This is a genomic window from Gordonia sp. OPL2, assembly GCF_003797825.1.
Taxonomy (GTDB): Bacteria; Actinomycetota; Actinomycetes; order Mycobacteriales; family Mycobacteriaceae; genus Gordonia.
On sequence record NZ_RKME01000017.1, the window covers coordinates 56,340 to 112,726 of the forward strand.

The 56,387-nt window shown below is 68.0% G+C and carries 56 protein-coding genes, 1 tRNA gene, 1 other RNA gene and 1 pseudogene (2 of these 59 cut by a window edge); 25 read left to right on the forward strand and 34 right to left on the reverse strand.

Annotated features, from left to right (window positions below):
• A protein-coding gene (locus tag EEB19_RS16275; RefSeq protein WP_187588103.1) for a GntP family permease crosses the window boundary here: on the reverse strand, positions 1 to 342 show its 5' portion. It extends 1,068 nt beyond the left edge of the window; only the first 342 of its 1,410 coding nucleotides appear in the window; its start codon is at positions 340 to 342; its stop codon lies beyond the left edge, outside the window.
• A complete protein-coding gene (locus EEB19_RS16280; protein WP_187588105.1) occupies positions 339 to 842 on the reverse strand; it encodes a gluconokinase in 504 nt (167 codons plus the stop codon). Before EEB19_RS16280 ends, EEB19_RS16275 begins: the two co-directional genes overlap by 4 nt.
• Before the next feature lie 125 nt (positions 843 to 967).
• On the opposite strand from EEB19_RS16280, the gene EEB19_RS16285 reads away from it, so the two are divergent.
• On the forward strand, positions 968 to 1,678 hold the full coding sequence (locus tag EEB19_RS16285; RefSeq protein ID WP_187588107.1) for a FadR/GntR family transcriptional regulator: 711 nt from the start codon (positions 968 to 970) through the stop codon (positions 1,676 to 1,678).
• A 117-nt stretch (positions 1,679 to 1,795) separates the two neighbouring features.
• On the opposite strand, the gene EEB19_RS16290 is transcribed toward EEB19_RS16285, so the two are convergent.
• Together EEB19_RS16290 and EEB19_RS16295 are read right to left on the reverse strand one after the other, a co-directional pair.
• Positions 1,796 to 2,821 (reverse strand): aspartate-semialdehyde dehydrogenase, encoded by a 1,026-nt coding sequence (locus EEB19_RS16290; RefSeq protein ID WP_187588109.1) that lies wholly within the window; start codon positions 2,819 to 2,821, stop codon positions 1,796 to 1,798.
• A 2-nt stretch (positions 2,822 to 2,823) separates the two neighbouring features.
• Positions 2,824 to 4,089: an aspartate kinase gene (locus EEB19_RS16295; RefSeq protein WP_187588111.1), complete on the reverse strand. Its 1,266-nt coding sequence runs from the start codon at positions 4,087 to 4,089 to the stop codon at positions 2,824 to 2,826.
• A gap of 417 nt (positions 4,090 to 4,506) precedes the next feature.
• Between EEB19_RS16295 and EEB19_RS16300 the strand changes: the two genes are divergently transcribed.
• Entirely contained in the window at positions 4,507 to 5,634 is a 1,128-nt protein-coding gene (locus EEB19_RS16300; RefSeq protein WP_262365717.1) for a hypothetical protein, read from the forward strand.
• A 29-nt stretch (positions 5,635 to 5,663) separates the two neighbouring features.
• Here EEB19_RS16300 and EEB19_RS16305 read toward each other — a convergent pair whose 3' ends face one another.
• On the reverse strand, positions 5,664 to 6,227 hold the full coding sequence (locus EEB19_RS16305; RefSeq protein ID WP_187588113.1) for a TetR/AcrR family transcriptional regulator: 564 nt from the start codon (positions 6,225 to 6,227) through the stop codon (positions 5,664 to 5,666).
• Between the two features lie 229 nt (positions 6,228 to 6,456).
• On the opposite strand from EEB19_RS16305, the gene EEB19_RS16310 reads away from it, so the two are divergent.
• Entirely contained in the window at positions 6,457 to 7,944 is a 1,488-nt protein-coding gene (locus tag EEB19_RS16310) for an MFS transporter (protein WP_187588115.1), read from the forward strand.
• On the opposite strand, the gene EEB19_RS16315 is transcribed toward EEB19_RS16310, so the two are convergent.
• Entirely contained in the window at positions 7,881 to 8,630 is a 750-nt protein-coding gene (locus tag EEB19_RS16315) for a TetR/AcrR family transcriptional regulator (RefSeq protein ID WP_187588233.1), read from the reverse strand. The genes EEB19_RS16310 and EEB19_RS16315 overlap by 64 nt on opposite strands.
• Positions 8,631 to 8,763: 133 nt before the next feature.
• Here EEB19_RS16315 and EEB19_RS16320 point away from each other — a divergent pair, with 133 nt between their 5' ends.
• Complete coding sequence (locus EEB19_RS16320; protein WP_187588117.1) at positions 8,764 to 10,299, forward strand: MFS transporter; 1,536 nt, start codon at positions 8,764 to 8,766, stop codon at positions 10,297 to 10,299.
• 295 nt (positions 10,300 to 10,594) lie between these two features.
• Positions 10,595 to 11,170 (forward strand): nitroreductase family protein, encoded by a 576-nt coding sequence (locus tag EEB19_RS16325; RefSeq protein WP_187588235.1) that lies wholly within the window; start codon positions 10,595 to 10,597, stop codon positions 11,168 to 11,170.
• A gap of 9 nt (positions 11,171 to 11,179) precedes the next feature.
• Here the strand turns inward: EEB19_RS16325 and EEB19_RS16330 are convergent, their stop codons facing one another.
• Positions 11,180 to 11,590 (reverse strand): hemophore-related protein, encoded by a 411-nt coding sequence (locus tag EEB19_RS16330; RefSeq protein WP_187588119.1) that lies wholly within the window; start codon positions 11,588 to 11,590, stop codon positions 11,180 to 11,182.
• A 206-nt stretch (positions 11,591 to 11,796) separates the two neighbouring features.
• A complete protein-coding gene (locus EEB19_RS16335; protein ID WP_187588121.1) occupies positions 11,797 to 12,597 on the reverse strand; it encodes a glycosyltransferase family 2 protein in 801 nt (266 codons plus the stop codon).
• Positions 12,598 to 12,748: 151 nt separating this feature from the next.
• Here EEB19_RS16335 and EEB19_RS16340 point away from each other — a divergent pair, with 151 nt between their 5' ends.
• From EEB19_RS16340 to EEB19_RS16350, 3 genes are all read left to right on the forward strand, one after another.
• Positions 12,749 to 13,552 (forward strand): glycoside hydrolase family 16 protein, encoded by an 804-nt coding sequence (locus tag EEB19_RS16340; RefSeq protein ID WP_187588123.1) that lies wholly within the window; start codon positions 12,749 to 12,751, stop codon positions 13,550 to 13,552.
• Between the two features lie 201 nt (positions 13,553 to 13,753).
• Positions 13,754 to 15,607, forward strand: coding sequence for a 2-isopropylmalate synthase (leuA, locus tag EEB19_RS16345; RefSeq protein WP_187588125.1), 1,854 nt, complete (start codon positions 13,754 to 13,756; stop codon positions 15,605 to 15,607).
• Positions 15,608 to 15,907: 300 nt separating this feature from the next.
• Positions 15,908 to 16,348 (forward strand): DUF6325 family protein, encoded by a 441-nt coding sequence (locus EEB19_RS16350; RefSeq protein WP_222929950.1) that lies wholly within the window; start codon positions 15,908 to 15,910, stop codon positions 16,346 to 16,348.
• A 3-nt stretch (positions 16,349 to 16,351) separates the two neighbouring features.
• Here the strand turns inward: EEB19_RS16350 and EEB19_RS16355 are convergent, their stop codons facing one another.
• Positions 16,352 to 19,015 (reverse strand): LuxR C-terminal-related transcriptional regulator, encoded by a 2,664-nt coding sequence (locus tag EEB19_RS16355; RefSeq protein ID WP_187588129.1) that lies wholly within the window; start codon positions 19,013 to 19,015, stop codon positions 16,352 to 16,354.
• 168 nt (positions 19,016 to 19,183) lie between these two features.
• On the opposite strand from EEB19_RS16355, the gene EEB19_RS16360 reads away from it, so the two are divergent.
• Complete coding sequence (locus tag EEB19_RS16360; protein ID WP_187588131.1) at positions 19,184 to 19,342, forward strand: hypothetical protein; 159 nt, start codon at positions 19,184 to 19,186, stop codon at positions 19,340 to 19,342.
• Between the two features lie 39 nt (positions 19,343 to 19,381).
• On the opposite strand, the gene EEB19_RS16365 is transcribed toward EEB19_RS16360, so the two are convergent.
• Together EEB19_RS16365 and EEB19_RS16370 are read right to left on the reverse strand one after the other, a co-directional pair.
• On the reverse strand, positions 19,382 to 20,776 hold the full coding sequence (locus EEB19_RS16365) for a hypothetical protein (RefSeq protein WP_187588133.1): 1,395 nt from the start codon (positions 20,774 to 20,776) through the stop codon (positions 19,382 to 19,384).
• 10 nt (positions 20,777 to 20,786) lie between these two features.
• A complete protein-coding gene (locus tag EEB19_RS16370) occupies positions 20,787 to 22,235 on the reverse strand; it encodes a DUF2252 domain-containing protein (protein ID WP_262365711.1) in 1,449 nt (482 codons plus the stop codon).
• A 189-nt stretch (positions 22,236 to 22,424) separates the two neighbouring features.
• Here EEB19_RS16370 and EEB19_RS16375 point away from each other — a divergent pair, with 189 nt between their 5' ends.
• Both EEB19_RS16375 and EEB19_RS16380 read left to right on the forward strand, forming a co-directional pair.
• On the forward strand, positions 22,425 to 22,805 hold the full coding sequence (locus EEB19_RS16375) for an SHOCT domain-containing protein (protein ID WP_187588135.1): 381 nt from the start codon (positions 22,425 to 22,427) through the stop codon (positions 22,803 to 22,805).
• Complete coding sequence (locus EEB19_RS16380; protein ID WP_187588137.1) at positions 22,802 to 24,124, forward strand: DUF1254 domain-containing protein; 1,323 nt, start codon at positions 22,802 to 22,804, stop codon at positions 24,122 to 24,124. Before EEB19_RS16375 ends, EEB19_RS16380 begins: the two co-directional genes overlap by 4 nt.
• Before the next feature lie 4 nt (positions 24,125 to 24,128).
• On the opposite strand, the gene EEB19_RS16385 is transcribed toward EEB19_RS16380, so the two are convergent.
• A complete protein-coding gene (locus EEB19_RS16385) occupies positions 24,129 to 25,298 on the reverse strand; it encodes a lipase family protein (RefSeq protein WP_262365712.1) in 1,170 nt (389 codons plus the stop codon).
• Positions 25,299 to 25,386: 88 nt separating this feature from the next.
• Here EEB19_RS16385 and EEB19_RS16390 point away from each other — a divergent pair, with 88 nt between their 5' ends.
• Both EEB19_RS16390 and EEB19_RS16395 read left to right on the forward strand, forming a co-directional pair.
• Complete coding sequence (locus EEB19_RS16390) at positions 25,387 to 25,560, forward strand: hypothetical protein (protein WP_187588139.1); 174 nt, start codon at positions 25,387 to 25,389, stop codon at positions 25,558 to 25,560.
• 98 nt (positions 25,561 to 25,658) lie between these two features.
• On the forward strand, positions 25,659 to 25,805 hold the full coding sequence (locus tag EEB19_RS16395; RefSeq protein WP_187588141.1) for a DUF1059 domain-containing protein: 147 nt from the start codon (positions 25,659 to 25,661) through the stop codon (positions 25,803 to 25,805).
• Positions 25,806 to 25,874: 69 nt separating this feature from the next.
• Here EEB19_RS16395 and EEB19_RS16400 read toward each other — a convergent pair whose 3' ends face one another.
• Positions 25,875 to 26,774: an oxygenase MpaB family protein gene (locus EEB19_RS16400; protein ID WP_187588143.1), complete on the reverse strand. Its 900-nt coding sequence runs from the start codon at positions 26,772 to 26,774 to the stop codon at positions 25,875 to 25,877.
• Positions 26,775 to 26,857: 83 nt separating this feature from the next.
• Between EEB19_RS16400 and EEB19_RS16405 the strand changes: the two genes are divergently transcribed.
• Positions 26,858 to 27,430: a TetR/AcrR family transcriptional regulator gene (locus tag EEB19_RS16405; protein WP_187588145.1), complete on the forward strand. Its 573-nt coding sequence runs from the start codon at positions 26,858 to 26,860 to the stop codon at positions 27,428 to 27,430.
• 27 nt (positions 27,431 to 27,457) lie between these two features.
• Here EEB19_RS16405 and EEB19_RS16410 read toward each other — a convergent pair whose 3' ends face one another.
• Entirely contained in the window at positions 27,458 to 28,345 is an 888-nt protein-coding gene (locus tag EEB19_RS16410) for a LysR family transcriptional regulator (RefSeq protein WP_187588147.1), read from the reverse strand.
• A gap of 99 nt (positions 28,346 to 28,444) precedes the next feature.
• Here EEB19_RS16410 and EEB19_RS16415 point away from each other — a divergent pair, with 99 nt between their 5' ends.
• Together EEB19_RS16415 and EEB19_RS16420 are read left to right on the forward strand one after the other, a co-directional pair.
• On the forward strand, positions 28,445 to 29,464 hold the full coding sequence (locus EEB19_RS16415) for an LLM class flavin-dependent oxidoreductase (protein ID WP_187588149.1): 1,020 nt from the start codon (positions 28,445 to 28,447) through the stop codon (positions 29,462 to 29,464).
• A gap of 125 nt (positions 29,465 to 29,589) precedes the next feature.
• Positions 29,590 to 30,423 (forward strand): annotated as a pseudogene (locus EEB19_RS16420) (EamA family transporter); the annotation flags it as partial.
• Positions 30,424 to 30,552: 129 nt separating this feature from the next.
• Here the strand turns inward: EEB19_RS16420 and EEB19_RS26965 are convergent.
• Entirely contained in the window at positions 30,553 to 31,611 is a 1,059-nt protein-coding gene (locus EEB19_RS26965; RefSeq protein ID WP_262365713.1) for an alpha/beta hydrolase, read from the reverse strand.
• 65 nt (positions 31,612 to 31,676) lie between these two features.
• Here EEB19_RS26965 and EEB19_RS16425 point away from each other — a divergent pair, with 65 nt between their 5' ends.
• Positions 31,677 to 32,960, forward strand: coding sequence for a MurT ligase domain-containing protein (locus tag EEB19_RS16425; protein ID WP_187588153.1), 1,284 nt, complete (start codon positions 31,677 to 31,679; stop codon positions 32,958 to 32,960).
• Positions 32,957 to 33,676, forward strand: coding sequence for a type 1 glutamine amidotransferase (locus EEB19_RS16430; RefSeq protein WP_187588155.1), 720 nt, complete (start codon positions 32,957 to 32,959; stop codon positions 33,674 to 33,676). The genes EEB19_RS16425 and EEB19_RS16430 overlap by 4 nt, the downstream gene beginning before the upstream one ends.
• Before the next feature lie 20 nt (positions 33,677 to 33,696).
• Here EEB19_RS16430 and EEB19_RS16435 read toward each other — a convergent pair whose 3' ends face one another.
• Positions 33,697 to 33,921 (reverse strand): hypothetical protein, encoded by a 225-nt coding sequence (locus tag EEB19_RS16435; RefSeq protein ID WP_187588157.1) that lies wholly within the window; start codon positions 33,919 to 33,921, stop codon positions 33,697 to 33,699.
• 17 nt (positions 33,922 to 33,938) lie between these two features.
• Between EEB19_RS16435 and EEB19_RS16440 the strand changes: the two genes are divergently transcribed.
• Complete coding sequence (locus EEB19_RS16440) at positions 33,939 to 34,664, forward strand: uracil-DNA glycosylase (protein ID WP_187588159.1); 726 nt, start codon at positions 33,939 to 33,941, stop codon at positions 34,662 to 34,664.
• A 352-nt stretch (positions 34,665 to 35,016) separates the two neighbouring features.
• On the opposite strand, the gene EEB19_RS16445 is transcribed toward EEB19_RS16440, so the two are convergent.
• From EEB19_RS16445 to EEB19_RS16475, 7 genes are all read right to left on the reverse strand, one after another.
• Positions 35,017 to 35,562 (reverse strand): uridine kinase, encoded by a 546-nt coding sequence (locus tag EEB19_RS16445; protein ID WP_187588161.1) that lies wholly within the window; start codon positions 35,560 to 35,562, stop codon positions 35,017 to 35,019.
• Positions 35,559 to 37,106 (reverse strand): alpha/beta fold hydrolase, encoded by a 1,548-nt coding sequence (locus EEB19_RS16450; protein WP_187588241.1) that lies wholly within the window; start codon positions 37,104 to 37,106, stop codon positions 35,559 to 35,561. The genes EEB19_RS16445 and EEB19_RS16450 overlap by 4 nt, the downstream gene beginning before the upstream one ends.
• Before the next feature lie 150 nt (positions 37,107 to 37,256).
• Positions 37,257 to 37,871, reverse strand: coding sequence for a recombination mediator RecR (gene recR, locus EEB19_RS16455; protein WP_187588163.1), 615 nt, complete (start codon positions 37,869 to 37,871; stop codon positions 37,257 to 37,259).
• A gap of 9 nt (positions 37,872 to 37,880) precedes the next feature.
• A complete protein-coding gene (locus EEB19_RS16460) occupies positions 37,881 to 38,252 on the reverse strand; it encodes a YbaB/EbfC family nucleoid-associated protein (RefSeq protein ID WP_187588165.1) in 372 nt (123 codons plus the stop codon).
• Positions 38,253 to 38,273: 21 nt separating this feature from the next.
• Positions 38,274 to 38,603 (reverse strand): hypothetical protein, encoded by a 330-nt coding sequence (locus EEB19_RS16465; RefSeq protein ID WP_187588167.1) that lies wholly within the window; start codon positions 38,601 to 38,603, stop codon positions 38,274 to 38,276.
• 4 nt (positions 38,604 to 38,607) lie between these two features.
• Positions 38,608 to 39,543: a pseudouridine synthase gene (locus EEB19_RS16470; RefSeq protein ID WP_187588243.1), complete on the reverse strand. Its 936-nt coding sequence runs from the start codon at positions 39,541 to 39,543 to the stop codon at positions 38,608 to 38,610.
• A gap of 32 nt (positions 39,544 to 39,575) precedes the next feature.
• Positions 39,576 to 40,013, reverse strand: a complete 438-nt coding sequence (locus tag EEB19_RS16475) for an SRPBCC family protein (protein ID WP_187588169.1) — start codon at positions 40,011 to 40,013, stop codon at positions 39,576 to 39,578.
• A 79-nt stretch (positions 40,014 to 40,092) separates the two neighbouring features.
• Between EEB19_RS16475 and EEB19_RS16480 the strand changes: the two genes are divergently transcribed.
• Together EEB19_RS16480 and EEB19_RS16485 are read left to right on the forward strand one after the other, a co-directional pair.
• A complete protein-coding gene (locus EEB19_RS16480; protein WP_187588245.1) occupies positions 40,093 to 41,511 on the forward strand; it encodes an FAD-binding oxidoreductase in 1,419 nt (472 codons plus the stop codon).
• Complete coding sequence (locus EEB19_RS16485) at positions 41,508 to 42,836, forward strand: class I SAM-dependent methyltransferase (RefSeq protein ID WP_187588171.1); 1,329 nt, start codon at positions 41,508 to 41,510, stop codon at positions 42,834 to 42,836. Before EEB19_RS16480 ends, EEB19_RS16485 begins: the two co-directional genes overlap by 4 nt.
• Before the next feature lie 70 nt (positions 42,837 to 42,906).
• On the opposite strand, the gene EEB19_RS16490 is transcribed toward EEB19_RS16485, so the two are convergent.
• The 4 genes from EEB19_RS16490 to ffs form a co-directional block, all read right to left on the reverse strand.
• Complete coding sequence (locus EEB19_RS16490) at positions 42,907 to 45,357, reverse strand: DNA polymerase III subunit gamma and tau (protein WP_187588173.1); 2,451 nt, start codon at positions 45,355 to 45,357, stop codon at positions 42,907 to 42,909.
• Positions 45,358 to 45,522: 165 nt separating this feature from the next.
• On the reverse strand, positions 45,523 to 46,803 hold the full coding sequence (locus tag EEB19_RS16495) for a glycosyltransferase 87 family protein (RefSeq protein ID WP_187588175.1): 1,281 nt from the start codon (positions 46,801 to 46,803) through the stop codon (positions 45,523 to 45,525).
• Between the two features lie 33 nt (positions 46,804 to 46,836).
• A complete protein-coding gene (locus EEB19_RS16500; protein ID WP_187588177.1) occupies positions 46,837 to 48,114 on the reverse strand; it encodes an aminotransferase class I/II-fold pyridoxal phosphate-dependent enzyme in 1,278 nt (425 codons plus the stop codon).
• Positions 48,115 to 48,185: 71 nt separating this feature from the next.
• An RNA gene (gene ffs, locus EEB19_RS16505) (signal recognition particle sRNA small type) lies at positions 48,186 to 48,280 on the reverse strand.
• A gap of 118 nt (positions 48,281 to 48,398) precedes the next feature.
• On the opposite strand from ffs, the gene EEB19_RS16510 reads away from it, so the two are divergent.
• The 4 genes from EEB19_RS16510 (at position 48,399) to EEB19_RS16525 (ending at position 51,782) form a co-directional block, all read left to right on the forward strand.
• Positions 48,399 to 48,487, forward strand: a tRNA-Ser gene (locus EEB19_RS16510).
• Between the two features lie 127 nt (positions 48,488 to 48,614).
• Entirely contained in the window at positions 48,615 to 49,358 is a 744-nt protein-coding gene (locus EEB19_RS16515; protein WP_187588179.1) for a DUF6796 family protein, read from the forward strand.
• Between the two features lie 9 nt (positions 49,359 to 49,367).
• A complete protein-coding gene (locus EEB19_RS16520) occupies positions 49,368 to 50,204 on the forward strand; it encodes an NmrA/HSCARG family protein (RefSeq protein ID WP_187588181.1) in 837 nt (278 codons plus the stop codon).
• A 186-nt stretch (positions 50,205 to 50,390) separates the two neighbouring features.
• Positions 50,391 to 51,782: an acyl-CoA synthetase gene (locus EEB19_RS16525; protein ID WP_187588183.1), complete on the forward strand. Its 1,392-nt coding sequence runs from the start codon at positions 50,391 to 50,393 to the stop codon at positions 51,780 to 51,782.
• A gap of 79 nt (positions 51,783 to 51,861) precedes the next feature.
• Here the strand turns inward: EEB19_RS16525 and EEB19_RS16530 are convergent, their stop codons facing one another.
• The 7 genes from EEB19_RS16530 to EEB19_RS16560 form a co-directional block, all read right to left on the reverse strand.
• Positions 51,862 to 53,148, reverse strand: a complete 1,287-nt coding sequence (locus EEB19_RS16530; protein ID WP_187588185.1) for an MFS transporter — start codon at positions 53,146 to 53,148, stop codon at positions 51,862 to 51,864.
• A gap of 49 nt (positions 53,149 to 53,197) precedes the next feature.
• Positions 53,198 to 53,554, reverse strand: a complete 357-nt coding sequence (locus EEB19_RS16535; RefSeq protein WP_187588247.1) for a RidA family protein — start codon at positions 53,552 to 53,554, stop codon at positions 53,198 to 53,200.
• 62 nt (positions 53,555 to 53,616) lie between these two features.
• On the reverse strand, positions 53,617 to 53,949 hold the full coding sequence (locus tag EEB19_RS16540; protein WP_187588187.1) for a hypothetical protein: 333 nt from the start codon (positions 53,947 to 53,949) through the stop codon (positions 53,617 to 53,619).
• Positions 53,946 to 55,070: a Rieske 2Fe-2S domain-containing protein gene (locus EEB19_RS16545; protein ID WP_187588189.1), complete on the reverse strand. Its 1,125-nt coding sequence runs from the start codon at positions 55,068 to 55,070 to the stop codon at positions 53,946 to 53,948. Before EEB19_RS16545 ends, EEB19_RS16540 begins: the two co-directional genes overlap by 4 nt.
• A gap of 1 nt (position 55,071) precedes the next feature.
• Positions 55,072 to 55,305 carry a recombinase-like helix-turn-helix domain-containing protein gene (locus tag EEB19_RS16550; protein WP_187588191.1) on the reverse strand — a complete coding sequence of 78 codons (234 nt, stop codon included), beginning with the start codon at positions 55,303 to 55,305 and terminating at the stop codon, positions 55,072 to 55,074.
• A complete protein-coding gene (locus EEB19_RS16555; protein WP_187588193.1) occupies positions 55,302 to 55,757 on the reverse strand; it encodes an alpha/beta fold hydrolase in 456 nt (151 codons plus the stop codon). The genes EEB19_RS16550 and EEB19_RS16555 overlap by 4 nt, the downstream gene beginning before the upstream one ends.
• Positions 55,754 to 56,387, reverse strand: partial view of a thiamine pyrophosphate-binding protein gene (locus EEB19_RS16560; protein ID WP_187588195.1) — the 3' portion only. 1,055 nt of this gene lie beyond the right edge of the window; only the last 634 of its 1,689 coding nucleotides appear in the window; its start codon lies off the right edge, out of view; the stop codon is at positions 55,754 to 55,756. Before EEB19_RS16560 ends, EEB19_RS16555 begins: the two co-directional genes overlap by 4 nt.

The window sequence follows — 56,387 nt, forward strand, 5'->3', positions numbered from 1 at the left end:
GGTGTCGACGATCTCGTCCGCGCCGCCCGAATCGGCGAGCAACTTGGCGAACATCGCACCGAGCGCGATCAGGATGCCGACGCCGGCGGCCGTCGTGCCGAAGCCCTCGGTGAACGAATCCAGGAGCGTCGGAATCGATTCCCCCGCAACGATGCCGACGGTCGCGGCGCCGCCGATCAGGGCGAGGAACGGATGCACCTTGGCGAGCGTGATCGCCACGACGATCACGGCAATGCCGGCCAAGGCGGCCACGATCAGCTGCCATCCGGGCGCCACCGGTTCGGGCAACTCGGTGTCGGCGGCGAGAACGGTCAGTGTTGGGTTCGCGAGCAGCGTGGTCATCGGGTCACTCCGTCCTCGAGTGCGGACACCGACCGGTCGACGATCTGGTCCACGCTCTGATCGACGTCGACGACGCCTCCTCGCTCGTCGGCGTCGAGCGGTTCGAGAGTGGCGAACTGCGATTCCAGCAGTGCAGCCGGCATGAAGTGGCCGGGCCGCGAGGCCTGTCGTCGGGCGATGACCTCGAGCGGGCCGTCGAGGTGGACGAAGAACACCGACGGTTCGTGGGACCGGAGTTGATCGCGGTACGAGCGCTTGAGCGCCGAACAGCTCATGACACCACCTTCGGCGTGATCGGCGAGCCATTGTCCGATCGACTCGAGCCACGGACGTCGGTCATCGTCGTCGAGCGCGTGCCCGGCGGACATCTTGGCGATGTTCTCGGGGGAATGGAAGTCGTCCGCGTCCGCGAACGGGACCCTCAGACGCTGAGCCAATGCCGCTCCCACGGTCGACTTACCCGACCCTGACACACCCATCACGACCACAGGTGACTGCATACCCGCTCCTTACCCAGTTGTGCTGCTGGTCACACAGACTGCCTCATTAGTCATACTTTTGCAAGATCTCGACGACACAAGTACTCACATTCGGCAGATTCGCGGATCAATGGGAAGATGATTGGGTGAGTCAGGACACATCGGGTGCAGGGCCCCGCCACGACGAGATCCTCACGGCGATCGGCCGCGGAATCGTGTCCGGTGAGCAGGCGACGGGCAGCGTCATCACCCTCGACGGCATCTGCACGCAGTACGAGGTCTCGCGCACCGTCGCCCGAGAGGTCATCCGGGTACTCGAGTCGATGGGATTGGTTGCATCGCGCCGACGCGTCGGCATCACCATCCAGCCGCGGACGCGATGGAGTGTGTTCGATCCGCGGCTCATCCGATGGCGGCTCGACGGCGCCGAACGCACCGACTTCCTGCTGACGCTCTCCGAACTGCGGCGCGGTTTCGAACCGGTGGCCGCGGCACTGGCCGCCGAACGGGCCGACGAACATCAATGTCGAATCCTGGCAGCTGCGGTGTCCGACATGGCGGTACACGGTCGCAGCGTCGACCTGGAGGCTTATCTACTGGCCGACAAGGTGTTTCATCGGACGCTTCTCGAGGCGAGCGGAAACGAGATGTTCCGTGCGCTCGCCGAGGTCGTCCACGAGGTCCTGGCCGGCCGAACTCATCACGGCATGATGCCCGACCGACCGAACCCGGAAGCCATTGCGCTGCACGATGATGTCGCACGCGCCATTCGGCTGGGCGATCCCGTCGCCGCGGAGGCCGCCATGCGGGCGATCATCGTCGAAGCAGCGGCCGCCGTGACCCACCCCGATCCCTGAGGAGCGAGGCGACAGCCGAGCGTCACGAAGGGGGGCCCTTCGTGACGCTCGCAAGCTCGCTCCTCAGGGACCTCGGCTCACGCTCACATGCTCGCTACGTCCGCGGGAAAACGGAGTCTAAACCAGCAGCTCGGCAATCTGGATCGTGTTGAGCGCCGCACCCTTTCGGAGGTTGTCCCCCGAGACGAACAGCGCAAGACCGCGGCCCTCGGGAACACCCTCGTCCTGCCGGATGCGACCGACCAGCGAGTTGTCGCCGCCCGCCGCGCCGAGCGGCGAGGGGACGTCGGCGAGCTCGACTCCGGCTGCCGCCGAAAGGATCTCCTGCGCCTTCTCGACCGAGATCGGGCGCTCGAACTCCGCGTTGATCGAGAGCGAGTGTCCGGTGAACACCGGTACGCGCACACAGGTTCCGCTCACGAGCAGTTCCGGGAGTCCGAGGATCTTGCGGGATTCGTTGCGCAGCTTCTGATCCTCGTCGGTCTCTCCTGAGCCGTCGTCGACCAGCGATCCGGCAAGCGCGACGACGTTGAACGCGATCGGCGCGACGTACTTGTCGGGAGCCGGGAAATCGACTGCGCCACCGTCGTACACGAGCTTCTCGGCGTCGTCGGCGACCGCGCGCACCTGCGTCGCGAGCTCCTCCACACCGGCGAGCCCGCTGCCAGAGACGGCCTGGTAGCTCGAGACGATCAGACGCTGCAGCCCGGCCGCATCGTGCAACGGCTTGAGCACCGGCATGGCCGCCATCGTGGTGCAGTTCGGGTTCGCGATGATGCCCTTGGGCGGGTTCTTCGCGAGTTCCCCGTTGACCTCCGAGACGACGAGCGGGACGTCGGGATCCTTACGCCACGCCGACGAATTGTCGATGACGGTCACGCCGGCGGCAGCGAACCGCGGCGCCTGCTCCTTGGACATCGTCCCGCCGGCCGAGAACAGTGCGATGTCGAGACCCGACGGGTCCGCGGTCGCAGCGTCCTCGACGACGATCTCGCCGTCGCCCCACGGCAGCTTCTTGCCCGCCGATCGCGACGATGCGAAGAACCGCACCTCGTCGGCCGGGAACTTGCGCTCCGCCAACAGGGTTCGCATGACACCGCCGACCTGACCGGTCGCACCCACGACTCCGATACGTACGCCCATGTCTATCGCCCCGTTCCGGCGTAGACAACGGCTTCCTCGTCGCCGCCGAGGTCGAACGCCTCGTGCAGCGCGCGGACCGCGTCGTCGAGTTCGGTGTCACGGCACAGCACCGAGATCCGGATCTCCGAGGTGGAGATCAGCTCGATGTTGATGCCGGCGTTGCTCAGCGCCTCACAGAAGGTCGCGGTCACGCCGGGGTGACTCTTCATACCCGCGCCGACGAGCGACACCTTGCCGATGTGATCGTCGTAGAGCAGATCGGTGAATCCGATCTCATCCTGCAGCTTCTTCAGCTTCTCCATACCGATCGGGCCCAGCTCGCGCGGCAGGGTGAAGGTGATGTCGGTCTTGCCGGTCTCCACCTTCGAGATGTTCTGCAACACCATGTCGATGTTGATCTCGGCCTCGGCGACGGCCCGGAAGACGCGCGCCGCGTAGCCCGGCTTGTCGTCGAGCCCGACGACGGTGATCTTGGCCTCGCTGCGATCATGAGCGACGCCGGTGAGAATGGCTTCTTCCACGGGAATGTCCTCCATCGAGCCGGCGACGAGAGTGCCGGGTTTGGTCGAGTACGACGAGCGCACATGAACAGGAACGTTGTACCGGCGCGCGTACTCCACGCAGCGCAGCATCAGGACCTTGGCGCCGCATGCCGCCAACTCCAGCATCTCCTCGAAGGAGACGGTCTCGAGCCGCTTGGCGTCGGGGACGATGCGAGGGTCGGCGGAGTAGACGCCGTCGACATCGGTGTAGATCTCGCACACGTCGGCCTTCAGTGCCGCCGCGAGGGCGACCGCCGTCGTGTCCGATCCACCACGACCGAGCGTGGTGATGTCCTTCGTGTCCTGCGAGACTCCTTGGAAGCCGGCGACCAGCACGATCTTGCCCTCGTCGAGAGCACTGCGAACACGTCCCGGGGTGACGTCGATGATCTTCGCCTTGCCGTGGCTGCTCGTCGTGATGACACCGGCCTGAGAACCGGTGAACGACTGCGCGTGGGCGCCGAGCGAACTGATGGCCATCGCCACGAGCGCATTGGAGATGCGTTCACCGGAGGTGAGGAGCATGTCCATCTCGCGGGCCGGGGGTGTCGGGTTGACCTGCTGGGCCAGATCGAGCAATTCGTCGGTGGTGTCGCCCATCGCGGAGACGACCACGACGACGTCATTGCCCTGCTTCTTGGTCTCGACGATGCGCTCGGCGACACGGCGAATCCGCTCGGCCGTTGCGACCGAGGATCCGCCGTACTTCTGCACAACGAGTGCCACGTCGACCACCTTTCGGGTGTTGTCGGAAGTACATCGCCCCAGTTCGGAACCGCTCTCCGATGAGCGACGGGGCGAACCTTTGCGGACCTCACCTTACCGGCGGGCCCACATTGTCCCGAATCGGCGCCACCCCGCCAGGTGACGATCGCCACATCCGCGGGGCACCTAGGGGGTGGCCGCGGACCCCAATCGCTATGACGGCGAGTGACACGGCTGGGACTCGTCGTCGAGTGTGGTGGTCGCAACTCCGCGTGGCGTCCTACCATCGCTGAGGTGGCCACCGGAACCGATGTCGGCGCGACCGCACGCGAGGACGGCGTGCCACGTCGAACCACCCGACGCCGCCCTCGACGGGCGGCCGGCGCCACCCTCCCCACACCGGCTCCCACCTGGGGCGGAGCTTCCCTCCGCACCTGGCTGATCCCGATCCTGCTGTTCCTGGGGATCCGCGCGATCGGCATCCTCGTCCTGGCCCGCTTCGCCCAGCTGCGCAACACCTCGGTCGGCGACGCGCTCTGGCTGTGGGACGGCAAGTGGATGGTCGCGATCGCCGAGTACGGCTACTCCGACGTCCCGTTCACCCAGACCGATGCGCGCGGCCTGCACACGCCGGACACCGCATACGCCTTCTTCCCCGGTTACCCGATGCTCGTCGGCGCGGTCGCCAAGCTCCCGTTGATCACGCCGTACGGCGCCGCGATCACGGTGAACCTCGTGCTCGGTTGCATCGCCGCGGTCGGCGCCGCGCGGCTCGGCGCATGGTGTACCCGCGCGATGGCGGATCGATCTCCCATCGGGAAGGTCGACCCGGCTCGCGCTGGGCTGTTCCTCGTCGCCTTGTTCGCCGCCACCCCGATGTCGATCGTGCTGAACATGGCCTACACCGAGGCGCTGTTCTGCACGCTCGGCGTGTGGGGCCTCATCGGGGTGATGGAACGACGATGGTTGCTCGCAGGACTGTGCGCCATGCTCGCCGGGGCCAGCCGGCCGACGGCGGTCGTCTTGATCGGCGTCGTGATGCTGGCCGCAGTGCTCGCCCGGCGCGACGGATGGCGGGCATGGACAGCCGTCGTCATCAGTCCGCTCGGCTACCTGGGATATCTCGCGGTCGTGTGGGCGCACACCGGGTCGCCGACGGGATGGTTCCGCATCCAGACCGAGGGCTGGGGCACCGAGTTCGATTGGGGTCGCGCCACCTTCACGTTCGTGAACGAGACCCTCGTGCACTCCGGTGAGGTGGCACCGGTCGCCTCGGCGTGGATCATCCTGTCGACTCTGGTGATGCTGGGGCTCGCGGTCTGGGCTCGACTTCCGTGGCCGGTCCTGCTCTACGGGACGCTGGTGGTGGCCTCGATCGTGTTGTCGAGCGGCCTGATGATGAGCCGGGCCCGACTGCTGCTACCTGCGTTCGTGCTGTTGATCCCGGTGGCGATGGTGCTGGCGCGGTGGCGGACATCGGTGGGCGTCGCGGTCATGGTGCCGGTGGTCATGGGCAGCGCATGGTTCGGTGCACACATGCTCACGGTCTATCCACACGCAATGTGAGTCCGTCGTCGTAGGGGTCTCGCCGGCCGTCAGTCCTGCGGACGCAGACCGTCGAGAACGACCTTGATGAGACGATCGCGCGTGTCCGTGGTGTCGCTCGGTACGCACGTCATCGACAATCCACCCAGGAGCCGCGACACGTCGTCCGGCTCGACGTCGTCACGGAACACACCCTGCCGACGACCCGCCTCGAGGATGGCAGCCGTGAGCTCGCGGGACCGTGTCCTGGTCTCGTCGAAGACCTCCGCATCGTCGCCGACCGCGGCCAGAATCGCCTCTTTCATCCCCCGCTTGGTGCCGGCCGTGGACATGTAGGCGGCGAAGAGTCCCGCGAGAGCGGCGTCCGGCGACTCGGTCTCGAGGCGCCGCCACCCGTCGTCGACGATCTGAGCCGAGTAGGTGCGGAAGGTCGCCTCGACCAGCGCCGTGCGATTCGGGAAGTGGCGGTAGAGCGTGCCGATGCCGACCCCCGCCTCGGCGGCGACCTTGTCCAGAGCGACCTCGATCCCCTCGACGTGAAAGAGCTCTTGGGCGGCCTCAACCAGCTTGTCGTAGTTTCGCGCGGCATCTGCCCGCGTGGGTCGCTTCGACATCGCAGCCTTCGGAGTTGTCGCCGACGCGCCTGTCGTCGACCCTGTCGTGGGCTTGGCACCGGCCGCCACGGCATCCGCTCCTTCATCTCGTCACCACGCGACATCCCTCGCGCAGGGTCCACTTGCTAACCGGAGGAATCCTCCGTATATTAATCGGAGGAAGCTTCCGTTTCTTTGCCGAGTGTACTCGCATCCATTCTCGATGACCCCAACCCGAAAAGAGTTCTCCATGTCTCTTTCTCCATCGGTCGAACGCGCCTATACGCCGGCACCCATTCCCGGGGTCGGTTGGCTGCGTTCGCGGGTGAATATCGATGCCCTGATCCTGCTCGCCGTGCTCGGATGCCAGTTGATGGTGGTGGTCGATGCAACCATCGTCAACGTGGCACTCCCGGATACTCAACGGTCCCTTGACTTCTCGACATCGAGCCTGTCCTGGGTGCTGAACGCCTACACCCTGACGTTCGGCGGCCTCCTGCTGCTCGGCGCCCGCCTCGGCGACATCCTCGGCAGACGGGGCACATTCCTGGGTGGTCTGACGGTGTTCCTCGCTGCGTCGGCATTCGGCGGGCTGGCCACCGATTCGTCGATGCTGCTCGTCGCACGCGCACTACAGGGAGTCGGAGCGGCCGTCGCTGCGCCGGCCGCGCTCGCCCTCTTGATGACCCGATTCCCGGAAGGCCCGCAGCGAACCCGAGCGCTTGCCCTGTTCACCGCGGTGTCGATCGGCGGATTCTCACTGGGTCTGGTACTCGGCGGCGCCCTGGTGCAGTGGCTGGATTGGAGGTGGGTGTTCTTCGTGAACCTGCCGATCGGCGCCGCCGTGGCGTTGGCCGGGATGTTCTCACTCCCGCAGACGGCCCGACGTTCGGGATCCTTCGATCTTCAGGGCGCTCTGTATTCGACCGCCGGGATCGGCGCGATCGTCTACGGTCTCGTCCACGCCGCCGAGCAGTCCTGGTCCAGCCCGGTGACGGTCGTGGCACTCGTCGTCGGCGGCACCCTGCTCGTCGCATTCGTCGTCACCGAGACCCGCGCTGCAGCGCCGATCACCCCATTGCGCCTGTTCGCGAGCGTGCCCCGCAGCTCGGCCCATGTGGGCCGACTCGTCATGGTCGCCGGCTTCATGGGGATGATGTTCTTCCTGACGCAGTACATGCAGGAGGTGCTGCACTACGGCCCACTCGAGACCGGGCTCGCGTACCTGCCGATGACGGCCGCCACGTTCGCCTCATCGCAGATCACTGCGCGAATTCTGGTCTCCCGGTTCAGCAATCGGACGCTCCTGCTGGCCGCGTTCTCCGCGGCCGCAGCCGGTCTGTTCTGGCTCAGCACACTCGACGCGCACACCGCCTACGCGTCACTTGTCGGCCCGTTCATCCTTGTCGGGGCGGGCGGCGGAATGGCCTTCCTGTCACTGACGACGGCGGCCCTGCGGGGCGTGCACCCCGACGACGCCGGTGCAGCGTCGGGCGTCGTGAACACCGCGCAGCAACTCGGCGGCACCGTGGGGCTCGCGATCATGGTCGCCGTGTTCGGCGCAGCGACCCGTGGTCTGCCGTCGTCGTCGGACGCGTTCGCCCATGGGATGACCGTGACCGTGCTCGTCGCGGGCAGCCTGCTGGTCGCCGGCGGCGTGCTGATGGCGGTCACTCAGGGTGAACGTCGCGAACCGTCTGCGCCCCTCACACCGGCCGCGAATCCGGCACAGAGATAAGCGATTCCGTCGTCGAGTCGTGCGCGCGGGTCCAGCAATCGTGGCGCCGCGTCCTCTCCCGCCAGCCGGGAGAGGTGCGGTGCCACGGCCTTGCTGCGGCCGGCCACCAGATCCTCGAGTCCGTCCGGACGCTCCGACGGCTTCTCCGCACGGATCAGGTCGTCGCTGACGGCGACCAGCGCGACACCATGGACATAGCTCCACACGGTCAGCGCCATCCCGGTCGCCTCGACCAGATCCACGTCGAGCTCCAGGAAACCTGCGGCGAACCAATCCAGGCAGCGCAGTGACTCGTCACCGAAACTGTGCCGCGGCGACGAGTATGCGATGACGACCCAGGGATGCCGCCGATAGAGCTCCCAGTCGATGTCGACGATGAGCGCGACACGGTCCCGCCAGCCCGGCGGTTCCGGATCGTCGACCGGGTACGGGAATCGTCGGCCGATCTCCTCGGACATCTGCTGGAGCAGCGCATCCTTGTCGTCGACGTGTCGGTACAGCGACATCGCCCCGACGCCGAGTTCGTCGGCGATCCGCCGCATCGACAGCGCACCGATCCCGTCGCGGTCGGCGACATCGATCGCGGCGTCGACGATGGCGTCCAGCGTGAGTTTCGCGCCGGCATTCGACTTGTCGGTCGACGACAAGCGGCTCTCCTCCCCGCCGTTCGACGACGGCGTGCTCATCCCGTGCGTCACCTGCGGGAATATTCCGGTTGCGTACAGCGTACTCAATCTCGTACCGTCTAATGCGTACGGCGTACGCGACCCCCGGGGTGCTGCGCCGTCCTGTTGTTCGAGAGACCCGTAGGAGTCCGTCATGTCCACCCTCACCCCACCGTCTGATCTGCGCCACCGGGATTCCGGCGCGGACCGACGTATGTGGTGGGGTCTGGCCGTCCTGACCCTGCCCGTCCTCCTCGTGTCGATGGACTTCTCGGTCCTCTACCTGGCGATCCCCGCCATCACCGACGCGCTCGACCCGACCGCGGCCGAGCAGCTGTGGATTCTCGACATCTACGGATTCCTCATTGCCGGCCTGTTGATCACCATGGGCAACGTCGGCGACCGGGTGGGTCGTCGGCGGATCCTGCTCGCCGGCGCCGCGCTCTTCGGCGTCGCATCGGTCATCGCCGCCTTCGCTCCGAACGCCGCGATCCTGATCGCCGCCCGCGCCCTGATGGGTGTCGGCGGCGCCACGCTGATGCCGTCGAGCCTGTCACTGATCGCGAACATGTTCCCGAACGCCCGAGACCGGGCGAAGGCGATCGGCGTCTGGACCGCGGCCTTCGCTGGCGGCAGCGCCATCGGCCCGGTGATCGGCGGCGTTCTGCTGCACCACTTCTGGTGGGGCAGCGTGTTCCTGATCAACGTCCCCGTCCTCGCCGTGCTGTTCATCGCCGGACCCCGACTCGTCCCCGAATACCGCGCACCCAACGTCGCGCGCTTCGACGTCACCGGCGTCGTCCTGTCGATGATGGGCATCCTGCCGCTCGTCTACGCCGTGAAGACCATGGCCGCCGACGGCGTGACCGCCGGGGTGGCCGGTGTCGGCGTGTTCGGCGTCGTCATGCTCGCGCTGTTCCTGATGCATCAGCGTCGGGTCACCGCGCCCCTGCTCGACCTCGCGCTGTTCCGCAACCCGCAATTCAGCGCCGCGGTGTCGGTCGCCCTGGTCGGCATGATGGCGCTGGGCGGGATGTCGTACCTGACAGGGGTGTACCTGCAGTCGGTGCGCGGGTTCGACGTGTTGTCGGCGGCGCTCGCCGGTCTGCCGATGGCCGTGGCGGTGGCCGTGTTCTCGATCGGCGCGTCCCGTGTCGTCGCGGCCATGGGTCTGCGGAGCGCATTCGTCGGTTCCGTGCTCCTGGCCGCCGTCGGCAACCTGGGACTGCTCGCGCTGACGATGTCGAGTCCGCTGTGGGTCTATCTCCTGTTCACGTCGATCGCGGGCATCGGTTACGGCATTCAGTTCAGCGTGGTCTCCGACGTCGTCGTCGGCTCCGTTCCGGTCGAACGGTCAGGTGCGGCGTCGGGTATCTCCGAGACGAGCTTCGAACTCGGCACCGCGATGGGACTCGCCCTCCTCGGGTCGTTGGCGACGCTCGTGTTCCGGGAGAACTCCCAGGGGTGGACATTCGGCGACACACTCGGCGATACCCTGCACCGCGCCGTCGAGATGGGTTCCGGCGGAGATGAACTGGCGAGCGCGGCCCGTGTCGCCTTCGTCGACGGGATGCATGCCGCCTCACTCGCCGCAGTCATCGCCCTCGGCATCCTGGCCGTGGTCCTGACGTTCGTGATGCGCACGCGGCCGGCCGACGGTGTACGGCACGAGGACACGACCCGCGCCTGACGTCGGCGGGTCGCCCCGCCGACCGCCCTCACCCGTGACGACCGTGCCCCAGACTCTCGCCGATCGTGTCCAGAATTTCGCTGACCGTGTCCAGAATCGCGCCCATCGTGTCCAGCGGCCGATTCGACCGGGCGCGCACCGTCAACTACCGATGGCACCGGGCACACTCGGCGAAATTCTGGACCCGGTCAGCGGATTTCTGGACACACTCGGCGAAATTCTGGACACGGTCAGCGAGGATCTGGACCCGGTCGGCGGTGGGTGGACCCGCGTGCCATGGCCTACGGTGGCCGGTGTGCATGAGTTGATCGAAGGACGTTGGAGTGCCCGGGGTTACGACGCCACCGCGGAGATCTCGGTCGATGACCTGACCTCGGTGCTCGACGCTGGGCGCTGGGCGCCGACGTGGGGTCGTGTGCAGCCCGTACGTTTCGTGGTGGGCCGTCGCGCCGACGACACGTTCGCAGGCCTCACCGAGACGCTGACGCGTGGGAATGCCGGCTGGGCACCGGCCTCGGCCGCCCTGATCCTGGTGTGCACGGCCGCCGAACCCGATGACGAGAAGGCACGCACCTATGCGGCCGTCGACGTGGGATTGGCTGTGTCACAGATGATCCTGCAAGCCAACTCGATCGGGTTCAACGCCCACCCAATGGCCGGTTTCGACGCGGAGAAAGCCGTCCGACGCTTCGCGATCCCGGAGGATCGCCGACCGCTGGTCCTGCTCGGGCTCGGCGCGGTGGCCGCGCCCGAGCAGGTCGCGAGTGACATCCGAGAGCGCGACGAACGTCCACGAACCCGGCTCCCCCTCGACGAGGTGGCATTCGCCGACACCTGGGGACATCCGTTCACGAGCTCGCCGCACCCCTGAGCTCGAGGGTCAGAAGCGGCTGCAGGTCTCCTTCGCCCGCTTGACCGCGGCACGGGTCTGCTTCATCTCCGGCCGGGTCAGGTGATGCTCACGGATGAACTTCCCGATCGCCGACTCGGTCGGATGATTCTTGCGGAACTCCGCACGCTTCGCCTTCCGCTGCTCCTTCGTCATGGTGAGCGCTGTCTCGAAATGCTTCTTCATCGTCGGGTTCGCCTCGATCCGCTTCCACAGGGCCGGATCCTCCTTCGCGAGTGCGCGTTCGACCTGCGCGACGGAGCAGTTCGTTCCGGTCACCTGTGGATGCGGCGTGGGTGCCGGCGCGGCGGTGGCGACACCGCCGACGGCGATCGTCGATGCGATACCTACGCCCGCGAGGGTGCAGGCGACCCGTCGGGACATGCGGGAGTTGAGGTCCATGGGGGCACATACCTTTCTGACCATCGGACGGCCGAGCCGTCGCGAGATGCGTGCCGAGCACCTCGGCACGCGAGAGAAGCTATCGACCGCAGATGTGAGGCGACTGAGATTCTGCTCTCGAATTCAGTGTCATTTTCCCAGCTCAACGGCCATTTTGTCGCTTATGTGCGCTACTGGCGGTCGCGATCTCCGCACACCGTGCGGCGTCAGCGGACGTCGGCGTCGCGGTCGATCGTCGAGCGGTCGTCCGACCGGTACCACTCGACGAACCCCTTGGTTCCGTACGCCTCGAGCCGGCGCAGCGATGTGTAGACCACCGCCTGCTTGCGTAGTGCGATCCCGCGCGCACCGGCGACCGCTCGGACTCTCTGCTGCAGCACTTGATCCTCGTCGACGTCCCCGATGCTCGTGCGCGGAAACCCGCCACACCGTTCATACATCTCGGCATCCACCGCGAGGTTGTTGCCGACGACCGCGAAACTCCTCCGCAACTCATCCGGTTGCGACCGGGTGCGCCACCACTCGACGGCATGCCCCACCCGCCACAGGTGGCCGACGGCGTTGAACATCGCCGCGGAGGTGCCCTGCTCGCTCCGAGCGCGCACCCGCCCGCCGACGAGACGCTTCCCATCGAGCAGCGGTGCCACCACGTTCGACAACCAGTCGGGTGCCGGCAGGGTGTCCGCGTCCGTCCTTGCGATGTAGATCGCGCCGGTCGCGATCGCGTGGCGGAACCCGGTGTCGGCCGCACATCCCGTCCCCGGCTCGGTCTCGCTGATGACCTCGATCGGCACCGACGACGACGACGCGACCCGACGCACGACGTCCGCGGTCCCGTCGGTGCTGTTGTTGTCGACGACGATGATGCGGAATCCGTGCAGCACCCGCCGGTGGACCACGTCGTCGAACGTCTGCGCCTGCAGCGCTGCGAGGGTGTCCGCGATGTACGTCGCCTCGTCGAAGGCCGGGATGACCACGGCGACGGCAGGAGTTCCGCTCGATGTCATTCGCCCATCCGATCACGGCGACCGTCAAATACCGGATTCACCCCAGCGAACACCGTACGTCCAGGTGTGGTAAGCCTATCCTGTGTTCAGGATTCGCAGCCGAGCTGTCGCCGCCGCCACATTCGCCCTTACCTCGGCACTCGCCGTTGCGATGATCACGCCCTCCCCGGCGCGCGCCGCCGACGTCGCGTTCGCCGACGAGTTCAACGGCGCCGCCGGCACCGCGCCCAACAGCGCCTACTGGAACTACGAGACCGGGGCGGGCGGTTGGGGCAACAACGAGAAGCAGAACTACACGTCGTCCCGGCAGAACAGTCGGCTCGACGGCGACGGCAACCTCCTCATCGAGGCGCGCCGCGACGGCGACAGCTGGACCTCTGCCCGGATCAACACCAAGGACAAGTTCGAGTTCACCTACGGCACCATCAACGCGCGGATCTCGATGCCGAAGGGACAGGGATTGCACACCGGGTGGTGGATGCTCGGCCACGACATCTGGGAGGCCGGATTCCCGGCGGCCGGCGAGATCGACATGGCCGAGTACATCAACAACTACGACTTCGTCCACATCGGTGTCCACGGTCCGACGGGCGAGGGCGGCTTCGGTTCACTCGACCTCGGCTCCGTCCGCGACGTCGTCCCCGATGGGATCCCGCTGCCGACCGGGCTCAATGGCCAGTACTCACGCGGCTCCGACATCACCGGTATCGACCCGTCGGCCTTCCACACCTACGGCGTGCGCAAGACGGCGACAGCCATCACCTTCCTGTTCGACGGCGCGCCGTACTACACCGTCAACCGCAGCGACCTCACCGCTGGCGAACAATGGGTCTACAACAAGCCGATGTACCCGATCCTCAACCTGGCGGTGGGCGGTACGTGGCCGGGAGCCACGAACTCCTCCACCCCGAATCCCGGCACGGTCAAGGTCGACTGGATTCGCTATACGCCCTGACCCCATCGGCACAGGAGTCGGCGTAACAGCCGACACTCCCACATTTGATCCTCGCTCGGTCCTGGGAGTACAGTCCTGGGCATGCAGCGCGCCCTCCTTCTCGGTTGCCGCGGCGGGGTCTGAATCGACCGGCTCTCCGTCGCGGGGCCCTTTCACGCGCCGGTCGTCTTTCCCCATTCGATACACGGAGAACCGACCATCATGGCAGCAGCAGACAGTTTCACCTCCGGCACGAGCCGCATCGTCGAGCCGTCCGGCCCCATCCCCGACGGTCAGGCCGTCTGGAACACCCAACGCAGTTCGGCGATGCCGGTACACCGGTACCGCCAGTTCGCCGACGAGGTCGAGAAGGTCGCGGTACCCGACCGCACCTGGCCCGACCAGGTCATCACCAAGGCACCGCAGTGGTGCGCCGTCGACCTGCGTGACGGCAACCAGGCACTGATCGACCCGATGAGCCCGGCCCGCAAGCGCCGCATGTTCGACCTGCTGGTCCGTATGGGCTACAAGGAGATCGAGGTCGGCTTCCCGTCGGCGAGCCAGACCGACTACGACTTCGTCCGAGAGATCATCGAGGACAACGCGATCCCCGAGGACGTCACCATCCAGGTGCTGACCCAGTGTCGCGACGAGCTCATCGAGCGCACCTTCGACGCGTGCCGTGGCGCGTCGAACGTCATCGTCCACTTCTACAACTCCACCTCGGTCCTGCAGCGTCGTGTGGTGTTCCGCGCCGACAAGGACGCGATCAAGAAGATCGCCACCGACGCCGCGCAGAAGGTGCTGGTCGAGCAGGCCAAGTACCCCGACACCGCCTGGCGTTACGAGTACTCCCCCGAGTCCTACACGGGCACCGAACTCAGCTTCGCCAAGGAGGTGTGCGACGCGGTCAGCGAGATCATCGCGCCGACACCGGAACGGCCGATGATCGTCAACCTGCCGGCGACCGTCGAAATGGCGACGCCGAACGTCTACGCCGACTCGATCGAGTGGATGCACCGCAACCTCGCCCGTCGTGACTCCGTCATTCTGAGCCTGCATCCCCACAACGACCGTGGAACCGCCGTCGCCGCAGCCGAACTGGGCTACCAGGCCGGCGCCGACCGGATCGAGGGCTGCCTGTTCGGCAACGGTGAGCGCACCGGCAACGTCTGCCTGGTGACGCTGGGTATGAACCTGTTCAGCCGCGGCGTCGACCCGCAGATCAGCTTCTCCGACATCGACGAGATCCGACGGACGGTCGAGTACTGCAATCAGCTGAACGTCCCCGAGCGTCACCCCTACGGCGGCGACCTGGTCTACACCGCGTTCTCCGGTAGCCACCAGGACGCGATCAACAAGGGCCTCGACCAGATGAAGGTCGACGCCGACGGTGCCGATCAGGACATGGACGACATCCTGTGGCAGGTGCCGTACCTGCCCATCGATCCGAAGGACGTCGGCCGCAACTACGAGGCCGTCATCCGGGTGAACAGCCAGTCGGGCAAGGGCGGCGTCGCCTACATCATGAAGGCCGATCACGGCATGAACCTGCCGCGCCGCCTGCAGATCGAGTTCAGCCGGGAGATCCAGAAGATCACCGACGGCGAAGGCGGAGAGGTCAATCCGAAGGCGATGTGGGATGTCTTCGCCGAGGAGTACCTGCATCCGATCTGGCCGCTCGAGCGGATGCGTCAGAAGGTCGACGCGGCCGAGGTCGACGGCGGTGAGGATTCCATCACCGCGGTGGTGAAGGTCGACGGCGTGGAGCGCGAGATCGCCGGCAGCGGCAACGGTCCGCTCGCGGCGTTCGTCGACGCGCTGTCGACCGTCGGCTACGACGTCCGGGTACTCGACTACAGCGAGCACGCCCTCACCTCGGGTGGCGACGCGAGCGCGGCGGCCTACGTGGAGACCGAGGTCAACGGCGAGACCGTGTGGGGCGTCGGCATCGCATCGTCGATCACCACGGCGAGCCTGCGGGCGGTCGTGTCGGCGGTGAACCGCGCGTCCCGCGTGACCGCGCCCGCCGACGACACCGAAGCCGCTGCGGCACCGCGTACCTGGGCCCCGTAACCCGGCACGACCATTTCGGCAGAACCGTCGACCGACGGCTTCGGCGTCGGCGCGCGATCCTGCGCGTTCGACTCCGACGCGACGTGACGTCGCACCCTGAACCCACGATGCACGGACGACCTCCGTGTCCATCGTGTCCGGGCATGGGCCGGGTCCCATCCGACGGCGGGCGATCCTCGCCGGGGACCCGGCCCACTCTCCTGCCCCGATCATCCTTTCCGGATGACGACACCGAGCGTCCCGCCGACGCACACTCCTAGGACAGGTCCTGCTCCGGGCCCGACGACGAGGAGGTCCATGATGACCACCTCATCCGGTCTCGGTCCGATCGACTACGTGGTCGTCGAACTCCCCCGCCGGACAACGACTTTCACCGATGAGATGGCCGGCGAACTCGCCTCGCTCGTGGAGAGCGGTGTGATGCGGGTCCTCGATCTCTTGATCATCGAACGTGACCGCGACGGCACCGTCGACGTCACCGAGTTCGAGGACCTCACCGACGCCGGCCTCGGCATCCTCGACGGCGCACTGGCCGAGATCCTCGCGCTCGAGGACGTGGAGAACCTGGCGACCGCCGTCGCACCGGGCCGCTGTGCGGCCGTCATCGTGTGGGAGTACCTGTGCGCCCGGCCCTTTGCCGTCGCCGCGCACGCCGCCGGGGCCGAGGTGGTCGCGCAGGGCCGGATACCGACACAGGCCATCGTCGCGACGTTGAGGTCCGACCCCGGCCAACGACCGTGACCGTCAGATCAGATTGCGTTCGCGCGCGCGGTCGACGGCGTCGCGGCGGGTGGACACACCCAGTTTCCGGTAGATCGACTGCTGATGGGTCTTCACCGTGTTCACCGAGACGTAGAGATCCGCGGCGATCTCCGATGCCTTGTACATCGTCGGCAGATAGCGCAGCACGACCAACTCCCGGTCGGTGAGCGGTTCGATCGGGACACCGTCGTCGACCGCCGGCACGGGCTCCCCGCCGCACGCCTCGACGAGGTCGCGCAGGAACGCCGACTCCTTGTCGGCGAGTCGCTGGTGGCGGAGGAGTAGACCGGCGACCAGCGGCCCGGCGACGACGAACGGTCGTTTCTGGCCGACGGGTTCGGCGAGCCGCACCGCCGCGGCGATGTGTTCGAGCGCAACGGACTCCCTATGCAGCTGGGCCGAGGCCACCGCCGACAGCACCTGCGCCTCGACGACCTGGAGCCGGTACGGCGCGAACTCGGCTGCAGTGCCGAGAGTTTCGAGGGCGTCGGCGGGACGTCCGACGGCCAGGTAGGCCTTCGCGAGGACGACCCGGGCGAGAGAACCCGCATAGGTGTCGCTGCGTGCCCGACCGGCGAGTTCGTCGATGACCACGGCGGCCTCCCCGACGACGATCCTCGTCTCCGCGGCGACGACCTCATGCCAACTGCTCAACAGCATCGGCAGCGATCGCGATCGGGAGCGTGCGAGATCCAGGCGACGGCATTCGGTACGGGCAGCATAGGCATCACCGCGAGCGATGGCGATGCCGACCGCCGCGGCCTCGACGATCAGCCAGGCCCCGGTGTCGGAACCACCGGCCACCGCGCGACGACCGGCGGTCACCGCGCGTTCGGCTTCCTCGAGGTCGTGGTGTTCGAGATGCATCAGCGCCGCTGCCGCATACAGGGCGATCGCCTGTGGCTGACGGGTCCAGCCACGCCGTCTCGCCGCCGCCCCGATCTCCTCGACGCGGCTCCGCACCTGCGGCAGCTCACCCCGGACGAGGTCGACGAGCGTGAGGTACGTGCCGGCGGCCATCGCCATCAACGACATCCCGACGCTCTCTGCAGCAGTCCGACTGTACTCCAGATCGGCTGCGGCGACGTCGATCTCGCCTCGCTGGAACATCCCGATGGCCCGGTTGTTGCGAGCCATCAGTGCGTAGGCCGGTGCGGCGGGCACGGCGGATCGGGGGACCTCGGTGACGAGATCGAGGATGGCATCGCAGCTCGGCACGATGTCGTCGAGGTGACCGTGCCGGGCGGTCACCATCCGGGTGAGCGCGATGACGACCCGCGTGCCCACCGTCGGCGATTCCGGGGAGTCACCCAGCAGTCGCGACGCGTCGTCGGCATTGCGCGCCATCACCTCGAAGTCACCGGCCTGATACGCGACGATCGCAGCCGCCAGCAGGGTGTCGACCGTCGGTCGACGGCCGGCCTCGGCCGCGAGTGGTGCCAGAGCCGCGGCGAGCGCGGGAGCCTGTGACGACAGCACGAGTGGCAGGGCGATCGTGCTGAGGATCTCCGACGCCTTCATCCACTCTCGCGCGTGCGCGTAATGCCGGATCGCGGAGATCGGGTCGTCCTCGGCGACGCACCATTCCGCCGCCCGACAATGCAATTCCGCAGGCGCGTCCGGGTTCTCGGCGGCGAGCCGGTCGACGAGCAACTCCCGGAACAGGGGATGGTACGCGTACCAGTCGGGCCGGTCCGACAACCGAACCGTCAACACGTTGTTGGCGACCAGGTCGTCCAGCACGGCCCGACTGTCGGCGCGGCCGGACAACACGCGGGCCAGTTCGGCAGTCATCAGCTCGACGACGCTGGTGGACAACAGGAATCGTCGATCGGTGGGCGCGAGATCCTCGAGAACCTCTTCGAGCAGGTAGGCGGCGACGAGTTCGTTCTGCCCGTTGAACTGCACGACACCAGCATGCAGGTCGTCGCGCGCGCTCAGCACCGCCAACCGCAATCCGGTCGGCCATCCCTGGGTGCGTTCCAAAAGGGTGTCGACGTCGTCGTCGGAGATCTCGGCTCGTATCCGGGTGCAGAACTCGACGACGTCGTCGCGGGTGAACGTGAGGTCACCGGCGGTGATCTCGACCAGTCGCCCGTCGAGGCGCAGTTTCTGCAGCCGGAGGTCGGAGGCCTTGCGGGTGATCAGGATCAGGCGGAGTTGCCCGGGCCGGCGCCGGATCAGGTGGTGGATGGATTCGAGGACCTCGGGCCGGGTGATCCGCTGCACGTCGTCGAGGACGAGGGTGATCGGCACCGGGGACTCGGCGAGCCCGTCGATGACGAGGTCCATCTCCTGCTCGGCGAAACCGACTCCCGGCACGATGTCGCGCAACGCGCTGTGCGACGCCAGCGCGCCGGCGGCTTCCAGTGAGCCCAGGATGTCGTTCCAGAACGAGGCAACACCCGACGTGTCGTCGACGGTCAACCAGACGAGCGGGCCGTCGAGCGGATGGTGACGGGTCCAGGCCGCGACGGCGAGCGTCTTCCCATATCCCGGACCGGCCGCCACCACTGCCACCCGCCCGGGTGAGCAGGCGGTCAGCGCAGCGTCGATGCGATGGAGTCGGACGTACCCCGCCGGGATCTCCGGTCGCGACGTGCGCAGCCGGAGACCCGGCGCCAACCGTCCGCCTGCATCGCCCACTCGAGTACCCGATCTCTGTGCCCTGGCCCGACTCCGGGGATCTGCGTGAATCTTAGCCTCGCGATCGTGCATCGATCGGCCTTCATCCTGCACGGATGACGACATCACACTCGTGGTTCTGCGATTCTCATGAGGGAAGCGTCACCCGGAGCCGTCGGAGGTCGAGCCATGCCAGTGCGTCACGGACGTCTCAGCCGCCGCGCCGTCATCGGGCATCCGGTGGTGCGGTCACCGGCCCCTGTCGGCTCGACCTCGCTCCTGGCGCAGGGCGTGGCCCGCCGACGCGAACGCAAGGACCCACCCTCGACGTCCCCGGTCACCGAATAGGCCTGGTGCCACCGGCGGCCGGCACGCACCGACCGCGGGTCAGGCCTCGCCGACGCCGGGCTGTGGCGTCTCGACCTCCGCGCCCACGTCGCGCTTGGCCGGCCGCATCGCGACCTCGAGCAGGGCGAGCACCGCGCACGTGATCACCACGGTCCAGATCACCACGAGCCCGGTGGGATAGGACCAGAACATCAGGATCAGCGCCGCCACCGCGACGATCGCGATACGCACCGGGATGCGGGCCTGCCAGAGCGCACGTTCGACGGTGTTCGCCTCACGCTGGGCGCGACGGGAGTCGATCGCACCGACGCCACCGGCGAACCCGCGGCGGACGGCTTTTGCCGATCTCGATCCGCCTGCGAAGAACACCACGACGGCGACGACCAGAGCGGCCACCGCCACCGCACGCAGCGCAAGCCGCAGTGGCCCGACGACGGTATCGAAGATCACCCGCGCCGCATCCGGCGCCAGGACATTCGACGGCACCTCGCCGAGGTAGACCGCGCGACCGATCAGCAGCCCCACGGCGAGCAGAAGCATCGCCAGCAGGATGGACACCGCGACGATCGCCGTCATCCGCAGACGTCTGCCGCGGCCGATCAGCAGGATGGCACCGATCGCGGCGGCCAGGGCCAGCCAGGGCAGGATGTCGGCGATCTTGTCCAGCGCGCTGACATAGCGCTGGGCGTTGGCGAGCTGCGGCGACTGGAACACCACGAAACTCTTGTCGACCTCCGGGATCTTCTCGGCGAACGCGAAGCCGCGCTGGGTCAGTCGTTGCTTGACCTGATCGATGATCGGTCCGAGCTGGATGCTGATCGTGCCGTCGGAGTCGATCTTCACGGCGTCGCGCTGCGTGTCACCGGTGAGCGCGGCGACCACCGACTGATGCGCACCGCGATTCGCCGCGACCCAGAGCTCGGTGAACTCGTCGGATCGGACGAACTGGTTCACCGTTTGCTGCACGAACGACTGGGCTTGATTGGCGATGACCGGCGCCAGGCCGACGAGCGCCGAGTCGACGCGGGGCCGGTCGGCGGGCGTGAGGTCGACGAGCTGCTGCAACGCCGACTGCGTGATGCCCTGGATGTCTACCTGAGCGTCGATCTGCTCGACGATCGCATCGGAGATCTGTTGCTGCACCGCGGGTTCCGAGGCAAGCGGGGCGACGGTAGCGAGGTAGTGCTCGGTGTCGAGCAGCTCACCACGGACGTACCGCGTGGTCACCGAGAGCAGGGCGAGGAGTGCGCACAGGACGACGAGAACGGTCGCGCCGATCCGTCGCCACACCATCTTTCGACCGGGGGCGTCGGGCGCCTGCGACGCCACCTGCGCCCGCAGCCGCTCGAGCTCGGCGCGTTCGTCGGCGTCGAGCGGCCGGGCAGCCTCGGTGTCGTCGTCGGGACGGGCCGGGTCCGGGGTCGGATCGGTCACGACATGCCTCCTAGAGGTCCGCTGTGGCAGTGACGGCACCGCGGTCGATATCGGCCACGAACGCCGCGTGGTCGCGGGAGTTGCGGTCAGCGTACGTGACCGCGAAACGTCCCATGGCGCGGTCGAACTCGTCGGTCGGTCCCAGGTACTCCGCGATGGCGACGGAGTCCCCCGATCGTGCGTGCCCGTAGGCGAGCACCCTCCCGCAGACCCGCCCGTAGACCGTGAGGGCGACCGCGTCGAGCGTCTCGATCGGCACCGAACCCTTCGCGTCTCGGAGTTGCCGGAGGTAGAAGTGCCGGTAGACGCCGTCGAACCCTGTTCCGGACTGCCACCCGAGGAACACGTCGCTGACCGCCTGGATGAGCTTCTGCCCGTTCACGACACGCTCGCCCTCGGACCGGAACTCGGGTCCGGGCAGGTAGCGCGCCAGGACCGACGCCTGAGCCTCCTTCGCCTGCAGCAGGAGCGGATCGTCGTCGTCCTTGCCCCGGAACAGCAACACCCATGCCTGTGTGCCGACGCTGCCGACCCCGACGACCTTACGAGCCATGCGGACGAACTCGAACTTGTCGAGCAGCACGCGGTGCCGCGGGGCCATCGTCTCGCGGAACTCGACCAGTCTGGACTGCAGTTCGTCGTAGACGGTCGACAGATCACGATCACCGACCACGTCCTCGACAGGCACGATCAGTGGTGGCGCACTGACGAACCGCACCTCACCGTCGACGACGGTGGTCAGTTTCGACAGCGCCTGCAGACTGTCGCGGCGCCAGGCCTTCTTGATCTGCAACTGCATGTTCTTGGTCGCCGACGCTCCGACCAGGTCGCGGATCTCGGTCAGTCGTTCCGATGGTTCGGCATGGGTGTACCAGGCTGCCAGCGTGCCTTTCCCGGCCTGCGCCGTCATGGCCTCGCGGTACTCCGCTGCGCATGCCCGCGCGACCCGCTTGGCCTCCTTGCGCGGGAGGCCGTTGTCGAAGGCGGCGACGGCCAGGCTCGCCGCGAGTCGCTTGATGTCCCATTCGAACGGACCCGGGTAGGTCTCGTCGAAGTCGTTGACGTCGAAGGCCAGTCGACGTTCGGGCGTGGCGAAGAAGCCGAAGTTGCTCAGATGCGCGTCTCCGCACAGCTGCACGGTGAGACCGCTGTTGGGGGAACGGGACAGGTCGTCGGCCATCACCAGCGCGGCGCCCCGGTAGAAGGTGAACGGTGTCCGGGCCATCCGCCCGTGGCGGATGGGGACCAACTCGGCGACCCGGGTCTGCGCCTGCTGCAGCAGCAATGCCGTCGGGTCGCGCTGCGAACCGTCCTCGACGTCGGCGGCGAGGTCGCCGAGATCGCCGGGCGCCAGCCGGTCCCGGGCCGCCCGGCCGTCGGCCGATCGCTCCGCGACCGTGCGATAGCGCTGCGCGGGGGCACTCGATCGCGGATCCGCGGACATGACTGTCGAGTTCACCCGCTGACGATCTCACGCACGGCGGTCTCTCGGCATCACCCGGACGGGATGAAACGAGACGGTTATCGCCCTCGACCACGAACTCATCCCTTCCGTGTGATCCGCGACGAGCGGCCCACGCGCATGCTGGACGGGTCCGACCCCGGTCAGCGCGGCAGTTCCTGCCGCCGAGGTGTGAAGGAGACGCACATGTGGGATTCATTCTGGGACTTCATCTGGTACACCGTGGTGATCTTCGCCTTCGTCGCCTATCTGATGATCCTCTTCTGGATCATCACCGACCTGTTCCGTGACCGCGGACTGTCCGGATGGTGGAAGGCCCTGTGGGTGCTGTTCCTGGTCTTCGTGCCGTGGCTGACGGCGCTGGTGTACCTCATCGCGCGCGGGCACGGTATGTCCCGCAGGGCCGCCGAGGCACAGGCCCAGATGCAGCAGCAGTCAGACGACTACATCCGCTCGGTCGCCGGGAAGTCCTCGGCAGAACAGATCGCCGATGCCAAGGCGCTGCTCGACGCCGGCACCATCACGCAGCAGGAGTACGAGTCCTTGAAGGCGAAGGCGCTGGCATGAGCATGCTGTCCGACGACCTCGAGACACTCAGCGCCGAAGCCTACATCTACCTGTACCCGCTCGTGACGATGGAGGTCAGCCGCAGACAGCAGACCTCTCCCCGGGCAGCCGATCGACCGGCATTCGGCCCTGCCAATCACTTTCACCACCTCCGGGAGTTCCCGTCGGCGGGCTTCCGGGCCGTGGTCCGGCCCAACTTCGACACGCTGTACTCGTCCGCGTGGCTCGACCTGAGCGGCGGTCCGGTGCAGATCGACATCCCCGACAGCGATGACCGCTACTACATGATGCCCATGCTCGACATGTGGACCGATGTCTTCGCCTCACCGGGAAAACGGACCACTGGCACCGGACCCCAACGGGTCGTCGTTGTGCCACCGGGCCACTCCGCGACGCTGCCGGCGGATCTTGCGGCGTCGGCGACCGCGGTCGTGGAGGCACCGACGACTCGCGTCTGGGTGATAGGGCGTACCCAGACCAACGGTCCCTCGGACTACGCTGCGGTCAACGCCTTCCAGGACGGCCTGTCGGTGACGACACTGGGCGACCCCTCCACTACGACCGAGGCCGATGACATCGATCTCGATGGCGAGCCGCTGCGCATCGTCAATGCGATGTCGGCGGTCGAGTTCTTCACTATCGCGGCGAGGATTCTCACGGTCGATCGGCCGCACCCCACGGACTTCGGGGTGTTGTCGCGCATCGCCCGACTGGGCATCGTCCCCGGAGAGCCGTTCGATGCAAGCACTTTCGGACCGGACGACACAGCCCAGATCGAACAGGGCGCCAAGGCCGCACTCGCGCGCATCTCCGACCTGAGCGACATCGGAGTCATGACCCACGGCTGGGAGGTCGTCCGTCGGACGATCGGCGTCTACGGCAACGAGTACCTGAAACGGGCACAGGTCACGCTGGTCGGTCTCGGCGCCAACCCCGCCAATGAGGCCATCTATCCGCTGCTGGTCGCCGATGCCGATGGTGACCCACTCACCGGGGACCGAAATTACGTGCTTCGCTTCGCCGCCGACGAATTGCCGCCGGTCGACGCGTTCTGGTCGGTCACGATGTACGACGCCGAGGGGTACCAGGTGGCCAACGACATCGATCGTTTCGCGATCGGCGATCGGGATCCGCTCCACTACAACGACGACGGGTCTCTCGACATCTGGCTGCAACACACCGATCCGGGCCGTGGCCGCACCGAGAACTGGCTTCCCACACCTGCGAACGGCCCGCTGGGGGTGACCTTGCGTCTGTACGCACCGTCGTCGTCGGCCCTCGACGGTTCGTGGACACCGCCGCCCGTCCGCAAACAGTAGGCCGTCAGGTCGCGGGCATGACACGTTCCAGGAACCGGACCGCGTCGTCCATGCCGCCTTTCGCCCGCAGATCCGTGTGGTCGGCGTTGACCGTCTCGAAGTCGTACTCCGTTCCCGCCTTGCGCAACTCGGACAGGAGGGCAAAGGTCATCGGGATCGGTACGGTCACGTCGCGCAGTCCGTGGACGATGAGGATCGGTCCGCCCTGGTCGGCGACCGGCACCTTCATGTAGGCGGCGAGCGCCTTTCGGAAGTCGTCGTCCCCGAGTGACTTCGACAGCAGTTCGTCGGGCCGCGCGCCCTCGAGGATCGACTCCCACTGCGGCCCACACGATCGGCCCACCTCGTCGACGACGCGTGTGCCGACATCGGACAGATACGAGCGGACGTCGACATCGTGCTGGTTGTTCGCCATCCCGGCCAGGATCGCGGCGAACGGGCCCGACATCGCCTTCGGGAGGGGGACGCTTCCGGGCCGCACGAGCGGGATGACGTTCTCGAAGTTCGACGCGGGAGCGAGCGCTGCGGCCCCGCGGTAGTCCAACTCGGGGGCATACCGTCGCGCGTAGTGGCCCGCGGCCAAGGCCGCATGGCCACCCTGCGACGACCCACCCACCGCCCAGGTCCGCGACAACCCGCCGACGACGGCACGGGCCGCTCGCACGATGTCGATGACCGCAGTCGCCTCCGACCGCGAGTGGAGGTAGGGATGCGGTCCCGCCGAGTTCGGACCGAGTCCGAGGTAATCGGTGGCGACCACCGCATATCCGGCCTGAGTGAGGGCCTCGATCGCCGGCGCCGTGCCCCGGATCAGGTCGGCGGATCCGGTCAGTCCACAGTCGGGCCCGAGTCCGGAGGTGCCGTGTGCCCACGAGACGATGCGCCACCCCTGGTCAGGACGCGGCCCGTCGGGCAGTCGCACGATCCCGCTCGCCGGAACGACTGCCCCGCGCGGATCGGTGGTGAGATACGAGATCCGGAACACGCGGTCGAGACCGCCCCATGTATCGAGCTGGGAGATCGAGGTGGCGGTGCCGGGTGCGTCGGTGGTCGTCGCGGCGCGTGCAGTACTGTCCACCACGGCGGGGACGAATGCCATGACAGCGGCCAGGAACGCGATCACCAGCGTCCGGGGTGTGACCCGCGACAGATCGCTCACCGTGGGGATCGCCACGTCACATCCTCACGCCGACTATGAGTCTCCCTACGAATACCCGCTGCTCACGTGCCATGAGGCGCCTCCGTGGGGACAATGTAATGACATGAACACACTACAGTTGACCTACGTCTTTGCCCTGCTCGGAGTCCTCACCATGATGACCGTCGGAATCGGAGCACTCATCGGCCTGATCGCCCGCTCCGAGGCACACCCCCAGCGCGTGCGCGTGACCGACGACCGCCGGCCCGAGACCGCCCCCATCCTGACCTTCCGCTGAGCAATCCCTTCACCTCTGCCCCTCGCCGCGGGTAACCTCACGCCCGACGACGGCGCGTAGGCGCACGACCGGCGAACGAGGGGAATCGCATGAACCGGATGAAGACGCGACTGACCTGCCCGTGTGGCGAGGCCATCAAGGGCACCGATGAGGACGAGCTGGTGGTGAAGGTGCAGGAGCACCTCAAGGAGAATCACCCCGGCCACGACTACAGCCGCGACGAGATCCTGTTCATGGCCTACTGATCGTCGATCCGACGTCCGGTCCCGGCGAGTTCGGCCGCCCACGGAGGCAGGTCCATCGCCGCGAGCCGCTCAGCCTGCCTGCGCCGGCTCCTCCGGGGCGGGCGCCGCGTGGTGAACCGGACATCCACCCGCGAACGTTCCCATCGACTCGATGTCGAAACCCTCGGGGTAGGAACGGATTCGGGGCATGTTCTGAACCAGTGCCGGCTTCCGGCGTGGCGGCAGCAGCGCCAGCAACCGTGCACGGAGCCTGAGCGCACCCGCGGACGCGGCCCGCGCGACGGTGCCCGGGTCGTCGTAGCCGAAGGCCGTGATCAGCGGCTCGTCCATCAGGGAGCGGCTGAAGATGTCGACCCCACGCTTGGCGAAACCCGGGTAGAACGAGGCGAGCAGATCCATCGTCGCGTCGGCCACGCGTCGTGAATCGGGGTCGAAGGCGAAGTGCTCGGCCTCGTACTCGTCCATCAGCGTCGCGAACTCGTCGTAGGTGGCCGGGATGTCCTTGATCGCCATGTGGCGCCCGAGGGCCTGGTAGTAGCGGACCATCGCCAGCTTCTCGTCGGCGGTGAGTGGACGCCACCCGTAGTCGGCGAGCCAGCGCACCGGTACGACGACGAAGGTCGACAACACGTAGCGGAAGTCGTCGTTCGGGATGTCGTACATCTTGTGCATCTGATTGATCCGTCGGATGGCCGCCTTGCCCTGCGGACTGTCGAATCCCTCGATCAGCGGTGTCTCCAGAAGGATCGCCGTGTCGTCGTAGCGCTTCTGCGTGGCCTCGGTGAACGCACCGGTCTCGTCGAGCAGGCGCCCGATGCTCGGCACCGCGTACGTGCGGAACAGCGCGAAGCTGAGTGCCTGGTTGATGTCCCAGGGGAACTCGCGTGTGGACAGGTTGCGATAGATGTCCATCCACTGGGTCTCCGGATCGAGTCCGGCGGTGGAGATCGTCTTCACGGGATTGCGCATGGGCTGAGCACCTTCTCGTCGAGTTGCCGCCAGCATAAGTCCACTTATGGTTATGTGCAAGAGGTCACACCTAGACTGGGAGGGTGACTTCTACGGAGAAGCGACGGTCGGGCGCATCGCACACTGCGAAGGTGCGCTATCTGGACGCCGGTCTGCAGGTCCTCGCCGATCAGGGGCATGCCGGACTCAAACTCGCGGCGGTGTGTGAGGCAGTCGGCGCGACGACGGGCTCGTTCTACCACGCCTTCCCCAGCTGGGGCGCCTACACCTCCGCACTCATCCGCTACTGGCGAACCGAGCAGAGCGACCGTCCGATCGCGCAGGCGGGCACGGTCACCGACGCGGTGGCGCGGCTCGACGTCCTGACCGACATCGCGCTGGCGCTCCCGCACGACTCCGAGGCCGCCATCCGCGTGTGGGCCGAGCATGACCCGGACGTGCGGGCCGTACAGATCGAGGCCGACGAGGAACGCCGGCAGTTCATCGCCGACACCTACCTGGAGGTCCTGGGTGACCGCGTCCTCGCCGAGCGTTACGCGACCGCGGCCATGTACCTGCTCGTCGGGTACGAGAACGGCACCCACCGGTCGCGGGACACGCTGGAGTGGGCGTTCCGGGTCTTCATCGACCAGACCCTCCGCGACCGCGCGGACTGAGCACGTACCACGGCGCACGTCCGGGCGTCATCGACCCAGGGCGCGTTCCGCCGACGCCACCAGATCTCCGACGACCGCGGCCACCGCTTTGCGCGGCGCCGGCCGGGTGAGTGCCTCGTAGACGCGCGCCGCGCGAACCCCTTTGAGGGTCAACGGCTTCACTCCCGGGTGTCGGACCGCGAACCGCGGGATGAGTGCGATGCCATGGTCCGCGGCGACGATCGACTCGATCGTCGCGAAGTCGAGCATGCGTTGGGTGACGCGGGGCGCGACGCCGGTCACCGCCGAGATCGACAGGAGTACGTCGTCGACGGGGAAGCCACCCTCGACGCTGATCCAGTCGCAATCGGCGAGGTCGCCAACCTCCACCTCGTCGCGGGCCGCGAAGGCCGAGTCGACCGCGACAGCGACGTCGACCGGCTCGCGCATCAGCTCCGTGACCTCCACGCGCGGCAGCCGGACCGGGGCTGTGCGTTCGTCCCGATGGGTCACCACGATGTCGTGGTCGGCCAGCGCCGGGGAGGCGTCCGGGTAACCGACGTCGAGCTCGGAGGCACGGACGTCGATACCCGAGTCGACCGTCCGGTCCAGCACACCCGGGAGCAACAGGGCCGCGCCCGACGGGAACATGGCCAGCCGCACCGTCGCCCGGCCCGACCGATAGCCCTCCATCTCCTCCTGCGCACGCTCGACCGCCGCGATCACGTCGTCGGCGCGCAGAACCAGCGCGCGTCCGGCGTCGGTGAGGCGGATGCGCCGGCCGTCCTGCTCGAGGAGGTCGACGCCCGCCTCCTTCGTGAGCACCTTGAGCTGCTGAGAGACCGCCGACGGGGTCATGTGCATGGCGCTGGCGACCGACCCGACCGAGCCACGGTCGGCGAACTCCCGCAACAGACGGAGGCGCTTGACGTCCATGAAGCAGGATCGTAGTCGAACTGCGCGACCGTGCAGTCCTGCTACACGGACCGTGCATTCCCCGGGAATTAAACGGACCGCAGTATCATTTACCAGATCATGAAGAAGATCGGCTTTCTCTCGTTCGGTCACTGGTCGGATGCGCGTGGATCGCAGGTCCGCTCCGGCGCTGACGCATTGCTCCAGTCCATCGATCTCGCCGTCGCCGCCGAGGAACTCGGTGCGGACGGCGCGTACTTCCGCGTCCACCATTTCGCCCACCAACTCGCCTCCCCCTTCCCGCTGCTGTCGGCGGTCGGCGCGAAGACCGATCGCATCGAGATCGGTACCGGCGTCATCGACATGCGATACGAGAACCCGCTGTACATGGCGGAGGATGCCGGTGCGGCCGACCTCATCTCGGGCGGCCGTCTGCAACTCGGGATCAGTCGCGGATCGCCCGAGCAGGTCATCGAGGGATACAAGTACTTCGGCTATGTGCCGCCAGAGGATTCGAGCGACGCCGAGATGGCCCGACAGCATGCCGACGTGTTCCTGCGCGTCATCGCGGGAGGCGGGTTCGCGCAACCGAACCCGCAGCCGATGTTCCCGAATCCGCCCGGTCTCCTGCCGATCGAGCCGCAGTCCCCCGGACTCCGCGATCGCATCTGGTGGGGTGCCGGTACCCGATCAACCGCGGAATGGACTGCACGACAAGGGATGAACCTGATGAGTTCGACCCTTCTCACCGAAGACACCGGAATACCGTTCCACAAGTTGCAGGCCGAGCAGATCCAGCGGTTCCGCGCCGCCTGGGACGAGTCCGGCCACACGCGCGAACCGCGGGTCTCGGTGAGCCGCAGCATCTTCGCCATCGTCGACGATCTCGATCGTGCCTACTTCGGGCGCGGCGGTGACGAACAGGATCAGGTCGGAGTCATCGACAACACGGTCGCCCGCTTCGGACGCAGCTACGCCGACGAACCGGACAAGCTCATCGAAGCACTCCGCGAGGACGAGGCGATCGAGGCCGCCGACACGCTGCTGCTCACGGTCCCCAACCAGCTGGGTGTCGACTACAACGCTCACGTCATCGAATCGATCCTCACCCACGTGGCCCCGGCCCTCGGCTGGCGCTGATATCCGTGGCCGTGGCCGGCGTCGCGCACACCGGCCACGGTCCCCGCATTCGTGAAGCATGACTTCACCGTTTCTACGATTTATTTCGATTGTGCTGCATCGATCTGCCGTCGACCATGGTGCTCATGAGCAATCGCGATCGACTCCTGGGGATCGGCGTGGTCGTGCTGTGGGGACTGAACTTCATCGCCATCCGCCTCAGCCTCGACCATTTCCCGCCGTTCTTCTGCGCTGCGCTCCGCTTCACCGTGATGGCGGTCCCGGTAATCCTCTTCGTGCGCTTCCCGAAGGTGCGCGTCCGGTGGTTCCTGCTCTACGCGATCGGGTTCGGCGTCATCCAGTTCGCATTCCTGTTCCTCGCGATGGACCTGGGAATGCCGACCGGCCTGGCCTCGCTGGTCCTGCAGACCTCGGCGCCGTTCACCGTGCTGCTCGGCGTCCTGTTCCTGCGCGAACGGATGAGCCCGCTGCAGGTCGTCGGGATCACGGTCGCCGTCGCCGGGATGGTCGTCATCGGAGTCGATCGCGCCACCCACAACTCGCTCGGGGTCGCCGCGATCGTGCCGATGATCCTGACGATTCTCGGTGGCCTGGGTTGGGCGTTCGGCAACGTCGGTTCGCGGCTGGCCGTGAAGGGAGTGTCCCCGGGTCCCGCCGACGACGGGCGACTGTCCGACCCGCTGCGCATGACCCTGTGGATGTCGGTGGTGCCGCCGATCCCGTTCTTCCTGATGAGCCTCGTGTTCGACGGCCCGACAACGGGTCTCGACTCGCTGACCACACTCGACTCACGGAGCGGACTGCTGGCCCTCGCTGGGCTCGCGTACACCGTGATGCTGGGGACCGTCGTCGGGTCCGGGCTGTGGATCATGCTGATGTCGCGCTACGAGGCGAGTCGGGTGGCACCGCTGTCCCTGTTGGTCCCCGTCGTCGGGATCACCGCGGCGTGGCTCCTGCTCGGCGAGGCCCCGAGCACGCTCGAGATCCTGGGTGCGGCGACGGTGATCGCCGGGTGCGCCGCCGGAGTGTTGGCCGCGCCACGCTCGCGGCCGCGGCGCTCGCCCGTCGACGCAGATGTCGTGGTCGTCTCAGCGCATCGCGAACGCCAGAGCGGCACCGATGCGGTCGACGGCGGCGCGCGCATCGGGGCTGATCAGAGTCATGTTGGCAAAGGCATGAATGAGGCTGCCCGCGCGGTCGAGCGTCACCGGGACGCCCGCCTCCTTCAGCCGGTCGGCGTAGGCGATCCCCTCGTCGCGGAGCGGATCGAATCCGGCCACGATCACATAGGCGGGCGCGAGACCGGACAGGTCGTCGGCCAGCAGCGGTGACACCCGGGGATCCGCGCGCTGCCCGACGTCGGGCACGTAGTGGTCGACGAACCAATCCATGTGCGCGTCGGTCAGGTACAGCCCCTCGGCGAACTCACGCCGCGAGTCACGCTTCGTCGTCACGTCGGTGACGGGATAGATCAGCATCTGCAGGCAGGGCGTGACCTCGTCGCCGCGCACCTGCTGCGCGACGACCGCGCTCAGGTTCCCGCCCGCACTGTCGCCGGCCACCGCGATGCGGTCGGTGCGCACACCCCAACCCGGCGCCTTGGCGACCGCGAACCGCCATGCGGCGACGGCGTCGTCGACCGCGGCGGGAAACGGGTGCTCGGGCGCGAGACGGTAGTCGACCGACAGGATGTCGGCCCCGGTCGACAACGCCAGCCTGCGAACGAGGTTGTCGTGGCTGACGCGGTCGCCCTGGACGAAGCCACCACCGTGGAAGAAGACGACGAGTCCGACCGAATCGACCCGGGCGCGGTAGCGGGTTGCCGGGATCGCCCCGCCTGGCCCGTCGATCTCGAGATCCTCCTCGACGGCCATCGGCGGCAGTTTCTCGGTCAGCGTGGCCGCGTTCTCGGTGAGGTCGGCGCGGGCCCGATCGACCGGCTTCCCGGCGAGTTCGAACGCGGGGAGGTGCGCGGCGATCCACCCGGTCAGCGCCATCTCCGGCGACAACCGCTCACCGTCGGCGTTGACGCGCCCGAACTGAGCACCGAGGCGCAACAGCGCAGGCGGGAGGTGTCCGGCCCCACGCATGAGGGCGCGCTGGACACGGGCGGGGATCGAGGGCGACGTCGCTGTGGCCTGACTCACGCCCGCGAGCGTACCCGCGGCGCACGGTCGCGCCGCCCCCGACCGCTTGTGTCAGACTCGTTGCCATGCCCGACCGCGTGAGAACTCCGATGCGCACCACCGTCGCCCTGGCGGCCGCATCCGCGGCCCGCTGGGCGTCGCGGACAGCAGGTCGCGGCAAGGGTTCGATGATCGGCGGGCTCGTCGCGGCGAAGATCGATCCGAACATCATGGGACGCCTCGCGGCCGGCAAGCGCACCGCACTCGTGACCGGAACCAACGGGAAGTCGACGACGACCCGGATGACGGCCGCGGCGCTGTCCGAACTGGGTGAGGTGGCCACACAGGCCGACGGCGCGAACATGGACGCCGGCATCATCGCGACCCTCACCCTCCATCGTCCCGCACCCATCTGCGCACTCGAGGTCGACGAGCTGCACGTGCCCCATGTCAGCGACGCCGTCGACCCCGAAGTCCTTGTGATGCTGAATCTCTCACGCGACCAGCTCGACCGCGTCGGCGAGATCAACATGATCGAACGGCGCCTGCGCGAGGGCATCGGACGGCATCCGTCCATGACGATCGTCGCGAACTGCGACGACGTGCTGGTCACCTCCGCCGCCTTCGACGCCCCGCAGGTGATCTGGGTGGCCGCGGGCGCCGGTTGGGTCGGCGACTCGGTGAGCTGCCCCCGCACCGGTGAACCCATCGTGCGTTCCGGGACCGACTGGCATTCCAGCGGCGACGAGAACTTCCGCCGCCCCACGCCGACCTGGTGGTTCGACGACGAGAACATCTACGGCCCCAACGATTTCGTCGCACCGATGGCGCTGTCGGTGCCGGGACGCGCGAATCGCGGCAACGCGACCCAGGCAGTCGCCGCCGCTGTGGCGATGGGCGCCGACCCGGCGAAGGCGGTCGCCGCCGTCGGCACCGTCGGCGAGGTCGCCGGACGGTATGGCATCCATCAGGTGGGCAATCATTCCGTCCGCACCCTGCTCGCCAAGAATCCCGCCGGATGGCAGGAGGCCCTGTCGATGATCGATCAGGACGCCGACGGACTGGTCATCGCCGTCAACGGTCAGGTCCCCGACGGCGAGGACCTCTCCTGGTTGTGGGACGTCCGTTTCGAGGCGTTCGAGACGATGCAGGTGGTGGCCGCCGGCGAGCGCGCGGCGGACCTGTCGGTGCGCCTGCTCTACGCGGGAGCCGAGCACACGACGATCCCCGACCCGATGGCGGCGATCGCCTCGTGCCCGCCCGGGAGGGTCGAGGTGCTGGCCAACTACACCGCGTTCCGCGATCTCGGCACTGCGCTCGAGCGCGCCGAGCGCGCCCGCGGTTCCGATCTGCGAGGTGCCGAGCAGTGAGCGAATCGACCCTACGGATCGGCCTTGTCCTGCCCGATGTCATGGGCACCTACGGCGACGGCGGCAATGCGCTCGTCCTGCGTCAGCGTGCGCTGATGCGCGGCATCGACGCCGAGATCGTGCAGATCACCCTCGACGACGAGGTACCCGACTCGCTCGACGTCTACACCCTCGGCGGCGCCGAGGACTACGCACAGCGTCTCGCGACCCGGCACCTCACGCGCTACCCGGGGCTGCAGCGAGCAGCCGCGGCGGGACGTCCGGTGCTCGCGATCTGCGCGGCGATCCAGGTGCTCGGTCACTGGTATGAGACGTCGGCCGGCGAACGCGTGGACGGGATCTCACTGTTCGACCTGACCACCGCGCCCCAAACCGACCGCAGCATCGGTGAACTCGTCACCCAGCCCACCCTCGACGGGCTCACCGCACCACTCAGCGGGTTCGAGAATCACCGCGGCGGAACGACTCTCGGCTCTGACGCCCGGCCACTCGCCCGCGTGCGCCACGGCGTCGGCAACGGTGTGGGCGACGGCACCGAGGGTGTCGTCCAGGGATCTGTCCTCGGTACCTACATGCACGGTCCGGCCCTGGCACGCAATCCCGAGCTCGCCGACCATCTCCTCGCCCGCGCCGTCGGGAGTTCGCTGGCCCCCCTCGACCTTCCCGAGGTCGAACGACTCCGCAAGGAGCGTCTGGCCGCCGGCCGCCGCGGCTGAGGCGCCACGTCTCCGCCCCGTCAGCCTCCTCCGCCCGACCTCCGCGTCGTCGCACTCCGGCCCGACGCCGCTTCGTCGCCGCACGCCGGCCCGACCTCCGCCTCGTCGCCGCACGCCGGCACCTCGCCGACCGTGCCCACGAATTCGCCGACCGTGTCCAGAATCTTGCCGACCGTGCCCAGAAACTTGCCCACCGTGTCCAGAAACTTGCCGACCGTGCCCAGAAACTTGCCGACCGTGCCCACAGTCGTATCGTCGACGTATGGCGTACCGCAGCATCGCCGCGCTCGACGCCGACCTGGTCGACTGTCGCGCATGCCCGCGTCTGGTCCGATGGCGGGAGCAGGTGGCGCGTGAGAAGCGGGCCGCGTTCGCGGATCAGACCTACTGGGGCCGCCCGGTTCCGGGATTCGGACCCGCCGACGCGCGGGTGCTGATCCTCGGCCTCGCACCGGCTGCCCATGGCGGCAATCGCACCGGCCGGATGTTCACCGGAGACCAGAGCGGCGACGTCCTGTTCCGCGCGCTCCACGAAGTCGGCTTGGCGAGCCAACCACACGCGATCTCGCTCGACGACGGCATGGAGCTCTTCGGCGTCCGGATGACCGCCCCGGTCCATTGCGCGCCCCCGCAGAACAAACCCACCGTCGACGAGCGGGATCGGTGCGGTCACTGGCTCGACGCCGAACTCGACCTGCTGATGCCGACGCTACGGTCGGTCGTCGTCCTCGGCGCCTTCGGTTGGCAGGCCGGTCTCCGGGCATTCGGCGACCTCGGATGGACGGTGGACCGGCCACGTCCGCGGTTCGGGCACGGCGCGCGAACCGTGATCCGCCGTGACGGGCGCGACCTGTCGGTCTTCGGGAGTTACCACGTGAGCCAACACAATACGTTCACCGGACGACTCACTCCCGCCATGCTCGAGGACGTGCTGATCGCGGCGGCGACGCACGCCGGCCTGAGTTGTCGAACGCCCCCGCGACCGTGAACGATGGCGGGTAGGCTGCGGTGGGTCACGCAGGTGTGACGATCGGAGAGGGGTGGTCGACTCATGACGAATGCGTTCGCACGGTGGCTCGGCCGCACGCCGGACTCGCGGTGCCGATGCGGACACCCACGCGAGGCCCACCTGCACTATCGATCCGGCTCCGACTGCGCCGTCTGCGGGCCGTCAGAGTGCCCACGGTTCCGGTTTGACCGCTCCCGAAGGGATTGACGCCCACCCCCGGACACGATCGGCGAGATCCAGGGCACGATCGGCGGAATTCTGGACACGGTCGGCGGGCGTGGCCACCGCGACACGCACCGAGAACGACTGAGCAGCAACCGTGGTGCGTCCGTCAGTCCAACACCCGACACCGCTCCCGGGTGCGGTCGACGGCGAACCAGCCGCGCTCGAACTGCTGCCATCGTTCGAGCATCGGCCGTGACTCCTCACCGTCGCGGGCGACCGTGCGTGCCAGACGCTCCGATGCCGGCCCGCCGTCGAGCCACAGCGACCACGTGAGCCGTTGCGCGATACGCCGTCGCGCCGACGACACGCCTTCGATGATCAACAACGGCTCCCACCGGAGCCAGACGAGAGGTCCCGTGGTCGGCTCACCGTCCTGCCACACCCGGGGCCGGTACCGGTAGTCGTGGCGGCGGATGAAGGCCTGCAGCACATCGGTTTCCAGCTCCGGCCACCACGCGACCGGATTGTCCCAGGTGGCGAAGTCATCGGTACGGATCAGCTGCACACCGACGCCGCGTCGTCGTAGGCGCTCCACGAGAGCGTCCGCGACGGTCGACTTGCCCGCACCCGACGGCCCGTCGATCGCCACGATGCCCGAATCCATCTCGGCGGCAAGCTCGTCGAGATGACGGTCGAGCGTCGCTTCGATCATCCCGACGCACCGATCCCGGTCTGCGGCGCCTTGGTCAGGGACGCGGAGATCGCCGGCTCCGGAACCGACCGGATCGAGGTCCGTCCGGTCCGGAGGTACTCCGTGATCGCCCGATCCAGGGCCGGATTGCGGCGGCCGAGTTGCGCGTGATCGCCACCGCCTACGGTGATGAGATGGCTGCGCATCAGACGTTGCATGGCGAACGATCCGCGGTACGGCGTCTGCGGATCGCCCAGACTCTGGATCTGCAAGGGGGTCACCGCGAGTCCGCGGTTGGCGAGTGCGACGGTCCGGGTGACCGCCGGCGCACCCGCGCACGCCATCCCGGACTCGTAGATCAGACCGGGAGCGTCGTACACATCGCCGACGACGTAGTTCGCGAAGAAGGCCGCCGGGATCGTCGCGGGCTGCGCCGGTACCTGATTCTCGTTGCACACTATCAGGTTCTGCATCTCCTGCATGGTCGTCAGGAGCTCGACGACCTGCGGATTGGGCGTCGACGGCGCGTCGGCGCGTCCGGCCGTGCGCAGCGCCACCAACGGCCACAGGTTGCGGTCGGGCGCGGCGAGCCGGGTGATCCCCAGCAGCGACGACTTCGCCTGCAGCCCACCGGGAACGAGTATCGTCGCGACGAAGTTCTCGAACCGCGCCCGGGCGTCGGCGGTCAGATCGACCCCGGCGATGTACTGCGCGGCAACGGCCCGGAGACCGGGTGGGACGTCGCCGACCCGGGCGGGCGGCGCGGCCAACGACGGCGGCACACCCGACTCCTTCGCGACCCTCGCACTCCACGCCCGATAGACCGCCAGCGGCGTACTACCAAGGTGATAGATGTTGTCGCGCTGCGCGATCCACGCCATCATCTCGTGGGTCCGACGCTTGTACGACGACGTCTGCGCAGACAACACGCTGTTCCACACCCAGGACGGGTCGACTCCCGAATCGAGGACGAGACGATCGGTGTGTCCCGGGTACAACGTCGCGTACGTCGACATCAGCAGTGTGCCGTAGGAGATGCCGTACAGGCTGACCTTCTCCTCGCCGAGGGCCCGCCGCACGACGTCGATGTCGCGGGCGGTGTTCTCGGTGGTGATCGTCCGTACGTATCCGGGATCGGCGCTGTCACAGCGTTCCCTGGTCAACCCACCGGATGACACGATCGCCGTGATGGCGTCGGAGTCGTCGGCAGGTGCGCACCGAGCCGGAGTCGACGAGAGCAACCCGCGGGGTTGGACCGCGACGAGATCCCATTCGTCGCGCACCTCTCGCGGAGCCTTCAGCGCCGAGAACATGCCGATCGCGTCGCCGCCGGGTCCACCCGGATTGCCGATCAGCACTCCACGCCTGCGAGCCGGGTCGCGCGCGGGAATCCGGCTGATCATGATCTGGATCGTCGGGCCGGATGGCTTCGCGTGGTCGCGGGGCACCCTCACGGTGGCGCAGCGGACCTCAGGCCCCGCGCCATGGATCTTCGGGCACGGGCCCCACGACAGCGTCTGCGACCGACCGGGCGCCGGGGCCGCAGAGGCCGGGATCACCGACATCAGGCCGACGGCCGCAGCGAGGACCGTCGTCAACACGGCGAGCCGACCGATCAGGGTGGTGTCCCGACTGTTCACGCGTCTATCTCTAGCAGGGGTCGTGCCGATCCGGCGCGTCAGGGCGACCCGTACCTCTGTCCGACAGGGGCGGACCTAACCCGCGAGCACCCGCCGACCCGACAGCGCTCGTCCAAGCGTCAGTTCGTCCGCGAACTCGAGATCGCCACCCATCGGCAGCCCGGACGCCAACCGGGTCACCGACAGACCGGGGAAGTCCTTGAGCATCCGCAGCAGATAGGTGGCCGTCGCCTCGCCCTCGGTGTTGGGGTCGGTCGCGACGATCACCTCGGTCACGTCGACGCCATCCTCCTGATTGGCCAGCCGCCGGAGGAGTTCGCGGATGCGCAGTTGATCCGGTCCGATCCCCGACAGCGGGTCGAGGGCCCCGCCGAGGACGTGATAGCGGCCGTCGAACTCCTTGGTCCGTTCGATCGCATGGACGTCCTTGGGCTCCTCGACGACGCAGATCTTCGTGGCGTCTCGTCGCGCATCCGAGCAGATCCGGCACAGCCGATTCGCCGAGACGTTGCCGCACTCGGCGCAGAACGTGACGTCGTCGCGGACACGGCCGAGCGCCGCGATCAGCCGATCGATCTCGCTGTTCTCGACGCCGAGCAGGTGGAAGGCGATCCGCTGGGCACCCTTCGGGCCGAGTCCCGGCTGCTTGGCGAGCTCGTCGATCAGATCCTGGATGGGCCCCTCGTACATGTCGGCCGGCTAACCGAGACCGGGCAGGCCGCCGCCGAGACCACCGGCGAGCGGGCCCATCTTCTCCTGTGCCAGCGCCTCGCGCTTCGTGGACAGGTCGGCGAGCGCGCCGAGGACGAGGTCCTGCAGGGTTTCCACGTCGTCGGCGTCGACGACCTTCGGGTCGATGGTGACCGCGGTGACCTCGCCGGTGCCGTTGCCGGTCACCGTCACGAGGCCGTTGCCCGCGGTGCCGGTCACCTGCGCCTCGGCGATCTCGTTCTGCGCGGCGAGCAACTGCTCCTGCATCTGCTGGGCCTGGGCCAGCAGACCCGCCATCGGGTTGTCGCCGCCGCCCTCGCCGCCGCCGAACAGTGAGCTGGGGTCGAAAGGTTGAGTCACACCGTCAACTGTATAGCCGTCTCAGCGCAGCAACCGATCGACATGCTCGGCGAGCTCGTCGACGGTCGCGCCGTCGCCGGGCGTGACCACGAACGAGATCACGTCGTCGCCGAAGAGCCGACTCGCGCGCCTGGTCAGCGCGAACTCGAACCTGTCCTCGATGCGTCGCCAGCCGGTGATCGCGCCGTAGATCGGGGCGCTCGCACCGGTGGTGACGCAGTACTCGTCCGCCCGGGGACCACCGACCAGGTCACGTTGGATCTGGAAACATGCCAGTGACTCGTCGTCGATGAACACCACGGCCTCACACCCCAGGTCGAGATGGCGTTCGTAGGTCGTCTGGATGGCCATGCGCTCAGGGTAGACCGGGCGGATTCGGCGGGGTCAGGTCATCGGTGACCGACCGCGCACTCTCGAAGTGCCGGCGGTCCCCGGTCAGCGGGTCGTCGAATGTCAGCGAGTGCGCGATGAGCCGCAGCGGCTGGGAGAAGTCACCGCGGTCCGGCAGCCCGGCCAGGTCGGGGCGGATCTCCGGGTACAGCGGGTCGCCGACGATGCCGACCCCGAGGTGCGCCATGTGCATACGCAGTTGGTGGGTGCGACCGGTGAACGGGCGGAGTTCGTAGACCCCGAGACCGCCGGCCGCCCGGTCGACGAGGGTGATGTCGCTGATCGCGTTCGCCTCGCCCTCGACGACACGCGCACGCAGGTCACCGGCGGTCTTCTCGATCCGGTCGGCCACCGTATGCGTGACCACGAGGTCCTCGCGGACCGCTGCGAGCGCTCGGTACTCCTTGGTGGCCAGGCGCTCGGCGAAGAGGGCCTGATAGCGCGCACGCACCTCGGGGCGCAGGGTGAACAGCAGCACCCCGGCGGTCAGCCGGTCGAGGCGGTGCGCCGGCGACACGAGGTCGGTGCCGAGGTGTCGGCGCAGCCGGACGAGTGCGGTCTGCGTGACGTGGCGGCCGCGCGGCATGGTGGCGAGGAAATGTGGCTTGTCGACGACCACGATGTGGTCGTCGAGGTGGAGTATCGGCAGGTCGAACGGGATCGCGGGTTCGTCGGGGAGATCCCGGTACAGATACACCGAGGTGTTCAGACGCGCCGGTGCGGACAGGTCGACGGGCCGTCCCTCGGCGTCGACGATCTCACCGCCGGCGGCACGAGAGACGAGGTCCTCTGGATCGAGTCCGGCGAGTGCGGGCGTCGCGCGCAGGCACTCGCCGACGGTGCACTCCGGTCCCGATCTCAGGACAACCCGCGTGGCGTCGACCCCGTCCCGCGCAGGCAGCGGCGAGAGGGGTCCGCGACGTCGTCGGCGGCTCAGCTCTCCAGACGCTTCTTGAGATTGCCGAGCAGCTCGGCCTGGATGCGGTTCAGGCCCTTAGGCGCGAAGGTCTTCTCGAAGAACCCGCCGATGCCGCCCGCTCCGGTCCAGGTCGTGGTGGTGGTGACGCGGCTGCCCGATCCGGCCTTCGCCACGCTGTAGGTCGTCACCATCGACGAGTTCTCGTCGTTCTCCGTGACCGTGTCCGGAACCACGGAGACGGTTGCCTTCACGTCACGCTGACGCTTCTCGGTGGCCTGCAGGATCCAGTGCACGACGGTGCCCTCACCGTTGCCACCGCTGATCACCGCGTAGTCGCGGTACTGCGACGGCAGGATCGCCGGACGCACCTCGTTGTAGTCGGCCAACGCCGCCACCACGACATCCGGTGCTGCGGCGATGTCGACGGACTGCGTTGCGGAAACCTGACCCACGATGGGTACTCCTTTGAACTGATTGGCGGGGGGCAAACTCACGTCCTAGGCTATCCAAGTGAGCTCGGAGCGGTTGGAGATGGGGGCGCAGGCGTTCGACGAAGGTGTCGCAACGCTTCTTTCCAGCTACCGGGCGATTCCGCCCGGCGCCACGGTACGACTGGCGAAGAAGACCTCCAACCTCTTTCGCAAGCGCGCCGACAATCCGCACCCCGGTCTCGACGTCTCCGGCCTCGACCGGGTCATCTCGGTGGACCCCGATGCGAAGACCGCCGACGTCGCCGGGATGTGCACCTACGAGCACCTGGTCGCCGCGACTCTGCCGTACGGCCTGGCGCCGAAGGTCGTGCCGCAGTTGAAGACCATCACCCTCGGCGGCGCGGTGACCGGCCTCGGAATCGAGAGCACGTCGTTCCGCAACGGCCTGCCCCACGAGTCCGTCCTCGAGATCGACATCCTCACCGGCGACGGCGAGATCATCACGGCGACACCGACAAACGAGAACGCCGACCTGTTCTTCGGTTTCCCGAATTCGTACGGAACCCTCGGCTACTCGGTGCGGCTGAAGATCGAACTCGAGTCCGTCGAACCGTATGTTGCGTTGCGCCACGTCCGCTTTGACCGGATTGTCGACCTCCAGGACACGATGGAGTCGATCGTCGCCGACGGCGAGTACGACGGTGAACGCGTCGACTACCTCGACGGTGTCGTGTTCTCCGCCGACGAGTCCTATCTGACCCTGGGCCGCCAGACCGCCGATCCCGGCCGGGGTCGGCGGAGCGACGGGGGATCCGGCGTCAGCGACTACACCGGAATGGACATCTTCTACCGGTCGATCCAGCATGCGTCCGGGATCACCCACGACCGCCTGACGATCCACGATTACCTGTGGCGCTGGGACACCGACTGGTTCTGGTGTTCACGGGCGTTCGGTGCGCAGAATCCGCGCATTCGGCGCCTATGGCCGAAAAGGTACCTGCGCAGCAGTTTCTACTGGAAGCTCATCGCACTCGATCATCGCTACAACATCGGCGACAAGCTGAACGCACGCAAGGGCGAGCCTCCGTCGGAGCGCGTCGTGCAGGACATCGAGGTACCACTCGAGAACACCACGGCGTACGTCCAGTGGTTCCTCGACACCATCCCGATCGAACCGATCTGGTTGTGCCCGTTGCGTCTTCGCCAGCCCGCACTCGAAGGAGCCGACGGCATCCGGCCATGGCCGCTGTATCCGCTCGAGCCCCGGAAGACCTACGTCAACGTCGGCTTCTGGTCCGCGGTTCCCGTCACGCCCGGCGATCCCGGGCACACCAACAAGCTGATCGAACGCAAGGTGGCCGGACTCGATGGTCACAAATCGCTCTATTCGGAATCCTTCTATTCCCCGGACGAGTTCGATGAACTCTATGGGGGCGAAAGCTATCGGCTGCTCAAGAAGCGGTACGACCCGCGGGGCCGTCTGCTGGATCTGTATGCGAAAGCGGTGAAACGACAATGACGACATTCAAGGACAGCCCCCTTCATGCCGGCGGCGAGACCCCACCTGCAGGCAAGATGACCTTGGCCCAGATCTTCGAATCGCTGATGGGCGGCGATCTCACCATCCGGATCACCGCCTACGACGGCAGCTCGGCCGGCCCAGCGGACGCCGAGTTCGGGCTCGACCTCAAGACTCCCCGCGGCACGACCTATCTGGTGACCGCGCCCGGCGACCTCGGCCTGGCACGCGCGTACATCGCCGGCGACCTCGAACTCGTGGGGGCACACCCGGCGGACCCGTACGGCGCACTGCGCGCCCTGGCCTCCGACCTCAACTTCACCCGGCCTTCCACACTCACACTGGCCCACATCGCGCGCTCGCTCGGTATCGAGCACTTCAAGCCGATCACCCCGCCCCCGCAGGAGGCTCTGCCCCGCTGGCGTCGATTCGCGGAGGGCCTGCGGCACAGCCGGACCCGCGACGCCGAGGTCATCCACTACCACTACGACGTCTCGAACACCTTCTACGAGTGGGTTCTCGGCCCGTCGATGACCTACACGTGTGCGGTGTACCCGGACCTGGAGGCCTCCCTGGAGACCGCCCAGGAGAACAAGTACCGCCTGATCTTCGAGAAGCTCCGACTCAAGCCCGGCGACCGCCTGCTCGACATCGGTTGCGGCTGGGGCGGAATGGTTCGCTACGCCGCCCGGCGCGGCGTGCACGTCATCGGCGCTACGTTGTCGGCGGAGCAGGCGGAGTGGGCGCAGAAGGCCATCGTCGACGAGGGCCTGACGGAGTTCGCGGAGGTCCGCCACAGCGACTACCGCGACGTCACCGAGACCGGCTTCGACGCGGTGTCCTCGATCGGTCTCACCGAACACATCGGCGTCGCGAACTATCCCGCCTACTTCAAGTTCATCCGCGATCGCCTGCGGGTTGGCGGAATGTTGTTGAACCACTGCATCACCCGGCCCGACAATGCGAGCCGCAGCCGTGCGGGCTCGTTCATCGACCGCTACGTGTTCCCCGACGGTGAGCTCACCGGCTCCGGCAAGATCATCTCCAAGCTGCAGGACATCGGCGGCATGGAGGTCGTCCACGAGGAGAATTTCCGCGACCACTACGCGATGACGCTGCGGGACTGGAACCGGAACCTGGTGGAGCACTGGGACGAGGCGGTCGCCGAGGTCGGTGAGGGCACTGCCCGGCTGTGGGGTCTCTACATGGCCGGCTGCCGCATCGGGTTCGAACGCGACATCATCCAGCTGCACCATGTCCTGGCGACCAAGCTGGACGACAAGGGCGGCAACGACCTTCCGCTGCGTCCGTGGTGGGACGCCTGACACTCAGGCCACCCGAATCTGTAGTACGAACACGCGCATTCCGCGTGTTTCGTACTACAGAATCGAACTGCTACTCGAGCGGCCGCGCACCCAGCTCCGCCTTGAGCAACTCCAGCGCCACCTGATCGGGGTCGAGTCGCCGCTCCGGTGAACCGGTCTGGGCGTCCGCGACCATCTCGTCGCGCTCCGCGTCGGTCAGTTCCTCGTCGGAGCGTGGCGGCTCGGGTTCCTCGGGTTCCGGCGGAGGCTCCGGCGGCGGAGCGGCGGCCGTTCCCGGTTGATCGCGCCCACGACTCGGACGTGAGTAGGACGGACGTTTCGGTGCCGGACGAGCCGCCTGCTTGTCGGCGGGTCCGCGCTGCGGCGCCGCCTGCGCCGCGGGGCCGGTTGCGTGGACGACCCGCACATCGAATCCCGGGCCGAACACATCGCGCACGGCGGCACGGAGATTCCCGGCGTGCTCCTTGCCCAGACGATTGACCAGCATCTCGGTGGAATGACCGAAGACGACGGTCTGCCCGTCCACGCCCTGGATCGACGCGCCCGACAGCATCACCTCGAGCACCGGGGTGATCCCGCGGGCCGCCGCACGGATGTCGGGCCATCGCGCCTCGACGTCGGCCACCGACAATCCGGTCGCGGTCTCCGGTTCCGGCTCGGGCTCGGGCTGCTCGACGACCTGAGCGGGCTGCGAGGCGCCCATCGGATCGTCGTAGGGCGCATCATCCGTCGGGCCGTCGGGCAGCGGGATGTCGTCGTCGTAGACGGAGGCGGGCTCCGGGTCCCGCTGCGCAGCGGCCCGGGCGGGCGGCTGCGGGGAGGTCGGGGTACGGCCGGCACGGTCGGCGATCGCACTTCCCGGCGCCGCCGCCCGCTCGACCGGGGCCACCGGATCATCCGCGACCACCGGGGTGTTCGGTTCGGGCACAGCCGTTTCCGCAGCCAGCGCCGACGCGGCCACCGGCGCGGACTCGGGTGCAGCCGCAGGAGCCGGGGGCGCGGTCGGTTCGGGCGCAACGGGTGTCGACGCCGCAGCCCTGGCCGCAGTAGGAGCAGACGCAGTCGATGCAGGCGCAGAAGGTTCAGACGCGGCCGGCCGGGGCGCGGTCGGTTCCGGCGCGGTCGGTTCCGGCGCAGAAGGTTCAGGCGCAGAAGGTTCAGGCGCAGAAGGTTCAGGCGCACTCGGCTGGGGCGCAGTCGGTTCCGGCGCAGCCGGCGTCGACTCCGCCACTTTGGCTGCCTCCTCGGCGGCCTTGCGCTGCGAGGGCCGCACGAATTTGGGTGGCGCCTCGGGCTCGGGCGAGGGCGGGCGCGGCCCGGCGACCGCTCCCGCTGCCGATTCCGTCGGCCGAGTCGACGTCACCGACGTCACGACACCGGACTCGAGACGTTCGAGCCGCTGCAGGAGCGCGGAGTCCTCGATCGACGCCGCCGGCAGCAACATACGGGCGCACATCACCTCGAGCAGCAGCCGTGGCGACGTCGTGCCCCGCATCTCGCCGAGCGCGGCGTGGACGGTCTCGGCGAATCGGGTCAGCGATGCGGGGCCGAGTTTCTCGATCTGCGCCTGCATCCGTTGCAACTGATCACCCGGCGCCTCGACCAGTCCTCGATCGGCGGCATCCGGAACCGCCTGCAGCAGAATGAGATCGCGCAGACGCTCGAGCAGGTCGACGGCGAATCGCCGGGGGTCGTGTCCGGCGTCGACGACCTTCTCGACGGTGCCGAACAGTCGGGAGCCGTCGGCCTCGGCGAGTGCATCGATGGCCTCGTCGATGAGGGCGATGTCGGTGACGCCGAGCAACGCGAGGGCACGGTCGTAGGTGACGCCCTCCTCGCCGGCCCCGGCCAGCAACTGGTCGAGGATGCTGAGCGAATCACGCGGCGAGCCCCCGCCGGCGCGGATGACGAGGGGATAGACGTCGGGCGCGACGGTGACGTGCTCGCTGGCACAGATCTTCTCGAGCAGCCCGCGCATGACCGGCGGCGCCAGCAGCCGGAACGGGTAATGGTGGGTACGCGAACGGATGGTCGGCAGCACCTTTTCGGGTTCGGTCGTCGCGAACACGAAGATGAGATGCTCGGGCGGCTCCTCCACGATCTTCAGCAGCGCGTTGAATCCCGCGTTGGTGACCATGTGCGCCTCGTCGACGATGAAGACGCGGTAGCGGGACTCCGACGGCGCGTAGAACGCCCGGTCACGCAGTTCGCGGGTGTCGTCGACGCCACCGTGGCTGGCGGCGTCGAGTTCGATGACGTCGAGGTTGCCGGGACCGCCCGGTGCCAGCGCCGTGCACGACGAGCAGACCCCGCAGGGCGTCGAGGTGGGGCCCTCGACGCAGTTGAGGGAGCGGGCGAGGATGCGCGCCGACGACGTCTTGCCGCAGCCGCGTGGCCCGGAGAAGAGGTAGGCGTGGTTGATGCGACCGGAGTCCAACGCACGACTCAACGGGTCGGTGACATGCTCTTGGCCGACGACGTCGGCGAACGTACCCGGACGATAGGTGCGATACAGAGCCACGCGTCGAGAGTACCGGCGATCTCCGACAGCCGAACCGCTCCCCCACAGGCCTGTTCATCGTCGCCTCGCGCGGCCGCGACCACATGGGGAGCCGACGACGACGGGTGGGTTGTTACCCGGGTGGATGGTCAGGTCCTCATGGGGATCGCCGTCACGGTGGTCCGGTCACGGAAGTCCAGCGGACGCATCGTGTGTCCCGGGCGACGTTCGTTCGCGTCGCCGCAGCACCACGATCGTCGCAGCACTCGCCGCGAGGAACACCACGTTGTACGGGTAGTAGGTGAACCATTGCAGCCCGACGATCCCGGTCTTGAAGAACAGGCCGGTCAGATAGGCGTCGGGCACCGTCTTGTTCACGAACCAGATCGGGTACGCCAGATAGCTCCGCCAGGAGAATGCGATGAGGATCAGCCCGATGAGCCCGGCGGCCACCCAGCCGTGGCGTGCCCAGCCGAGCCGGGGAGTCATCAGCCAGTGCACCCCGATCACCATGAGCGGCACGAACCACACCCAGTGGTGCCCCCACGACATCGGTGACACGGCACAGGAGGTCAGTCCGACGAGGGTGACCGCCAACAGTTCCTGACCGTTCCTGCTGGCCAGTGTCGCCGCGTACATACCCAGCGCCAGTGCCGCGACGGCGAGGGCGAGCCAGGCGAAGCCGTTCGGGTCGTCGGAGTGCAGGAGATTGGCGAGCAGCCCGCGGATCGATTGGTTGCCGGGCGTCTGCGGGGCCCCCACCCGGTCGGAGTCGAACAACTTGCCGGTCCAGTACGACCACGATTCGCGCGGCAGGAGCACCAACCCGATCGCCAGTGTCGCGGTGAACGACGCGATGACGCCGGTCAGCGTCCGCCACTGCCGCACCAGGGCCAGGTAGAGGACGAAGATCAGGGGCGTCAACTTGATCCCCGCCGCGATGCCCACCCCGATGCCGCGCAGGCGGCTGTCCTCGGGACGGGTGAGGTCGGCGACGATGACGAGCAGGAGGAACACGTTGATCTGGCCGTACCAGATCGTGGTGCGAACCGGTTCGAGCAGCAGCGACACGGCGACCAGTGACAAGGCGATGACCCGCAACTGCCACGTCGGCGGTCTGCCGAGACTCCGGAAGCTCACCATGACCACGAGATACAGCGCGACGAAGATTCCCGCGGTCCAGATGATGCGCGCCGCCTCGAACGACACCCACGCGAACGGGGTGAACAGCAGGATGGAGATCGGCGCGTAGGTGTAGTCCATCTGGCCGAGCAGTTTGGCGTCGTAGAGACTGCCGCCGTCGAGGACGGTCTGCGCTCCCGAGCGGTAGACGTCGAGGTCGAGCTGGTTGTCGAAGAGTCCCCAGAACGGGGTGCTGTACGGGACGACGACGTTCTGCAGCCAGATCGCGAGGATGCCGACGAGCGCGAAGCCCACGGCGACCAGCGCCGGCCGGGCCTTCCTCACGCTCGTTCGGTTGTCACGGTCACGCGTCCGGTGTCAGGAGTCGCGGGAGGCCAGCAGGGTCTCTGACGCCGCGAGCAGCACGCAGGTGGCGACGCCGTCCATCGCCTGACGGAGGTCGTCGGTGGACGGGAACGTCGGGGCCAGCCGGATGTTGCGGTCGAACGGATCTTCCTTGTACGGGAAGGCCGATCCCGCGGCGGTCAGATTGATGCCCGCGTCCTTGGCCAGCTCGATGACTCGGCGTGCGGTGCCGTCGATCACGTCGAGGTTGATGAAGTAGCCACCCTCGGGTTCCGACCACGCGGCGACCTTCGAGTCGGCGAGCCGGTCGGCCAAGATGTCGAGGACCAGACGGAACTTCGGCGCGAGGATCTCGCGATGGCGGGCCATGTGCGCGCGGACACCGTCGGCGTCGCCGAAGAACTTGCTGTGACGGAGCTGGTTGACCTTGTCCGGACCGATGGTCTTGAACGACAGGTGGTGGGTGAACCAGTCGAGGTTCTCCTTCGACGACCCGAAGAAGGCGACGCCCGCGCCGGCGAACGTGATCTTCGACGTCGAGCCGAGCACGAACACCCGGTTCGGGTTCCCCGCCGCGGCCGCCATGTCCAGGACCGGAAGCGGGGTGGGCGGCGCATCGACCAGGGTGTGTACCGCGTACGCGTTGTCCCAGTAGATGCGGAAGTCGTCGGCCGCCGGCATCTCCAGCAGCGCCCGGGTGACGTCCTCGGTGAAGGTGACACCCGTCGGGTTGGAGTAGGTGGGCACCGCCCACATCCCCTTGATGCTCGGGTCGTCGGCGGTCAGCGCGGCGCAGGCGTCGACGTCGGGCCCGTTGGGCAGCATCGGCACCGGGATCATCTCGATGCCGTACGTCTCGGTGATCGCGAAGTGCCGGTCGTATCCCGGCGCCGGGCACAGGAACTTGACCGTGCCCGAGCCCCAGGGCCGGTCGGAGTCGACGGTCCCGGACAGCAGCGAGAAGACGGTGAGATCGTGCATCATCTCGAGGCTGGAGTTGCCGAATGCGATCAGGTTCTCCGGCTCGACGGCCAGGAGTTCACCGAAGATCGCGCGCAGCTCGGGCAGACCCGAGACGCCACCGTAGTTGCGGGTGTCTGTTCCGGCCGCGTCCCGGAACTCCTCGCCCGGCAACGACAGCAGGGCATTCGACAGGTCGAGCTGCTCCGGCGCGGGCTTGCCACGCGTGAGGTCCAGCTTGAGGCCCGCCGCGCACAGTGCGTCGTACAGCGATTGGAGTTCGGATCGGGTTTCGCGGAGCTGGTCGGCACTCATCGAGTGAAAGTTCAACGCGGGGACCTCTCCGGTGACACCGGCATCGGCGTGCGGTGGCGCTCAGAAGCTGGTGCTGGTTCCAAGTGAATAGGGGACCCCGCGCACCCGAGAGAGCCCGTTGACCCTTGCTGCCTTCCGGCCCTGGGGGAGTTCACAGGATGCACGCCGCGCGGGATCCGCCGTCAAGTGTAGCGGCACGGTCCCGCAGATCGACAAACCGGTGGTCGAGACGGCTCGGGTCGACGGCGAGGGCCGCCGTTTTGGGTCCGGGCGCCTCCGACCGTTATCATCGCCGGGTTGGAGGATTCGCCTAGTGGCCTATGGCGCTCGCCTGGAACGCGGGTTGGGTTAACAGCCCTCAGGGGTTCGAATCCCCTATCCTCCGCCAACCGAGATCCGCGGTCGTTCGTCTCCCGTGCGGGAGAAGGAGCGGCCGCGGATTCGTCTGTTCCGACCCTGTCGCCGGTTCCGTGCGTCGAGTTAGGGTGACCTTACTTCGACTCGAGGGAGGCACCGTGGCCCTGTCCACCACCATTCGTTCCGTTGTTCGGCGCACCTCGGCCCCGACCGCCGCCGCATTGGCCGGCGCCGCCGCATCGGCCGCGTTCGCCGTCGGCGACGTGCTCATGCTCGGCAGACGGATCGGCCCGGAGGATCGCCGGCTGCTCCGCGAGGAGACCGACCTCAACAGCGCGGCGGGAACGCTGTTGGCCGTGTCCCCGGATCGTCTGCGGGCCGGCGGGCTCGCCGGAGCAATGGCGGCGCCGTTGCACGTGGTGTCGGCGTGGAGTCTGTACGACGGCCTCCGCCCGGCGTCCGGGCGCCGGGCGGCCCGGATCGCGGGCACCTATGCCGCAGCGATGGCATGGGCCGGCTACATCCACGGCACGTTCTACCCGTGGGGCGCCACGTTCGCGGCCGCCGATCGCGCCGAGCCGGGCACGTCGCAGCGAGCCGAGTTGCTCGCCGATGCCCGTCGCGTCGAACGGTCCATCGAGATCCCGTACGCCGCCTTCGGGATCACCGTCGCAGCCGTCGCAGTCGAGACCGCCGTCGTCGTCGCGGCGGGCCGTAGCCGATTCCCACGCTGGACAGCACCTTTCGTCACCCCGATCCTGCCGTCGGTCCTGATCGTCGCCGGTGCCCGCGCGCTGCCCGAGCAACCCCGCCACGTGATCAACGGCGCGGGACTGAGCCTCGGCATGCTGACCGCCAACGTGGTCGCCGCGGCCGCTCGACGCCGGGGCGCGGTTCACTAGGCTGGGCTCATGACCCATGTAGTTCTCGGTGCAACCGGAGGCCAGGGCGGCGCGGTGGTGACAGCACTGCTCGAGGCCGATCGTCCCGTCCGTGCCGTCGTCCGTGATCCCGACAGCAAACGTGCCCAGGAACTCCACACCCGCGGTGTCGAGTTGGTCTCGGGCGACATGGTCTCCGGCGAAGGTCTCGCCGAGGCCTTCGCCGACAGCACCGGGGTGTTCGCCTTCACCACACCGTTCGAGTCGGGAGTCGACGCCGAGATCGCCCAGGGCACGGCGATCATCGGCGCGGCGGCCACGGCCGGCGTGCCCTACCTCGTGTTCTCGTCCGTCGCCAGCGCGGATCGAGGAACAGGCGTACCGCACTTCGACAGCAAGAACCAGGTCGAACAGCTCCTCGCCGCATCGGATGTGCCGCACACCGTCGTCGGTCCGACTTACTTCTACGACAATCTCCTCGGCGGCGCGGACGCGTTGTCGGCGGGGGTCATGCCGATCGCGATGCCCGGCGACACAGTGCTGCAACAGGTATCGCGTCGCGATCTCGGGCGCTTCGTCGCGGCACTGTTCGCCAATCCTCAGGATCACCTCGGCGAACGCATCGACATCGCCTCCGATGCCGTCACCCCCGACCAGATGGCCGCCACCCTGTCGTCGGTGCTCGAGCGCGACGTGCACGCGGAATCTTATGACCCCGAACGAATCTCGTCGCCAGACATGCGCGCGATGTTCGAGTTCCTCGGAAGCGGGGGCTACGACGTCGACATCGCGGCACTGCAGGAACGGTTCCCCGAGGTGGGGTGGCAATCGTTCGCCGACTGGGCGGCCGTGCAGTTCGGGAGTTGACACGGTGGCGGGCCGGGACGCACTGAGCGACCCGGCCCGAACCTGGAAGTTTGGACAAGACCGGGGGTTTCTGTAATCACCCCGGCCTCTGGTTCAACAAGCGAGTTACAGCATCGCGTGAACGTGGCCCCCACCGTATCAGGCCGGGGCCACGATCGGCGAATCGTCATCTGCGAAGCTGGAGACGTGCTGTTCCCGACGCTCACCCCCACTGCACCCGATCTGTCCGACGCGATCGTCGTCGGCGACGACCGATTGTCCCGCGAGGATCTCGTCGGCGCGGCCACCGCCGTCGCCGAACGGATCGCGGGCGCCCGCACCGTCGCGATCCTGGCCCGGCCGACAACCGACACCGTGCTGGCCATCGTCGGATGCCTCATCGCAGGTGTCGCCGCGGTTCCCGTACCGCCCGATTCCGGTGCCCGCGAGCTCGAGCACATTCTCGGCGACTCGGGAGCGCAGGCATGGTTGGGAGCCGCGCCCGACGACCCCGCTCTCCCGGTCATCCCGGTGCGCCGCTATGCGCGGTCGTGGCACCGGCACCCGGAGCCTCCGGAGTCGTCGACGGCACTGATCCTCTACACCTCGGGCACCACGGGTCTTCCCAAGGGCGTGCCGATCGCCCGTCACTCGATCGCGGCCGGTCTCGACGCCCTCGCCGAGGCCTGGCAGTGGACCGCCGACGACACGCTGGCGCACGGACTTCCCCTGTTCCACGTACACGGACTGATCCTGGGCGTGCTCGGTCCGCTGCGCCGCGGTGGCCGGCTCCTGCACACCGTCAAGCCGTCGGCGGAGAACTACGCCGCAGCCGCCGAGCGCGGCGCCTCGATGTATTTCGGAGTGCCGACCGTCTGGGCCCGCGTCGGCACCGACCCCGCAGCGGCGCAACGACTGTCGTCGGCGCGACTGCTCGTCTCCGGCAGCGCGCCACTCCCGGTCCCGGTGTTCGACCGCATCCGTGAATTGACCGGGCACGAGATTGTCGAACGGTACGGCATGACCGAGACCATGATCACCGTCAGCACCCGCGCCGACGGAGAACGACGACCGGGATGGGTCGGCCTGCCCCTGGCCGGCGTCGAGACCCGGATCCGCGAGGGCGACAACGATCTTCCGTACGACGGCGAGACCGTCGGCGACCTGCACGTGCGTGGTCCGATGATGTCGTCGGGGTACCTGAACCAGCCGGGCAAGTCGGCCGAATCATGGTTGTCCGACGGCTTTTTCGCGACCGGTGATGTCGCTGTCATCGGCTCGGACGGCATGCATCGCATCGTCGGGCGCCGCGCGACGGACCTGATCAAGTCCGGCGGCTTCCGCATCGGGGCCGGCGAGATCGAGACCGTACTCCTCGGTCACCCTGCCGTCGACGAGGTCGCGGTGATCGGTGTCCCCGACGACGATCTCGGTCAGCGCATCGTCGCCTACGTGGTCGGCGACCGGGTACCCGACGACGAGCTCATCGACCACGTGACCGCCGAACTGTCACATCACAAGCGCCCCAGGGAGATCCGCTTCGTCAACGCTCTCCCCCGCAATGCCATGGGCAAGGTGCAGAAGAAGCTGCTCGACTGAGCGCCGCCGTCCCTCTCCCCCCGGGCCGGGTCCCTGGTGCGGGGGATCGCCGGCCTGGCGATCCCCGCACCCGACCTGGTCAGTTCGCGGCGGGTACCGCCTGCGGGACCGGTTCACGATCCCATCCCGAATGCGCCCGCCCGAGCACGGCGATGACCACCATCGCGACCGCGACGGGTACACAGGCGATCAGGACGATCGTGCTCGTGGAGAAGCCGAGGCCGATGAGCGCGCCCCCGACGATCGGTCCGACGACCGAGCCCAGCCGTCCCATCGAGGAGGTCCAGCCCACCCCGGTGGCCGCCGTGGCCTGGGGGTAGAGCGACACCGCGACCGCGGCCTGCCCGATCATGCCGGCCTGCAGTCCCAGTCCGACGCCGCCGAACACCAGCAGCAGCAGCGCCTTGTCCGCACCGAGGAACGCCGACAGCACGAGGAAAACGATGGCGGCGGCGGTGGTGCCGGCCAGGACCGACGTCATCCGGAACCGCAGCGCACCGACCATCAGGACACCGGCACCGACGATGCTGCCGACACCGAGCGCGGCGGAACCCAGCGGCGCGAGCTTCGTGGTGAATCCGTAGCTGGTGAGAAGGGTGGGCAGCCAGGACGAGAAGATGTAGAACACCGAGAAGACCAGGAACGAGAACGTCCAGAGCAGCACCGTCCGGACGCGGACGGCGGGATCGAAGAGGCGACCCACCGAGGCCTGGTGTCGCGCGTCGGACGGTGCGGTCATCAGCACCGCGCGCTCGTCGGGCAACCAGATCCACAGCAGCGGCAACAGCACGGCCGAGGCGATCGCGCCGGCGATGAAGACCGACGGCCACCCGTACGAGCCGATCAGCGTGGTGCCGAAGAGCCCGGCCACCAGCGCACCGAGGGAGATGCCCATGGTGACGAACACGGCGATGTTCTGGCGGTGTCGGGCCGGGTTGAGCGCGGTGGCCTGCGCGACGGCCGCGGGCATCACCGCGCCGAGACCGAAGCCGGTGATCAGGCGCAGCAGGCTCAACTCGACGATCCCACCGGCCCACGCGGTCAGCAGCGAGCCGATGGTGAAGACGGCGACGGCGACCAGCACGACGGACCGGCACCCGAAGCGGGCGGTGAGTCGTCCGACGGCGATGTAGCCGAGGGCGACGCCCAGGCTGGTCAGCGACAGCGCGGGCGTGAAGTGCGACGGTGCCACCCCCCAGTCCTCGGAGAGCGCGGGTACGGACAGGCCGAGCGCGATGGTGTCGTAGCCGTCGAGGACCACCGCGACGAACGCGAGGATCAGGACCGGCCAGTTGGGCCGGTTGATGACGGTGCTGCCTGTGGGGTCAGGACTCGTGGGGCTGGAACTCTGTGTCGGTCCGCTCATGATGGCGTCCTCGGGGTAGACGGCGTGGTTGACGCCGATTCGACTGATTCTAGTGTGCCGCGACAGCGGCCTTCGGGAGAAATCCCTGTGCTTCGACCTCGACGGTGAGGCCTGGTTCCACCAGTGCTGCGACCTCGACGAGCGTCGAGCACGGGAAGTCGTCGGAGAACACCGTGCTCCGGGCACGTCCGACGGATGCCTTGTCGGCGATGTCGGTCAGATAGATGCGCAGCACGACGATGTCGTCGACCGATGCCCCGCAGGCCTCGGTGAGCAGCCGTACACGGCGGAAGGCCTCCACCGCCTGCGCGTGGGTGTCGTCGCCGCCGACCGGGCCTCCCGGCGCCCCGGCGTGCATCCCGGACAGGAAGAACTGGTCGCCGACGACTCGTGCGTTACTGAACATGTCGGGCCGGGGCGGTTCGGGTACGTCCGGGTGACTCACCCGGGTGGGCTGCTGCGTCCGGATCATGCCGCGTCCACCCCGCGCCGGGCGTCGGATTCGCGGGTCAACCGCTCGCGAACCGGCAGGAAGTCGTAGGTCGGGTAGAAGTCCGTCCGGAACGTCCCCCAGGCCCGACGCTCCAGCTCGACGTTGACCGCGGCGAGGCGATCGGCCGGCAGCCGCAGCGTGACGATCTGACCGATACCCATCGCCACCACCCAGGACACGATCTCGCAGCCGTCCGGGGGGAAGCCGTGCCACCAGTCATGGTCGTCGAGCCTGCCCTGGAGTTCCTCGAGATCCTGCGACTGGTCGTGGCGGAGCACCACCGTCAGCAGCATGGTCGACTCGCTCATGCGTTGGCCTCGGCGAGGACCTTCGCCTGGGCGACCGCATCGGCGCGGTAGATCCGGCGAATCCGCGACACCCCCAGGTCGTGCTGATAGAGGTGCTCTTCCCGATCGGCGTCGGTGGCCAATGCCTCGAGGACCTCGCGGTCCTGTTCGAGCACCTCCCAGTGCTTCGCCTCCAGCGTGGTCCGGTAGAGGAACCGCCACGTCTCGCGTTCCCATCCGCTGACGCGGCGAGTCCGCCAGTGGAAGATCGCCGACGTCGACCGATCGATGGGTGTGCTCATGCCGACGATGCCGAACACGCCGCCGGGGCCGGCACCGGCACCGTACGGGATCTCCAGATCGACGTAGTCCATCGACCCGCGCACGAACTCCACCCAGTCGAAGTTCACCCCACGCTGGTCGGTCTTCTCGAAGAAGAACCCGCGATCGGTCTCCCGGATGCGGAAGCGGGCGGAGGTGTCCCCACCGAACATCGAGTGCGAGTTGCGGTGCAGGAACGCGCCGTGCATCGGGTCGAGCACGTTGTCCATGTAGAAGCGCCACGGGCCTGCCCATTCGGCGAAGTTGCCGAACCACGACACCGCCGGGTCGGAGAGCCGGTCGGGCAGCACGAACGGTGTGGGGACGGACTCAGCGGTCAACGGGATGAACGCGAAGATCGTGTCGGCGGCCTCGACGACCTCCAACGAGACTGTCGCCCTGCGCCCTTCGAGGGCGCAGCCGGGCATACCGGGCACCGACACCACGGTGCCGCCGCCGTCCACCTGCACTCCGTGATAGGCGCAGGCGATGCGGTCGCCGAGGTGCTGGCCGACCGAGAGAGGTGCACTGCGGTGCGGGCAGCGGTCCTCGAGCATGTGCACCACGCCCTGGGGATCGCGGAACAGCACCCAGTCGACGTCGAGGCGGCGGACGGGGACCATGGCGCCCGGTTCGACCATGTGCGACGGGAGGATCGGGTACCAGCGGTCGCGTGGCCCGGTCGCGGCGATGTCGTCGGCGTCCAGATGCCGACGGGTGCCGACGGCGAAGGTCGGGCGTCCCCGCGACGGCCGGGTCGCGCCGGTCGCGCTGGTGGTCGATGCGGTGGTGGCCGTGCGGTTGCTCTCGGTGGTGGTCATGTCACTTCCCCAATCGGCGCATCTCGGCGCGGAAGGTCTCGTCGGTCCAGGAGCCGCCGTCGGGTCCGTGGAGTCCCAGGCCGTTGAGTCCGTCCACGACCTCGGCGAGAGTCGTTGCACCGGAGGAGAAGATCTCGGTGAGCGACCCGGCGAGTTTGGTCTCGTAGGGCGTGATCGGATCGGGATGGGTCTGATGGGTTTCCAGATAGGGCTCGCGGGCTGTGCGAGTGATCATCGGAGGGCTCCTTCGACGAGAGGGGTGGGCGGGGTGAGCAGTCTGCCGTCGCGGGCGGCCAGTCCTTCGGCGATGGCGACGAAGGAGGAGGTCCACTCGGCGAACGATTCCCGGCGCTCGGTGTGCACCGGCCTGGGCGCGCCGTCGATGACGACGAACACACCGTTGTCGATGTCGCCGGCGAGCAACTGTGCGGCGGACAGGTCGGCGTCGGCGACGGGTGCCGACGCCAGGACGAGAGTCGGGACGGTGACCTGGGCCAGCGTCGCCCGGATGTCGTCGGGCACCGTGACGGGTTCGGCGAGAACGAGACTGAGCACGGTGTCCGGATGGTCGACGGCCAGTCGGATCGCGTCGACGACGTCGGCGCCGTCCGCGAACACATGCGTCGGTTCGCCGGCGACGACCGCGGCGCGCGCACCGTCGCCCCACCACAGCCGGGCGGCGATCATGACGCCGCTCCCGACGCCGCGGTGGCGACGTGCACCGGCGGGACGAAGGCCCCCGGCGCCGGTTCCACCGCCTCGACGTCGATTTCGATGATCGACGGTCCGCGCCGCCGCACCGCGTCGTCCAGAGCTCCGGCGATCACACCGGGCCCCTGGACCAGCCGGTACGGGATGTCCATCGATGCGGCCAGCAGATCGAACCGGGGGGTGTGCAGGTCGACGCCGGATCGGCGGAAACCGTTTTTCTCCTGCATGTTCCGCAGTACTCCGTAACCTCCGTCGTTGAACACGAGCACGATGACGTGCGCCGCGGAGCCGGCGAGCGAGGCGAGTTCGCCGAGGTGTACGGCGAGCCCGCCGTCGCCGACCATGACCGCGGTGGGGACATCGGCCCGGGCGTGGGCCGCACCGATGCCCATGGCGAGTCCCTGGCCGATCCCGCCACCGAGCGGGAAGATGTTCGTCGCCCGGTCGTGGATCGGGAGCAGGCGGTTGCCCCATTGGCTCGACGGGATGGTGACGTCGCGCGCGAACACGGACTCGGAGGGCAGAGTGGCGCGCAGGGCGTCGCAGATCTCGGCGTAACCGCCGATGTAGGCGGTGAGGTCCGCGCGTACCTTCTCGCGGGTCCCG

Bases quoted from the DNA above. Each gene is read 5' to 3' on its own strand.
- EEB19_RS16395 (WP_187588141.1), top strand. From the start codon at position 25,659: ATGAAGACGCGACTGACCTGCCCGTGTGGCGAGGCCATCAAGGGCACC.
- EEB19_RS16445 (WP_187588161.1), bottom strand. From the start codon at position 35,562: ATGATCGAAGCGACGCTCGACCGTCATCTCGACGAGCTTGCCGCCGAG.
- EEB19_RS16305 (WP_187588113.1), bottom strand. From the start codon at position 6,227: ATGTCGAAGCGACCCACGCGGGCAGATGCCGCGCGAAACTACGACAAG.
- EEB19_RS16280 (WP_187588105.1), bottom strand. From the start codon at position 842: ATGCAGTCACCTGTGGTCGTGATGGGTGTGTCAGGGTCGGGTAAGTCG.
- EEB19_RS16375 (WP_187588135.1), top strand. From the start codon at position 22,425: ATGTGGGATTCATTCTGGGACTTCATCTGGTACACCGTGGTGATCTTC.
- EEB19_RS16550 (WP_187588191.1), bottom strand. From the start codon at position 55,305: ATGATCACTCGCACAGCCCGCGAGCCCTATCTGGAAACCCATCAGACC.
- EEB19_RS16340 (WP_187588123.1), top strand. From the start codon at position 12,749: ATGATCACGCCCTCCCCGGCGCGCGCCGCCGACGTCGCGTTCGCCGAC.
- EEB19_RS16425 (WP_187588153.1), top strand. From the start codon at position 31,677: ATGCCCGACCGCGTGAGAACTCCGATGCGCACCACCGTCGCCCTGGCG.
- EEB19_RS16290 (WP_187588109.1), bottom strand. From the start codon at position 2,821: ATGGGCGTACGTATCGGAGTCGTGGGTGCGACCGGTCAGGTCGGCGGT.
- EEB19_RS16310 (WP_187588115.1), top strand. From the start codon at position 6,457: ATGTCTCTTTCTCCATCGGTCGAACGCGCCTATACGCCGGCACCCATT.
- EEB19_RS16320 (WP_187588117.1), top strand. From the start codon at position 8,764: ATGTCCACCCTCACCCCACCGTCTGATCTGCGCCACCGGGATTCCGGC.
- EEB19_RS16450 (WP_187588241.1), bottom strand. From the start codon at position 37,106: ATGTCGGTGATCCCGGCCTCTGCGGCCCCGGCGCCCGGTCGGTCGCAG.
- EEB19_RS16480 (WP_187588245.1), top strand. From the start codon at position 40,093: ATGGGGGCGCAGGCGTTCGACGAAGGTGTCGCAACGCTTCTTTCCAGC.
- EEB19_RS16350 (WP_222929950.1), top strand. From the start codon at position 15,908: ATGACCACCTCATCCGGTCTCGGTCCGATCGACTACGTGGTCGTCGAA.
- recR (WP_187588163.1), bottom strand. From the start codon at position 37,871: ATGTACGAGGGGCCCATCCAGGATCTGATCGACGAGCTCGCCAAGCAG.
- EEB19_RS16520 (WP_187588181.1), top strand. From the start codon at position 49,368: ATGACCCATGTAGTTCTCGGTGCAACCGGAGGCCAGGGCGGCGCGGTG.
- EEB19_RS16545 (WP_187588189.1), bottom strand. From the start codon at position 55,070: ATGACCACCACCGAGAGCAACCGCACGGCCACCACCGCATCGACCACC.
- EEB19_RS16315 (WP_187588233.1), bottom strand. From the start codon at position 8,630: ATGAGCACGCCGTCGTCGAACGGCGGGGAGGAGAGCCGCTTGTCGTCG.
- EEB19_RS16485 (WP_187588171.1), top strand. From the start codon at position 41,508: ATGACGACATTCAAGGACAGCCCCCTTCATGCCGGCGGCGAGACCCCA.
- EEB19_RS16330 (WP_187588119.1), bottom strand. From the start codon at position 11,590: ATGGACCTCAACTCCCGCATGTCCCGACGGGTCGCCTGCACCCTCGCG.
- EEB19_RS16400 (WP_187588143.1), bottom strand. From the start codon at position 26,774: ATGCGCAATCCCGTGAAGACGATCTCCACCGCCGGACTCGATCCGGAG.
- EEB19_RS16440 (WP_187588159.1), top strand. From the start codon at position 33,939: ATGGCGTACCGCAGCATCGCCGCGCTCGACGCCGACCTGGTCGACTGT.
- EEB19_RS16465 (WP_187588167.1), bottom strand. From the start codon at position 38,603: ATGGCCATCCAGACGACCTACGAACGCCATCTCGACCTGGGGTGTGAG.
- EEB19_RS16535 (WP_187588247.1), bottom strand. From the start codon at position 53,554: ATGTTCAGTAACGCACGAGTCGTCGGCGACCAGTTCTTCCTGTCCGGG.
- EEB19_RS16540 (WP_187588187.1), bottom strand. From the start codon at position 53,949: ATGAGCGAGTCGACCATGCTGCTGACGGTGGTGCTCCGCCACGACCAG.
- EEB19_RS16360 (WP_187588131.1), top strand. From the start codon at position 19,184: ATGCCAGTGCGTCACGGACGTCTCAGCCGCCGCGCCGTCATCGGGCAT.
- EEB19_RS16555 (WP_187588193.1), bottom strand. From the start codon at position 55,757: ATGATCGCCGCCCGGCTGTGGTGGGGCGACGGTGCGCGCGCCGCGGTC.
- EEB19_RS16530 (WP_187588185.1), bottom strand. From the start codon at position 53,148: ATGAGCGGACCGACACAGAGTTCCAGCCCCACGAGTCCTGACCCCACA.
- EEB19_RS16390 (WP_187588139.1), top strand. From the start codon at position 25,387: ATGAACACACTACAGTTGACCTACGTCTTTGCCCTGCTCGGAGTCCTC.
- EEB19_RS16380 (WP_187588137.1), top strand. From the start codon at position 22,802: ATGAGCATGCTGTCCGACGACCTCGAGACACTCAGCGCCGAAGCCTAC.
- EEB19_RS16335 (WP_187588121.1), bottom strand. From the start codon at position 12,597: ATGACATCGAGCGGAACTCCTGCCGTCGCCGTGGTCATCCCGGCCTTC.
- EEB19_RS16415 (WP_187588149.1), top strand. From the start codon at position 28,445: ATGAAGAAGATCGGCTTTCTCTCGTTCGGTCACTGGTCGGATGCGCGT.
- EEB19_RS16410 (WP_187588147.1), bottom strand. From the start codon at position 28,345: ATGGACGTCAAGCGCCTCCGTCTGTTGCGGGAGTTCGCCGACCGTGGC.
- leuA (WP_187588125.1), top strand. From the start codon at position 13,754: ATGGCAGCAGCAGACAGTTTCACCTCCGGCACGAGCCGCATCGTCGAG.